The sequence below is a fragment of the Herbaspirillum sp. AP02 genome, assembly GCF_015767275.1.
In the GTDB taxonomy this organism is placed as follows: domain Bacteria; phylum Pseudomonadota; class Gammaproteobacteria; order Burkholderiales; family Burkholderiaceae_D; genus Herbaspirillum.
Genome location: NZ_JADWMY010000006.1, coordinates 170337 through 228007, shown reverse-complemented (window position 1 = coordinate 228007; position 57671 = coordinate 170337). Strand labels below are relative to the sequence as shown.

At 63.1% G+C, this 57671-nt stretch carries 53 protein-coding genes (2 of these 53 cut by a window edge); 19 read left to right on the top strand and 34 right to left on the bottom strand.

Annotated elements, in window-relative coordinates; all coding sequences use genetic code 11:
- The 4 genes from I5R65_RS14480 to I5R65_RS14465 form a co-directional block, all read left to right on the top strand.
- Positions 1-990, top strand: partial view of a CoA ester lyase gene (locus I5R65_RS14480; protein WP_180668331.1) — the 3' portion only. Its footprint begins 12 nt before the window's first position; only the last 990 of its 1002 coding nucleotides appear in the window; the start codon falls outside the window, past its left edge; its stop codon occupies positions 988-990.
- A 20-nt stretch (positions 991-1010) separates the two neighbouring features.
- On the top strand, positions 1011-1562 hold the full coding sequence (locus I5R65_RS14475; protein WP_180668330.1) for a hypothetical protein: 552 nt from the start codon (positions 1011-1013) through the stop codon (positions 1560-1562).
- Positions 1563-1714: 152 nt separating this feature from the next.
- Positions 1715-4426 carry an aconitate hydratase AcnA gene (gene acnA, locus I5R65_RS14470; RefSeq protein ID WP_180668329.1) on the top strand — a complete coding sequence of 904 codons (2712 nt, stop codon included), beginning with the start codon at positions 1715-1717 and terminating at the stop codon, positions 4424-4426.
- 198 nt (positions 4427-4624) lie between these two features.
- Positions 4625-5872 (top strand): DUF2863 family protein, encoded by a 1248-nt coding sequence (locus tag I5R65_RS14465; RefSeq protein WP_180668328.1) that lies wholly within the window; start codon positions 4625-4627, stop codon positions 5870-5872.
- A gap of 224 nt (positions 5873-6096) precedes the next feature.
- On the opposite strand, the gene I5R65_RS14460 is transcribed toward I5R65_RS14465, so the two are convergent.
- The 15 genes from I5R65_RS14460 to phaC all read right to left on the bottom strand — a co-directional run bounded on the left by I5R65_RS14460 (position 6097) and on the right by phaC (position 21679).
- On the bottom strand, positions 6097-6603 hold the full coding sequence (locus I5R65_RS14460) for a chemotaxis protein CheW (RefSeq protein WP_180668327.1): 507 nt from the start codon (positions 6601-6603) through the stop codon (positions 6097-6099).
- 18 nt (positions 6604-6621) lie between these two features.
- Positions 6622-8817 carry a chemotaxis protein CheA gene (gene cheA / locus I5R65_RS14455; protein WP_180668326.1) on the bottom strand — a complete coding sequence of 732 codons (2196 nt, stop codon included), beginning with the start codon at positions 8815-8817 and terminating at the stop codon, positions 6622-6624.
- Positions 8818-8870: 53 nt separating this feature from the next.
- Entirely contained in the window at positions 8871-9236 is a 366-nt protein-coding gene (locus tag I5R65_RS14450; RefSeq protein ID WP_006463269.1) for a response regulator, read from the bottom strand.
- Positions 9237-9365: 129 nt separating this feature from the next.
- Positions 9366-9920 (bottom strand): chemotaxis protein, encoded by a 555-nt coding sequence (locus I5R65_RS14445; protein WP_102661857.1) that lies wholly within the window; start codon positions 9918-9920, stop codon positions 9366-9368.
- Between the two features lie 72 nt (positions 9921-9992).
- Positions 9993-10931 carry a flagellar motor protein MotB gene (motB, locus tag I5R65_RS14440; RefSeq protein ID WP_077235672.1) on the bottom strand — a complete coding sequence of 313 codons (939 nt, stop codon included), beginning with the start codon at positions 10929-10931 and terminating at the stop codon, positions 9993-9995.
- Between the two features lie 66 nt (positions 10932-10997).
- Complete coding sequence (motA, locus tag I5R65_RS14435; protein WP_006463266.1) at positions 10998-11858, bottom strand: flagellar motor stator protein MotA; 861 nt, start codon at positions 11856-11858, stop codon at positions 10998-11000.
- 174 nt (positions 11859-12032) lie between these two features.
- Positions 12033-12827 (bottom strand): class I SAM-dependent methyltransferase, encoded by a 795-nt coding sequence (locus tag I5R65_RS14430; RefSeq protein ID WP_180668325.1) that lies wholly within the window; start codon positions 12825-12827, stop codon positions 12033-12035.
- 104 nt (positions 12828-12931) lie between these two features.
- Positions 12932-13543, bottom strand: a complete 612-nt coding sequence (gene flhC, locus I5R65_RS14425) for a flagellar transcriptional regulator FlhC (RefSeq protein ID WP_180668324.1) — start codon at positions 13541-13543, stop codon at positions 12932-12934.
- Between the two features lie 174 nt (positions 13544-13717).
- Positions 13718-14035 (bottom strand): flagellar transcriptional regulator FlhD, encoded by a 318-nt coding sequence (gene flhD / locus I5R65_RS14420; protein WP_180668323.1) that lies wholly within the window; start codon positions 14033-14035, stop codon positions 13718-13720.
- Positions 14036-14683: 648 nt separating this feature from the next.
- Complete coding sequence (locus I5R65_RS14415) at positions 14684-15862, bottom strand: cystathionine beta-lyase (RefSeq protein ID WP_180668322.1); 1179 nt, start codon at positions 15860-15862, stop codon at positions 14684-14686.
- A 128-nt stretch (positions 15863-15990) separates the two neighbouring features.
- Positions 15991-16401, bottom strand: a complete 411-nt coding sequence (locus I5R65_RS14410; RefSeq protein WP_180668391.1) for a hypothetical protein — start codon at positions 16399-16401, stop codon at positions 15991-15993.
- 17 nt (positions 16402-16418) lie between these two features.
- Positions 16419-17795, bottom strand: coding sequence for a 30S ribosomal protein S12 methylthiotransferase RimO (gene rimO, locus I5R65_RS14405; RefSeq protein ID WP_180668321.1), 1377 nt, complete (start codon positions 17793-17795; stop codon positions 16419-16421).
- A 196-nt stretch (positions 17796-17991) separates the two neighbouring features.
- Positions 17992-18552, bottom strand: coding sequence for a polyhydroxyalkanoate synthesis repressor PhaR (phaR, locus tag I5R65_RS14400; RefSeq protein WP_180668320.1), 561 nt, complete (start codon positions 18550-18552; stop codon positions 17992-17994).
- 305 nt (positions 18553-18857) lie between these two features.
- The gene (locus I5R65_RS14395) at positions 18858-19598 is read right to left on the bottom strand and encodes a 3-ketoacyl-ACP reductase (protein WP_180668319.1); all 741 of its coding nucleotides are present in this window, start codon (positions 19596-19598) and stop codon (positions 18858-18860) included.
- A gap of 254 nt (positions 19599-19852) precedes the next feature.
- Positions 19853-21679 (bottom strand): class I poly(R)-hydroxyalkanoic acid synthase, encoded by a 1827-nt coding sequence (gene phaC, locus I5R65_RS14390; protein ID WP_180668318.1) that lies wholly within the window; start codon positions 21677-21679, stop codon positions 19853-19855.
- 57 nt (positions 21680-21736) lie between these two features.
- Between phaC and I5R65_RS14385 the strand changes: the two genes are divergently transcribed.
- Positions 21737-22000, top strand: coding sequence for a hypothetical protein (locus I5R65_RS14385; RefSeq protein WP_180668317.1), 264 nt, complete (start codon positions 21737-21739; stop codon positions 21998-22000).
- A gap of 152 nt (positions 22001-22152) precedes the next feature.
- Here I5R65_RS14385 and I5R65_RS14380 read toward each other — a convergent pair whose 3' ends face one another.
- Complete coding sequence (locus I5R65_RS14380) at positions 22153-22425, bottom strand: hypothetical protein (protein WP_180668316.1); 273 nt, start codon at positions 22423-22425, stop codon at positions 22153-22155.
- Positions 22413-23198, bottom strand: a complete 786-nt coding sequence (locus I5R65_RS14375; protein ID WP_180668390.1) for a sulfite exporter TauE/SafE family protein — start codon at positions 23196-23198, stop codon at positions 22413-22415. Before I5R65_RS14375 ends, I5R65_RS14380 begins: the two co-directional genes overlap by 13 nt.
- Before the next feature lie 167 nt (positions 23199-23365).
- Here I5R65_RS14375 and I5R65_RS14370 point away from each other — a divergent pair, with 167 nt between their 5' ends.
- Positions 23366-24259 carry a LysR substrate-binding domain-containing protein gene (locus I5R65_RS14370; RefSeq protein ID WP_180668315.1) on the top strand — a complete coding sequence of 298 codons (894 nt, stop codon included), beginning with the start codon at positions 23366-23368 and terminating at the stop codon, positions 24257-24259.
- 48 nt (positions 24260-24307) lie between these two features.
- Here the strand turns inward: I5R65_RS14370 and pgeF are convergent, their stop codons facing one another.
- Both pgeF and I5R65_RS14360 read right to left on the bottom strand, forming a co-directional pair.
- The gene (pgeF, locus tag I5R65_RS14365) at positions 24308-25054 is read right to left on the bottom strand and encodes a peptidoglycan editing factor PgeF (RefSeq protein WP_180668314.1); all 747 of its coding nucleotides are present in this window, start codon (positions 25052-25054) and stop codon (positions 24308-24310) included.
- Positions 25055-25084: 30 nt separating this feature from the next.
- Complete coding sequence (locus tag I5R65_RS14360) at positions 25085-26206, bottom strand: RluA family pseudouridine synthase (protein WP_180668313.1); 1122 nt, start codon at positions 26204-26206, stop codon at positions 25085-25087.
- A gap of 113 nt (positions 26207-26319) precedes the next feature.
- Here I5R65_RS14360 and I5R65_RS14355 point away from each other — a divergent pair, with 113 nt between their 5' ends.
- Positions 26320-27120 (top strand): outer membrane protein assembly factor BamD, encoded by an 801-nt coding sequence (locus tag I5R65_RS14355; RefSeq protein ID WP_180668312.1) that lies wholly within the window; start codon positions 26320-26322, stop codon positions 27118-27120.
- A 116-nt stretch (positions 27121-27236) separates the two neighbouring features.
- Here I5R65_RS14355 and yaaA read toward each other — a convergent pair whose 3' ends face one another.
- A complete protein-coding gene (gene yaaA, locus I5R65_RS14350) occupies positions 27237-28013 on the bottom strand; it encodes a peroxide stress protein YaaA (RefSeq protein ID WP_180668311.1) in 777 nt (258 codons plus the stop codon).
- A gap of 248 nt (positions 28014-28261) precedes the next feature.
- Between yaaA and I5R65_RS14345 the strand changes: the two genes are divergently transcribed.
- The 5 genes from I5R65_RS14345 (at position 28262) to I5R65_RS14325 (ending at position 33072) form a co-directional block, all read left to right on the top strand.
- Positions 28262-30034: a methyl-accepting chemotaxis protein gene (locus I5R65_RS14345; protein WP_180668310.1), complete on the top strand. Its 1773-nt coding sequence runs from the start codon at positions 28262-28264 to the stop codon at positions 30032-30034.
- Positions 30035-30250: 216 nt separating this feature from the next.
- Entirely contained in the window at positions 30251-30535 is a 285-nt protein-coding gene (locus tag I5R65_RS14340; protein WP_180668309.1) for a hypothetical protein, read from the top strand.
- A gap of 12 nt (positions 30536-30547) precedes the next feature.
- Positions 30548-31075, top strand: coding sequence for a putative toxin-antitoxin system toxin component, PIN family (locus I5R65_RS14335; protein WP_180668308.1), 528 nt, complete (start codon positions 30548-30550; stop codon positions 31073-31075).
- Between the two features lie 63 nt (positions 31076-31138).
- A complete protein-coding gene (locus I5R65_RS14330) occupies positions 31139-32296 on the top strand; it encodes a pyridoxal phosphate-dependent aminotransferase (RefSeq protein WP_180668307.1) in 1158 nt (385 codons plus the stop codon).
- 83 nt (positions 32297-32379) lie between these two features.
- Positions 32380-33072: a glutathione binding-like protein gene (locus I5R65_RS14325; protein WP_180668306.1), complete on the top strand. Its 693-nt coding sequence runs from the start codon at positions 32380-32382 to the stop codon at positions 33070-33072.
- A gap of 42 nt (positions 33073-33114) precedes the next feature.
- Here I5R65_RS14325 and I5R65_RS14320 read toward each other — a convergent pair whose 3' ends face one another.
- From I5R65_RS14320 to mfd, 12 genes are all read right to left on the bottom strand, one after another.
- Positions 33115-34950 (bottom strand): sensor domain-containing diguanylate cyclase, encoded by a 1836-nt coding sequence (locus tag I5R65_RS14320; RefSeq protein WP_231395179.1) that lies wholly within the window; start codon positions 34948-34950, stop codon positions 33115-33117.
- A 255-nt stretch (positions 34951-35205) separates the two neighbouring features.
- Positions 35206-35661, bottom strand: coding sequence for a MaoC family dehydratase (locus I5R65_RS14315; RefSeq protein WP_180668305.1), 456 nt, complete (start codon positions 35659-35661; stop codon positions 35206-35208).
- A gap of 59 nt (positions 35662-35720) precedes the next feature.
- Positions 35721-36749, bottom strand: coding sequence for a diguanylate cyclase (locus I5R65_RS14310; RefSeq protein ID WP_180668304.1), 1029 nt, complete (start codon positions 36747-36749; stop codon positions 35721-35723).
- A gap of 19 nt (positions 36750-36768) precedes the next feature.
- A complete protein-coding gene (locus I5R65_RS14305) occupies positions 36769-37791 on the bottom strand; it encodes a chemotaxis response regulator protein-glutamate methylesterase (protein ID WP_180668303.1) in 1023 nt (340 codons plus the stop codon).
- Positions 37788-40100: a hybrid sensor histidine kinase/response regulator gene (locus I5R65_RS14300; protein WP_180668302.1), complete on the bottom strand. Its 2313-nt coding sequence runs from the start codon at positions 40098-40100 to the stop codon at positions 37788-37790. Before I5R65_RS14300 ends, I5R65_RS14305 begins: the two co-directional genes overlap by 4 nt.
- Positions 40097-40768, bottom strand: coding sequence for a chemotaxis protein CheW (locus tag I5R65_RS14295; RefSeq protein WP_180668301.1), 672 nt, complete (start codon positions 40766-40768; stop codon positions 40097-40099). Before I5R65_RS14295 ends, I5R65_RS14300 begins: the two co-directional genes overlap by 4 nt.
- Positions 40761-42035, bottom strand: coding sequence for a protein-glutamate O-methyltransferase CheR (locus tag I5R65_RS14290; RefSeq protein ID WP_180668300.1), 1275 nt, complete (start codon positions 42033-42035; stop codon positions 40761-40763). Before I5R65_RS14290 ends, I5R65_RS14295 begins: the two co-directional genes overlap by 8 nt.
- Positions 42032-42499, bottom strand: coding sequence for a chemotaxis protein CheW (locus tag I5R65_RS14285; protein ID WP_180668299.1), 468 nt, complete (start codon positions 42497-42499; stop codon positions 42032-42034). The genes I5R65_RS14290 and I5R65_RS14285 overlap by 4 nt, the downstream gene beginning before the upstream one ends.
- Before the next feature lie 23 nt (positions 42500-42522).
- Positions 42523-44148, bottom strand: a complete 1626-nt coding sequence (locus I5R65_RS14280) for a methyl-accepting chemotaxis protein (protein ID WP_180668298.1) — start codon at positions 44146-44148, stop codon at positions 42523-42525.
- Between the two features lie 237 nt (positions 44149-44385).
- Positions 44386-44748, bottom strand: coding sequence for a hypothetical protein (locus I5R65_RS14275; RefSeq protein WP_006464470.1), 363 nt, complete (start codon positions 44746-44748; stop codon positions 44386-44388).
- Positions 44749-44786: 38 nt separating this feature from the next.
- Entirely contained in the window at positions 44787-45653 is an 867-nt protein-coding gene (gene serB / locus I5R65_RS14270) for a phosphoserine phosphatase SerB (RefSeq protein ID WP_180668297.1), read from the bottom strand.
- Between the two features lie 65 nt (positions 45654-45718).
- Positions 45719-49156, bottom strand: coding sequence for a transcription-repair coupling factor (gene mfd, locus I5R65_RS14265; RefSeq protein ID WP_180668296.1), 3438 nt, complete (start codon positions 49154-49156; stop codon positions 45719-45721).
- A gap of 230 nt (positions 49157-49386) precedes the next feature.
- On the opposite strand from mfd, the gene ispD reads away from it, so the two are divergent.
- The 3 genes from ispD to I5R65_RS14250 all read left to right on the top strand — a co-directional run bounded on the left by ispD (position 49387) and on the right by I5R65_RS14250 (position 51138).
- Entirely contained in the window at positions 49387-50121 is a 735-nt protein-coding gene (ispD, locus tag I5R65_RS14260; RefSeq protein WP_180668295.1) for a 2-C-methyl-D-erythritol 4-phosphate cytidylyltransferase, read from the top strand.
- Positions 50118-50627, top strand: a complete 510-nt coding sequence (gene ispF / locus I5R65_RS14255) for a 2-C-methyl-D-erythritol 2,4-cyclodiphosphate synthase (protein WP_180668294.1) — start codon at positions 50118-50120, stop codon at positions 50625-50627. The genes ispD and ispF overlap by 4 nt, the downstream gene beginning before the upstream one ends.
- Positions 50628-50931: 304 nt before the next feature.
- Positions 50932-51138, top strand: coding sequence for a cold-shock protein (locus tag I5R65_RS14250; protein ID WP_006464465.1), 207 nt, complete (start codon positions 50932-50934; stop codon positions 51136-51138).
- 182 nt (positions 51139-51320) lie between these two features.
- Here I5R65_RS14250 and aceB read toward each other — a convergent pair whose 3' ends face one another.
- Positions 51321-52907 carry a malate synthase A gene (gene aceB, locus I5R65_RS14245; protein ID WP_180668293.1) on the bottom strand — a complete coding sequence of 529 codons (1587 nt, stop codon included), beginning with the start codon at positions 52905-52907 and terminating at the stop codon, positions 51321-51323.
- Between the two features lie 270 nt (positions 52908-53177).
- Here aceB and I5R65_RS14240 point away from each other — a divergent pair, with 270 nt between their 5' ends.
- The 4 genes from I5R65_RS14240 to I5R65_RS14225 all read left to right on the top strand — a co-directional run bounded on the left by I5R65_RS14240 (position 53178) and on the right by I5R65_RS14225 (position 57081).
- Positions 53178-54086 (top strand): LysR family transcriptional regulator, encoded by a 909-nt coding sequence (locus tag I5R65_RS14240; protein ID WP_180668292.1) that lies wholly within the window; start codon positions 53178-53180, stop codon positions 54084-54086.
- A 98-nt stretch (positions 54087-54184) separates the two neighbouring features.
- A complete protein-coding gene (locus tag I5R65_RS14235) occupies positions 54185-54967 on the top strand; it encodes a MipA/OmpV family protein (protein WP_180668291.1) in 783 nt (260 codons plus the stop codon).
- Between the two features lie 19 nt (positions 54968-54986).
- Positions 54987-55673, top strand: coding sequence for a response regulator transcription factor (locus I5R65_RS14230; protein ID WP_180668388.1), 687 nt, complete (start codon positions 54987-54989; stop codon positions 55671-55673).
- Positions 55660-57081, top strand: coding sequence for a cell wall metabolism sensor histidine kinase WalK (locus tag I5R65_RS14225; protein WP_180668290.1), 1422 nt, complete (start codon positions 55660-55662; stop codon positions 57079-57081). Before I5R65_RS14230 ends, I5R65_RS14225 begins: the two co-directional genes overlap by 14 nt.
- On the opposite strand, the gene I5R65_RS14220 is transcribed toward I5R65_RS14225, so the two are convergent.
- Positions 57065-57671: the 3' portion of a methyl-accepting chemotaxis protein gene (locus I5R65_RS14220; protein WP_180668289.1), read on the bottom strand. It continues 1004 nt past the right edge of the window; the window shows 607 of its 1611 coding nt (coding positions 1005-1611); its start codon lies off the right edge, out of view — the gene reads right to left on this strand; its stop codon occupies positions 57065-57067. The two genes, I5R65_RS14225 and I5R65_RS14220, sit on opposite strands and share 17 nt — an antisense overlap.

Below are 57671 nucleotides of genomic sequence, written 5' to 3'. Positions count from 1 at the left end.
CAGGTCTTGTTCCCAGGTGCCCAGCAGCCGGTTTCGCTCCCGGTGTGCGATCACTACGCCGGCTCCGAAAAGCTGATGCGCAAGTCGATGGCCCTGCAGCAGGAACTCGGCCCCCTGTTCGACATCACCTTCGACTGCGAAGACGGCGCCGCCGCCGGCAATGACGCCGCGCACGCCAAGCTGGTCGCCTCGCTCATCGCCGGCCCCGAGAATGTCCACCGCCGCATCGGCGCGCGCCTGCATGACGTGGGCCATGCGCACTTCGAGCAGGACGTGGCCATCATCTGCGGCGCCGCTGCGCGCGAGCTGGCCTACGTGATGTTGCCCAAACCGGAAGGCATTGCCGACGTGCTGCGCGCACTGGAGAGCATCAACCGCGTGGCGGGCAACGCCGGTCGTCCCCAGCTGCCGGTGCAGGTGCTCATCGAGACCCACGGCGCGCTGGCCGATGCCGCACGCATCGCCGCCCTGCCCCAGGTGCAGTCGCTGTCGTTCGGGGTCATGGATTTCGTGTCGGCGCACTACGGTGCCATTCCCGGCAGCGCCATGCGTTCGCCCGGACAGTTCGACCACCCGCTGGTGCGCCGCGCCAAGCTGGAGATTTCCGCCGCCTGCCATGCGCACGGCAAGGTGCCGTCGCACAACGTGACCACCGACATCAGGAATCCCGCCGCCGTGGCCGATGATGCGCGCCGGGCGGCACAGGAATTTGGCTATACCCGGATGTGGAGCATCCACCCGGATCAGATCCGTCCTATCGTGCAGGCCATGTCCCCCTCCACCGAGGAGGCCGAACTGGCGGCACAGATCTTGCTCAAGGCGCAGTCGGTGCAATGGGGCCCGATCCAGCACCAGGGCAACCTGCATGATCGGGCCAGCTATCGCTATTACTGGAGTATCCTGCAACGCGCCCACGCCACTGGCGCGGCGCTACCGCCGGAAACCCTAATCTGGTTCGCCGTCGGCGACTCACCTTCAACCACGCAGTAAAGACCGTTCGATCACCGCATATGAAAAAGCACCTGACCCTGATCGCCCTGCTGGGCGCCCTGTTCGCCACCGCCGGCATCACTCCGGCACAGGCCGAGACCGCCACCGCCGCCAAGCCCGCTGCCAAGAAGAAGGTGGTCAAGAAGGCTCCGGCCAAGAAGGCCGCTGCCGCTGCGGCAGCCGCCGCTCCGGCTTCCAAGATGCCCTTCTCCTCGGATGCCGAGGATGACGATAGCGAACCCGAACTGGGCGGCACCCTGTCGGCCGACTTCCAGTGCGAAATGGGCCACAAGCTGACCATCTGGAAAAACGAGGCCGATGACAAGCACATCGCCATCCGCTGGGACAAGCGCATCCACCGCCTGACCCGCGTGGAGACCACCACCGGCGCCAACCGATTCGAAAACCGCAAGATGGGCCTGGTCTGGATCGGCATCCCCGCCAAGGGCCTGTTGCTGGACTCCAAGAAGGGTCAGCAGCTGGCCAACGAATGCAAGAACGCCGAGCAGATGAAGGCCGCCGCCGCACCGGCAGCGACCCCCACCGTGGCCGCGGCGCCCCAGCAGAACTGACACGGGAAGCCGCGCTTCCCGGACCAGGACTTAGTCGTACCAGAGAAACAAAGAATCACAGAATCAGGCAGCACCCCGCAGTTCACCATTGCAGCGCAAACCGGATTCGACTAGCTAGCATCACTAAATTGCCAAATTAAGGAGAAGAGGCCATGTCTCGCAACACATTGAACACCCTGAAGGAATTCAAGATTTCCGGTTCCAAGAAGGGCAAGTTCTACTCCCTGCCCGCCCTGCAAAAGTCGCTGGGCGTGAATATCTCGCGCCTGCCGGTGTCCATCCGTATCGTGCTGGAATCGGTGCTGCGTAACTGCGATGGCCAGAAGGTCACCGAAGAACACGTCAAGCAATTGGCCGGCTGGAGTGCCAAGGCCGCCCGCGTGGATGAGATCCCCTTCGTGGTCGCCCGCGTGGTGCTGCAGGACTTCACCGGCGTGCCACTGCTGGCCGACCTGGCCGCCATGCGCAACGTCGCCAGCAAGCTGGGCAAGAACCCCAAGAACATCGAACCGCTGGTCCCCGTGGACCTGGTGGTGGACCACTCGGTGCAGATCGACCACTTCCGCGAGAAGAAGGCGCTGGACCTGAACATGAAGCTGGAATTCTCGCGCAACAACGAGCGCTACCAGTTCATGAAGTGGGGCATGCAAGCCTTCGACACCTTCGGCGTGGTGCCCCCGGGCTTCGGCATCGTCCACCAGGTCAACCTGGAATACCTGGCACGCGGCGTGCACAACAAGACCGGCGTCTACTACCCTGACACCCTGGTCGGCACCGACTCCCACACCACCATGATCAACGGCATCGGCGTGGTCGGCTGGGGCGTGGGCGGCATCGAAGCCGAAGCCGGCATGCTGGGCCAGCCGGTCTACTTCCTGACCCCGGACGTGGTCGGTGTGAACCTGACCGGCGCCCTGCGCGAAGGCGTCACCGCCACCGACCTGGTGCTGACCATCACCGAACTGCTGCGCCAGACCAAGGTCGTGGGCAAGTTCGTCGAATTCTTCGGTGAAGGCACCGAATCGCTGTCGCTGACCGACCGCGCCACCATCGCCAACATGGCTCCGGAATACGGCGCCACCATGGGCTTCTTCCCGGTTGACGACGCCACCATCGACTACTTCAAGGGCACCGGCCGTACCAAGGCCGAGATCGACGCCTTCGAAGCCTACTTCAAGGCCCAGGGCCTGTATGGCGTGCCCAAGGCTGGTCAGATCGACTACACCCAGGAAGTCTCGCTGGACCTGGGTACCGTCGCTCCCTCGCTGGCAGGTCCGAAGCGCCCGCAAGACCGCATCGAGATCGGTAACGTCAAGACCACCTTCGCCGACCTGTTCACCAAGCCGACTTCCGAGAACGGCTTCAACAAGAAGGCAGAAGACCTCACCGCCGCCTACAAGAACGCCGATGGCGTGGATGTGCACAACGGTGACGTGCTGATCGCCGCCATCACCTCCTGCACCAATACCTCCAACCCGAGCGTGCTGCTGGCTGCCGGCCTGTTGGCCAAGAAGGCGGTCGAAGCCGGCCTGAAGGTCGCACCGCACATCAAGACCTCGCTGGCGCCTGGCTCGCGCGTGGTGACCAAGTACCTGGAAGCGGCTGGCCTGTTGCCCTACCTGGAAAAGCTGGGCTTTGGCGTGACCGCCTACGGTTGCACCACTTGCATCGGCAACGCCGGTGACCTGACTGCAGCCATGAACGAAGCCATCGTCAAGAACGACGTCGTGGCTGCCGCCGTGCTGTCGGGCAACCGCAACTTCGAAGCCCGTATCCACCCGAACATCCGCGCCAACTTCCTGGCTTCGCCGCCGCTGGTGGTGGCCTACGCGATCGCCGGCAATGTCTCCCGCGACCTGATGACCGAGCCCGTCGGCAAGGGCAAGGGTGGCAAGGACATCTATCTGGGTGACATCTGGCCGACCTCGCAAGAGATCGAAAAGCTGCTCAAGTTCGCCATGAACGCCAAGACCTTCAAGGAGAACTACGCCGACGTGAAGGGTGCTCCGGGCAAGCTGTGGGAAGCCATCAAGGGCGTCGCCAAGGGCGAAGTCTACAACTGGCCGACCTCGACCTACATCGCCGAACCGCCGTTCTTCGAGAACTTCAGCGAAGAGCCCAAGATCGCTGCTGCCGGCATCTCCGGCGCACGCGCCCTGGGCGTGTTTGGCGACTCGATCACCACCGACCACATCTCCCCGGCCGGTTCGATCAAAGAATCCAGCCCGGCCGGCAAGTGGCTGCAAGCCAATGGCGTGCTCAAGGCTGACTTCAACTCCTACGGCTCGCGCCGCGGCAACCACGAGATCATGATGCGCGGCACCTTCGCCAACGTTCGCATCAAGAACCTGATGATCCCGGCCAAGGACGACGGCTCCCGCGTCGAAGGTGGCATCACCCTGCACCAGCCGACCGGTGAAGAGATGTCGATCTATGACGCCGCCATGAAGTACGTGGCCGAAGGCACCCCGACCATGGTGTTCGGCGGCGAAGAGTACGGCACCGGCTCGTCCCGCGACTGGGCCGCCAAGGGCACCCAGCTGTTGGGCGTGAAGGCCGTGATCGCACGTTCCTTCGAGCGCATCCACCGTTCCAACCTGGTCGGCATGGGCGTGCTGCCGCTGCAGTTCCTGGGTAACGACAGCGTGCAGACGCTGGGCATCACCGGTGACGAAACCTTCGACCTGAAGGGCCTGGACGGCGAGATCAAGCCGCAACAGGAAGCCACCCTGGTGATCCACCGCAAGAACGGCGAGACCAAGGAAGTCAAGCTGCTGCTGCGCATCGACACCCCGATCGAAGTGGACTACTACAAGCATGGCGGCATCCTGCCGTTCGTGCTGCGTCAACTGCTGGCAGCCTAAGCAGGACGGGCAGCCGTGGCAGCCAAGCTGCCACGGCTGCCGGGAAGTCTGCAAAAATGAAAAACGCCGGATTCGTCCGGCGTTTTTCATTGGTCCATTCCCTGCCCCTTGGAGTAGGGTCGGCGGCCTGAAGACAGATAGTGCTGCCAAATCATCTACAATAGACAGCTTCGTTTCCACAGATTACAGATAGCCTACATGCGTCGTCCCGCCAAACGTTCCTCCTCCAAGCTTTCTGCCGACAGCCAGCACCTGGTCACCTTTGCGCAAGCCATTGCGCAGGCATCCAGCCGGCTCGAAGAACGCGCCTGGCTGAAACCCCTGGACGCCCTGCTCAACAAGCTGCTGCGCGCCGGCAACCAGGGCCTGATCGATAGCGCCCTGGACCACCTCTTCAAGACCGACCTGGATGCCTACGACGTACTCATCGAGGCGGTCGAGGCTGGCAGCGAATCGACCATCCTCGAGCATGAGGGCCAGGATTACGATGTCCAGCTGCTGGTCCTGCCAGTGTTGGCCTGGACCCGCTTTTCCATCGCTTCGGGGGCCATCGCTGCAGACATGCAGAACGCCATCGCGGCCCATCTGCATGCCCATGTGCTGGCCAAGGACGCACGCCTGGCGCTGGCGCCCAGCCTGTTCTCGATCGAACAGCTGCCTCGCGTGCATGCCGACGTGTTCGCCCTGACCCGCCAGATGGGCCAGAGCGCGCTGAAGAACAGCCCGGTGCAATTGCGCGGTGAACAGGCTCCGACCGCCGCCTTCCTGGCCGATACCCGCTACGCTATCGCCGCCGTGCTGGTGCCCGCAGGCGCTGCCCTGTTTCACTGGCAGGAAAGCGAACAGCAAAGCCACTTCTCGGCCAGCAAGACCGCTGCCTTCGACGCCTGGAAGCAGCAGGTCACGCCGATCTTCACGCGCCTGCTCCCCGGCTGCAATGTCGAACTGCTGCTGCCACAGGCCTATTTCTTCGGCTGCCGCGAGGCTGACAAGCACATCCGGCCGGCATCCATCCGCGCCGCCGATTATTTCCTGACGCAGACCCTGGACATCGCCTCCTCCGAGCTGCACGCCAGCATCGGCGGCTTCTCCGAAGACATCAACGGTCAGATCGACGAATACCGCATCGGCTTTTCCATCGGCAGCGACCCGACCGTGGTCTACGGCACCGTATGGCCGCTATACGAACAGGAAAGCGGTGAGGAGCTGCCCATGATGATCCCGGGCGGTGCCGCTCTGCTGGAAGGGTTCCCGGCCAGCCCGCTGCAACAGATCCTCACCGTACTGCGCGAATGCGGTGTCGTCCAGATCAAGCATCACGTCGAGCGCTTCACGATGGAGTTCTGCGATGACTGCGGCGCGCCCCTGTTCCCCGATCGCGAGGGCGAACTGGTGCACGCCGAGATGCCCGAAGACACCCCTCCGCCGGTCGAACACTTCCATTGACGCCATCAGCAGCCTGCGCGGGCTGCCGCGTAGCCTGCGTGGCTTTCGGCTGCGCCAGGCAGCGGCCAATAAAAAAGGCATCCACCACACGGCGGATGCCTTTTTCTCTTCTGTATCGGGCTAGTCTGCCCGCTTTTCCTGCGGTACCGAACGACGAAAAACGTCAGATCCGGACTGCGTCTCCTCCGGATCCCTGTTGCCAGTCCTGGCAGGCCTGAGGGCGATCAGGCAGCCAGCTTCTCGATCAGACCCATTTCGGCGCTGGACATCAGCTTGTCGATATCCACCAGGATCAGCATGCGCTGCTCCAGGGTACCCAGACCGATCAGGTAGTCGGAGTCGAAGGTGGTGCCCATTTCCGGGGCCGGCTTGATCTGTTCCTGGGTCAGGGTGATCACGTCGGAGACGCTGTCGACCACCATGCCCACCACGCGACCACCGATGTTGAGGATGATCACCACGGTGAATTGGTCATAGGTCGGTTCGCCCAGCTGGAACTTGATGCGCATATCGACGATGGGGACGATGATGCCGCGCAGGTTGACCACGCCCTTGATGAAGTCAGGCGAGTTGGCGATGCGGGTCACGGCCTCATAGCCGCGGATTTCCTGAACCTTCAGAATATCGATGCCGTATTCTTCCTTACCCAGGGTGAAGGCAAGAAATTCGTTTCCATTGCTGTCAGCTTTTTCGCCGAAGCCGGAAAGATTCTTGGTTGCAGTGTCAGACATGTTGTGGCCCTTTAAATATCAGGAAAATACAGATTCGTCGTTCAGTTGGCGGCTGGATCGCAGCAAGGCTGCCACATCGACAATCAGGGCGACGCCGCCGTCGCCCAGAATGGTTGCTCCGGAAATGCCGGCGACCTTCCGATAGTTCGATTCCAGATTCTTGACAACAATCTGCTGCTGTCCGATCAGGTCGTCCACGAAAAGTGCCGCCTTTTTCCCATCTGACTCCAGAATGACCACCAATCCTTGCGAAGGATTGGTGAAGGAAGGTTCGATGTTGAAAATCTGATAAAGCGGGATCAGTGGCAGATATTCGCCGCGTACGCGCAGCACCTTGCCCTGGCCAGAAATCTCCTTGATATCTTGCTCCAATGGCTGCAAAGATTCAACCACATATCCCAGCGGCAATATGTACACTTCTTCACCAATCCGGATCGACATGCCGTCCAGGATGGCCAGTGTCAGCGGCAGAGAGATCGAGATGGTGGTACCAAAGCCCTTGCTGGAGCGGATATCGACCGCGCCGCCCATGGCCAGGATGTTGCGCTTGACCACATCCATACCCACGCCACGGCCCGACACGTCGGTCACCTGTTCGGCGGTGGAGAAGCCCGGCTCGAAGATCAGTTGCCAGACCTCGGCGTCCGACAGGTTGTCGGTCACCGGCATGCCCTGCTGCTTGGCCTTGGCCAGGATCTTGTCGCGGTTCAGACCGCCACCGTCATCGGTGACCTCGATGATGATGTTGCCGCCCTGGTGCTCGGCCGACAGCGCCAGCACCCCGGCTTCGCCCTTGCCTGCGCTGCGGCGCGCATCCGGCAGTTCGATGCCATGGTCAATGCTGTTGCGCACCAGGTGCGTGAGGGGATCGACGATGCGTTCGATCAGGCCCTTGTCCAGTTCGGTGGCGGCGCCATGGGTGACGAATTCGACCTGCTTGCCCAACTTGTGCGCCAGATCGCGCACCATGCGCGGGAAGCGCGAAAACACATAGTCCATCGGCATCATGCGGATCGACATCACCGATTCCTGCAGATCCCGGGTATTGCGGCTCAACTGGCTGACGCTGTTGAGCAGGTGTTCATGCTGCATCGGATCCAGCTTGCCGACGCGCTGCTCGATCATGGCCTGGGTAATCACCAGTTCGCCGACCAGGTTGATCAGCTGGTCGACCTTCTCGATGCTTACGCGAATCGACGAGGATTCCTGCCCCTGCCCTGCGCCACCCTTGGCGGATTTCTTTTCCGAGGAGGCGTGCTCGCCATGCAGGTGGGCATCGTCATGATGACCGTTGGCACCGTTAGCACCGTTGCCGCCACTGGCGGCACCATGTGCCGCGCTGTCTGCTTCCGGCTTCCTGGCGCTGATGTCCAGCGGCACGAAGGGGGCAAAGAAGCCGTACCCCTGCTCGCGTTCCTTGTCTTCCAGCGTGGTCTGATTGTCGAAGAAACCGTAACCCTGGGCGCGTTCGCGATCTTCCTGGGTGACGAAATTATCGAAGAAACCATAGCCACGCTCGGCATCAGCGGCCTGGCCAGGATCGACCGCCTGCGAAATCTTCAGATCGGCCACGTTGACGATGAAGGCGCAGATGGCGACCACGTCATCGATCGGTTCAGCCGTATCGAGAATGAAGACCCAGTTTCCTTCCGGAGACTTGGCCTTTTCGATCTTGCCCAGCATGGACAGCTCGTCGGCCAGCGCCTCGGCATCCTTGTCGGCGATGACCGGCATTTCCAGGCGATAGCGACGCGCGCCGTCGGGACCGACCACGGCGCCGGCTGGCGCTGCAGCAGCAGTCCTGGGTGCGGCCACACTGGAGCTCTTGCCCTGCGACAGGGCCTCCAGCAGCATGCGCACGTCACCCACTGCGTCCAGATCCACCTCGGCGCCGTGCTTGTGGCCGTCGAGCATGGATTTCAACACGTCCTTGGCCGCCAGGAAGGCGTCCACATGTTCAGAGGTCAGCGCCATCTGCCCCTGGCGGATACGATCCAGCAGGGACTCCAGCACGTGCGTGACTTCGGCGATATCGGTCAGGCCGAAGGTCGACGAGCCCCCCTTGATGGAATGCGCGGCGCGAAATACGGCGTTGAGGTCCTCCGGATCGGGCGAGGCCACATTGACGGCCAACAACAGCTTTTCCATTTCCGCGAGCCCTTCCTCGGCCTCGTCGAAAAAGACCTGGAAAAACTGGCTCATATCAATGCTCATGCCTGGGCTCCATGCTGGATGCGGTTCGTATCGTTCTTGTTATCCCGGCAAATTCAGCCGATGACCTTGCGCACCACCTCAGTCAGGCGCTGCGGATCGAACGGCTTGACCAGCCAACCGTTGGCGCCGGCCGCCTTGCCCTTGGCCTTCATCTCGTCGCTGAACTCGGTGGTCAGCATCAGGATCGGCACCCGCGCATAGCTGGTCAGCTCGCGCAGTGAACGGATCAGGGTCAGGCCATCCATGCGCGGCATGTTCTGGTCGGTCAGGACCAGGTCGAAGGTATGCGTCTTGGCCTTTTCCAGCGCGTCCACGCCGTCGACCGCTTCGGTGACGTTGTAACCCGCAGCCTTCAGACTGAATACCACCATCTGGCGCAGTGACCCGGAATCATCTACTGCGAGAATCGTTTTGGACATCGTTACTCCCTGTTTCTTCAATAAGGCTCATGCGCGTGTGCATTATGCCGCAGCTCTGGTCTCCGACCTATCGCCCCGCCACCGCCGGAATGACCTAGTTCAATCTTGACCCACTCAGCCCGCAAGGGCTTAGAACAACTCGATATCGCCGCTTTCCATGCGCGTCTGGCGCACCGCTTTCCATAACCCGGTATCGAGCACGGTCAGCCGCTCCTCCATGGCCTGCACGGTACTGGCCAGCAGTTCCCTGAGTTCCTCATCGGTCTGCCCCTGTTCCGGCACGATCTCGAAACTGTTGGCGCTCAACACGCCCAGGGCTTCCCGCAGCCCGATCACGCGTCGCACGATGCGCTCCAGCAGTTGGCTGGTCATGTCCTGGAACTGCAGGCCGGTCACGGCCGCGTTGACATGGTGGCTGACCTGCGCCTGGGTGGCCTTGAGTTGTTCGATGCTCTCGCTGTCGAATTCACCCGTGCCATTCATCAGGCCCTCGAGGATGGTCTGCTGGGCCTGCACCGAACGGTGCAGCTCCATGAAGCTGGTCCCCAGCTTGCCGATGGCTTCGCCCAGGAGGATGTTGGTCTGGACCAGGTCCGACTCCACTTCCGTCAATTGGCGGCTGCCGCCGCTGGCAGTATCGAGCAACAAGCGCTTGAGCTCCTGCAGCATGGTCTTGGTCGGCATATCCAGCTCTCTTCCCCTGTTCAGTTGGAACACTTCTGCTTCAATTGCAAATCCCTACCCCCAACGCCTGCCTCAGTTCTTGGGCGGCGCAGTCAAACCCTGCTGAATGTCGTCGTCGCTGGCGTCGGTAGGCACGTTCAGCGAGCCACTATCCTTCTCGACCAGTTCCTCGGCCTTCTTGTTCATGACGATGATGCTGATGCGGCGGTTGATGGGGTTGAACGGATCTTCCTTGTCCAGCAGCACCGCCGAGGACAGGCCCACCACCCGCAGTACCTTGGATTCGTCCATGCCACCGGTGATCAGCTCGCGGCGCGATGCATTGGCGCGGTCAGCCGACAGTTCCCAGTTGCTGTAGCCCTTCTCGCCCCGGGAATATGGCGTGGCATCGGTATGCCCGGACAAACTGATCTTGTTGGGGACATCGTTCAGGGTGCGCCCGATCTCGTGCAGGATTTCCTTGGTATAGGGCTGCAACTGGGCGCTGGCCAGGGCAAACATGGGACGGTTCTTCTCGTCCACGATCTGGATACGCAAGCCTTCCGAGGTGATGTCGATCAATAGCTGGTTCTTGAACTGCTTCAGCGTCGGATTGGAATCGATAGCCTTTTCCAGGCGCGACTTGAGCTGCTCCAGGCGCGAGCGCTCGGCACGTTCCAGTTCCTGCTGGGCCTGCTTGAGAGTCTGCTTGCGCGTGACCACGTCGTTCTCGCCCTTGCGCAACTGGCCGTCCTGGCGGGTCAGGTCCTTGCCGCCGCCCGGCAGCACGGTATTGGCGTCGCCACTCCCGGAGCCACCGGCCATGGCCACCTTCAGAGGTGTCTTGAAATATTCGGCAATACCGTTCAGGTCCCCTTTGGCGGTCGAACCCAGCAGCCACATCAGCAGGAAGAACGCCATCATCGCAGTCACGAAGTCGGCGTACGCGATCTTCCAGGCGCCGCCGTGGTGACCACCGCCGCCCTTCTTGATCCGCTTAACGATTATGGGACGTAGCCCTTCGTCGGCCATGCCTTACTCCTGCTCAATGCTGATGTCTGGGTGAATCGATGTGCCTACCGCCCGCCAGAGGCAGGATTACTTGCTCTTGGCCTGCTTGACGTGTTCTTCCAGTTCCAGGAAGGTCGGACGTTCGGTCGAGAACAGGACCTTGCGGCCGAATTCGATCGACAGGGCCGGCGCATAACCATTCAGGCTGGCCAGCAGCGTCACCTTCACGCACTGATAGATCTTGGTCGATTCGTGCAGCTTCTGTTCCAGCAGGCTCGACAGCGGACCCACGAAACCGTAGGCCAGCAGAATACCGAGGAAGGTACCCACCAGCGCGTGCGCAATGAGCATACCCAGTTCGGACGGCGGGATACCCACCGATTCCATGGTGTGCACCACGCCCATCACCGCGGCCACGATACCGAAAGCCGGCATGCCGTCACCCAGCTTGGCAATGCAGTGCACCGGAATCTCACCCTCGTGGTGGTGGGTCTCGATTTCGTTGTCCATCAGGTTTTCGATCTGGAAGGCATCCATGTTGCCCGACACCATCAGACGCAGGTAGTCGGTCATGAACTCGATCAGATGATGGTCGGCCAGCACGCCGGGGTACTTGCTGAAGATGGGGCTGCTCTCAGGCTCTTCGATGTCGCCTTCGATGGACATCAAGCCTTCCTTGCGGGACTTGGTCAGGATCTCGAACAGCAGCGCCATCAGCTCCATGTAGAGCGCCTTGGTATAGGTCGATCCCTTGAGCACAGTGGGCAAGGCCTTCATCGTTGCCTTGATCGCCTTGCCGTTGTTACCCACCAGGAACGCGCCACCCGCGGCGCCGCCGATCATCAGCAGTTCAAGTGGCTGAAACAGCGCCCCCAGATGGCCGCCGGACAGGGCAAAGCCGCCGAAGACGGAGCCCATGACAATGACATATCCGATTATGACTAACAAAGTGCCTGCTCCCGTCCCAGTGGCGTTGCATGTATTTTCACGTTCGTCAGATTACAGGTATTCCAATCAAGCAAATGAGGGAATACATATCCGAAAAACGCCCTTCCTTTTCGATTTACGGCTCAATCCGGACAAACTTGATACGTCTCGTCTCGCAATGCACCACTTTGTGCGTCACATGCGCCAGCCATGCAGCACCGGCCCCTCCCCCTCCGGCTGGATCACCAGGTCCGGCGTGCTGCCCGGAATGTGGAACTCGTAACTCAATAACAGCGTTCCCGGCCGCATCTCGGCCCTGGCCTTGTGCCACAGCGCCAGCATGGCCGCGGGCGAGAGGTAGGCGAAGACCACGTCGTAATCCGCGAAATCGAGCAGCAGATAGTCACCACGCACGAACCGGCAGCGATTGCCCGCCAGCGCCGCACGCAGGCGGCTGACCAGCCAGGGCAAGGGCGCGATCTCGATGCCGATGAATTCACTTTCGGGCCGGCGACGTGAAAGATCCAGCACGGCGCCCCCCAGGCCGCTGCCGATATCCATGAACCGGATCACCCGCCCTTCGGGCAACAGACCGGCCACGGCATCCCAGGCGCTGCGCCCCGAGGGATAGAACGGCACCTGGCTGCGGAACGTGGACCAGAACAGCACCAGCATGAACAGAAACACCGCCAGGAACATCCATGAAGGCAAGTGCAGGCGCGCCACCAGCAAGGCCGCCAGCGGGAAAACCAGCAGGATCAGCCACCACCACACCGCCATGCGGCGCAGACGCGCCAGCAGCGCCGCAATCACGCCATGCAGCAACGAGGTTTGCAGGGGGGAAAGAGAGGAAAAGCCGGCGCGCTGCCACAGCACGTCGATCACGTTGGCACCCACCAGGCCCAACGCGAACAGCAGCAAGGCCTGGATCGCCGGCGCCTGCAGCAGTGGCCTGCGACCGGCGCCGGGGTGGTTCTCAAGGTCAGACATCTAGACAATCGGCCTCATTCTTCCTGGCGGGACAATCGGCCTCACTGTCAGGGTCGACCTGGCGAACCGTGACCACATCAGCAGCGACTGACTGCTACCGCGGATCAGGCCACCGCCGCCAGTACAGGCACGGCGACCATCGGCGCCGAGGCGGCCACCGGCAGGGCTTCCACCAGCCCCATGACCACGGCGTCCTTGGCCTTCTTGGTCTTGCCAGCGCGCGAAGGCATATGGCACAGGCCGCACAGGTAGTCCTGATGCAGGTCCAGACGATGCACCACGAAGTGGCCGCCGCACTTGCAGCAGGGCGTGGTCATGAGCATCTTGCTTTCGAAGAAGCGCACCAGGGTCCAGGCACGCGTGAGGGAGAGCACCGGTTCGCCGCCGTCGTTCTGGCCGACCTGCTCCAGATAGAGCTTATAGGCCTTCATCACGGCTTCGATGCCACTGATGCGCGCATGCTCCACCAGATACCGATGAACGTTGATGAACAGCGATGAATGGATGTTGGGCTGCCAGGTGATGAACCAGTCCGTCGAGAACGGCAGCATGCCCTTGGGCGGAGAGACACCCTTCAATTCCTTGTACAGCTTCAGCAGGCGCTCACGCGACAGTGAAGTTTCGGACTCGAGCAACTGGAGGCGTGCCCCCAGGTTGATCAATTCAATGGCCAGCTGAATTTCCTGCGCCTCTGTGACAACGCTCTTTTTAGCCATGGTGCTACCCCCCGGTGATTTCGTAGTGACACTGCCTGCCCCCTTTCCATGTGCACAAGGCAGATGGACATCAGGCTGCAAATCCAAGACACAAACTGATTAACTGCTACGGTACGTCTTCCCCTCCGGCGCATAGACCCCTGCTCGCACCGGCACTGCTTTTGTCTTGTTGTTTTACGAAATTTGCTCGCTGGGCTGACAGGCCATCAGGATGGCCGCATGCGACTGGGCCAGACTTTTGTCCTTGTTGTAATTGGTAAGCATGCCGAGGATGGCGCCATCGTCGAACCGGAAGCGCGTCAACATCATGTTGGTCGCCGCCAGTTTCATGATCTGGGCATTGGACAAACCTTCGATCAGGTCGGCGATCTCTGCACTGATACCCAGCCGGAAGATTGCGGTCGGCTTGTCCTGACGGACCATCTGCTGCGCCAGCATCAGATAGCTCAGGTTGGCATCGCGGATCTCCGTCATCATGTCGTTGGTATTCATTTGCACCCCACCTCGGTAAGAACTCCGTACTGCTCTGTGCTGCTCTCGGCTGCATTGAGCTGCTTACAATCGCTTACATTTACTTGACTGCAAGCCAATTCTGAGGGGGGCCGGACAGGCGGGAAATTAGACTTGATCGGTATTTTTCGTCCGAAACATACGCAAGCGTTTTGTCAGACTTTGTCTTACAAGAAGACCTATTTCCCCTGCACTTTTTGTGCTGGAGAAAGGAACAGCCAGAGTCCTTGCGACTTCCGGCGACAATCAGGAATTTCCTGATCAAAAGGTTTCTTGACCGAAATGGCTCAACAAAATTGACACCTAGGCAACAAAATAAGTTGTAAATTTTGGCGATTTTCTTGTGCTTGTTGCTGCATAACGACTAGCTCAGCCGCATTTCTTCTTCGACGGCCGAGCTAAACTGTAGTTTCCTTCTCGACAGGTTTGCCGAAAAATTGCATTGATTTACGCAAGCTGACGTTTTTTGCGCAACGGCGCCAGGCTCGCCGGGATGCGGTATCAAGAATTACTACGATTTTATGACCTGCCCATCGACGCCAAAACGAAAAACAGAGGCGACATTTACCTTTATTCAATTTCTTGAAGGCAAACCCGGTGCCATACCGCCTCCGCAGGGTCGCTCGCGGCCTACAGGCGTGCCAGGGCCTGCGCGATATCGGCGATCAGATCCTCGGGCGTTTCCAGGCCAATATTGAAGCGCACCAACTGCCCTTCCCGCATCCATCCCCGACGCATGCCCTGCATCCGGTAAGGCACGCAGAGACTATGCGCACCACCCCAGCTGTAGCCGATCTTGAACAGGCGCAGGCTGTCGACAAAGCGATCGGTCTGCTCTTCCACGTAGCGCGGATCGAAGATCACCGAGAACAGGCCGCCAGCCCCGGTGAAGTCGCGCTTCCAGTGGGCATGGCCAGGGCAATCCTCGAAGGCCGGGTGCAACACCGACACGATCTCGGGACGCTGCTTCAACCACGCCGCCACCTTGCGCGCGGCCGCATCGTGCGCCTCGAAGCGCAGGCGCATCGACGACAGGCTGCGCAACACCAGATAGACGTCATCCATGCCCACGCCGAAGCCCAGGCGCATATGGGCCAGCTCCAGCTTTTCGTTGAGGGCCTGGTCGCGCACCACCACCGCACCCATCAGCACATCCGAACCACCGGACTGGTACTTGGTGACGGCTTGCATGACGATGTCCACGCCGTGCTCGAAGGCCTTGAAGGCCAGGCCGGCGGACCAGGTATTGTCGATCGCCACCAGCACGCCCTTGGCATGGGCCGCCCGGCACAGGGCAGGAATGTCCGGCACTTCCATCGAGACCGAGCCCGGTGTCTCGGTCCAGACCAGGCGGGTGTTGGGAGTGATCAGGTCGGCCAGGCCCTCGCCTATCATCGGGTCGTAGAAGCGCGCCGTGATCTGGTAATCGCGCTCCAGCCACTGCCCCAGATCCTTGCTGGGGCCGTAGACATTGTCCGGCAGGAGCACGTCATCGCCGCTCTTGAGGAAGGCGAAGTTGACCATGGCGATGGCCGCCAGGCCGCTGGGCGTGACGCGGCAGTAATGGCCGCCCTCGATCTCGGCCAGACGCGCTTCGAGCACGAAACTGGTCGGCGTACCGTGCAGGCCATAGGTATAGCCCAGCTTTTCGCGCCAGTCGCGCGAGCGCATCGCCTCGACATTGGGGAACACCACCGTGGAGGCATGGTGGATAGCCACCGGGAAGGCATCAAAACCATCCGGGGCGCGATAGCTGCTGTGGACCAGGGAAGTTTGCGGCGTGAGAGAAGTCTCTTTGGGATCGGACACGGTTCTGCCTCTGAAAACGAGACGCGCAGCGGGGAGCTGCGCGCAAAGGCATCACTATACGCGCAGCCTGCCGACACCGAAAGCGGGCGTCAGGGAATCAGAACGCGCCAGGAAGGATCTGCTGGAAATCAGGGAAGCTGCAGCGCGAAGGGCTTGGTGACGGCACCGTCGGCGCTGGACCAGGTACCGGTGATGGACTGGCCCTGCCGATGCCCTTCCCACTGGCCCGAGACGTCCTTGCCATTGACCGATTCTTCCATGATGAAATCATCGCCCTCGACCTCACCGGCGACCAGGATGTCAGGTGAGCCACCGAAGAAGAAATAACGCCCTTCCACACCGTCCTCGTTCTTCTTGGGTTGCAGCGAAAGCTGGATGTCGCGGCCATCGATCTGGCCGCGCAGCACCAGCGCATGCGTCATCAGCAGCTGTTGCAACGACCCCTCCGGTGCGTTGGCGGCAGGCCCAGGCCTGGCTGCCCAGGTCGGTGCCGGCACGATGACCGCGCAGGACAGCACCGCCGCCAGCAGGCTGCGCATCAGCAAGCGCTGCGCCTTCACTCGGCGGCGCCCCACAGGTCATGGGCATCGGCGGCCGTGATGCGCACATCCACGAATTGTCCGACTTCCAGCTTGCGATGCGGTTCGAAAGGCGGCTTCACGTAGACCACGCCGTCGATTTCAGGCGCATCCGAATAGGTGCGGCCGGTCCCGCCGTTGCGGTCCACTTCGTCGATGAGCACGCGCAAGGTCTTGCCGACCTTGGCCTGCAGGCGCTTCTTGGAAATCTCTTCCTGCAGTTGCATGACGCGGCCACGACGTTCTTCGCGCACTTCTTCCGGTACCGGATTGGCGATCTCGTTGGCGGTGGCGCCTTCCACCGGCGAATAGGCGAAGCAGCCCAGGCGATCGATCTCGGCTTCCTTGAGGAAGTCCAGCAGGTATTCGAATTCCGCTTCGGTCTCGCCGGGGAAACCGGCGATGAAGGTCGAGCGGATCGTGAGGTCCGGGCACATGGCGCGCCAGGCCTGGATGCGTTCGATGTTCTTCTCGCCGTTGGCCGGGCGCTTCATGCGCTTGAGCACATCCGGGTGGGCGTGCTGCAATGGCACGTCCAGGTAAGGCAGGATCTTGCCTTCCGCCATCAGCGGGATGATGTGGTCCACGTGCGGATACGGATAGACGTAGTGCAGACGCACCCAGGCGCCATACTGCTGGGCCAGTTCACCCAGCGCCCCCACCAGTTGGGTCATGTGGGTCTTGACCGGCTTGCCATTCCAGAAGCCGGTACGGAACTTCACATCCACGCCATAGGCGCTGGTGTCCTGCGAGATCACCAGCAGTTCCTTGACCCCGGCCTTGAACAGGTTCTCGGCCTCCAGCATCACATCGGCGATGGGACGCGAAACCAGGTCGCCGCGCATGGAGGGAATGATGCAGAAGCTGCAGCGGTGGTTGCAGCCTTCGGAAATCTTCAGGTAGGCGAAGTGCTTGGGCGTGAGCTTGACGCCCTGCGGCGGCACCAGATCGATGAAGGGGGCATGCGGCTTGGGCAGGTGCTTGTGCACCGCCTGCATCACCTCGCCCACCGCGTGCGGACCGGTCACTTCCAAGACCTTGGGGTGAATCTTCTGGATGATGTCGTCACCCTCGGCGTCCTTCTTGGCACCCAGGCAACCGGTGACGATCACCTTGCCGTTTTCGCTCAACGCCTCGCCGATGGCGTCCAGCGACTCCTGCACAGCCGCATCGATGAAACCGCAGGTATTGACGATCACCAGATCGGCGCCGTCATAGGACTTGGCGGTGTCATAGCCTTCGGCCCGCAACTGGGTCAGGATCTGTTCGGAATCGACCAGTGCCTTGGGGCAGCCGAGGGAGACGAAACCGACCTTGGGCAGGGCCGGGCTGGCGGGAGAGGATGGATTGGACATGGCAGATGGCTCAGTGAGACGGGCCGCAAGCGACCGAAAATACGGGAAAAAGCGAAAAATGCTTTAAAAATCAGGGCGCTATTGTACATCGTCCGCCCACTTGCGCCTGTTTTCGGGTCATGCCCGGTCTGGCGCGCCAGAAAAACGAAACGGCCCACGCGGGGCCGTCGGGTCGGGCAGCTTTTGTCCGGCCGCTTTACTTCTTCTGGTCCGGCGGGGTGGCGCCGAAGGGGAAGGTGCCGAACATGTTCTTGGTCTGGCTCTGCATCTGCTCCTGCATCTGGATGAACAGGTTCTTGCTCTGCTCGATGTAGTTGCTCATCATGCCCTGCATCATCGGCCCCTGCACATTCATGAACTGGGTCCACATCTCCGGGCTGAAGGGCTTGCCTTCGTAGAAGCCCTTGGAATTTTCGGCCAGCTTGTTCTGGATGTCGATGAAGGTCTGGATATTCTTTTCCAGATAGTTGCCCATCATGCCCTGCATGGCATGGCCGTAGTAGCGGATGATCTGCGACAGTGCGGCACTGGAGAACATCGGCGCACCATGCGACTCTTCTTCCAGGATGATCTGCAGCAGGATGCTGCGGGTCAGGTCGTCGCCGCTCTTGGCATCGACCACGGTGAATTCCTCATTGTCCAGCACCAGTTGCTTGACGTCGGTCAAGGTGATGTAGGAACTGGTCTGGGTGTCGTAAAGACGGCGATTGGGGTATTTCTTGATCAAGCGATCTGCCGAATTTTTTGCAGTAGTCATCTGAAGTCCAGTCTCTCTCATTGCAGCCGTTGGCCGGCCTTGGTTTGCAGCGGTGCGGGCCGCTTCGATGCGTTCCCGACCCGCGGGCGTCCGGGACATTGATGCTGTCCTCTCCTTGCTTCTTCTACTGTGGTGCAGCTTGCGTCGTCCTCGCGACGCGGTTGCGGTCCTTTTGCAGGGCAGCAACGCAAGCCATTATAGGGGGGAAGACAGACAATGGGGAGCCTGATCGTGCAGTGCGGAGAAATTCTCCGCCGATGGCCGCAGCGGGCGGCCGTGCGGCCCGCCAGCTGCAGCAATGGGAATCAGCCCATGTACAGGCCGCCGTTGAGGGAGAAGTCCGAACCGGTGGCGTAGCCGCCTTCGGAAGAGGAGATCCAGGCCACGATGGAGGCAATTTCCTCCGGCTCGCCCAGACGCTTGACAGGGATGCCGGAGACGATCTTTTCCAGTACCTCCGGACGGATGGCGCGCACCATGTCGGTACCGACATAGCCCGGCGAGACGGTGTTGACGGTCACGCCCTTGGTCGCCACTTCCTGCGCCAGCGCCATGGTGAAGCCGTGGATGCCGGCCTTGGCGGTGGAGTAGTTGGTCTGACCGAACTGGCCCTTCTGGCCGTTCACCGAGGAGATGTTGACGATACGGCCGAAACCGCGCTCGCACATGCCTTCGATGACCTGCTTGGTGACGTTGAAGAGCGAATTCAGGTTGGTGTCGATGACCGCATCCCAGTCGGCCTTGCTCATCTTGCGGAACTGGCCGTCGCGGGTGATGCCGGCGTTGTTGACCAGCACGTCCACTTCGCCGATCTCGGCGCGCACCTTCTCGAAGGCGGCCTTGGTGGATTCCCAGTCGGAGACATTGCCTTCGGAGGCATGGATGTCGAAGCCATGGCCGCGCATGGTAGCCAGCCAGGTATCCTTGCGGGTGGAATTGGGGCCGCAACCGGCCACCACGGTGTAGCCGTCCTTGCACAGACGGGTGCAGATGGCGGTCCCGATGCCGCCCATGCCACCGGTCACATATGCGATACGCTTGCTCATTTGCTGCCTCCTATTGGATGATGATTATTGGGGTTCCAACTGCTGCCTGTTACCCCTGTTTCGAGTCTGCTTTGCGCCGCATTGGTCGGGAGGCCATGTATTGACCGGCTTCCCTGTATTGGTCTGGCCGGCACCGCCGCGGATGCGACACCGACCGTCTCTCTCTGTCGGCGGCTCCGGCCTGCCGGATCACCGCCCTCTTTTCATCATCGCCGCCGGCTTCTGGGACCTCCCCTGGCCGGCTGGCTGATTCTTCAGGCCACCAACTGGTCGGCCTTGACCTTGACATAGCGTCCCGGTGCCGGCTCGATGTGCTTGTAGCGGGTCGAACCCGGTGCCTTGGGCGCGGCTACCTTGCGCCCGCCATGCTTGGCCAGGAAGGCCGCCCACTCGCCCCACCAACTGCCGGGATGCTCGCTGGCACCGGCCATCCATGCATCAGCATCGGCGCCGGCGCGGGCCTTGTCGTTGGTCCAGTAATTGCGCTTGTTCTTGGAGGCCGGATTGATCACCCCGGCAATATGGCCCGACGCGCCCAGCACGAAACGGTTGTTGCTGCGCTTGCCGGCGTTGATCAGGTCCAACGAGGCATAGGCTGACTTCCAGGGCACGATGTGATCATCGCGCGAAGCATAGATGAAGGCCGGAGCACTGATCTTGCGCAGGTCGATCTGCTCACCGCCCACGGTCAGGCGGCCCGGTTCCTTGAGCGCATTCTCCAGATACATGTGCCGCAGGTAGTAGCAGAACATGGGACCGGGCAGGTTGGTGCTGTCGGCATTCCAGTACAGCAGATCGAAGGCGCTGGGCTTCTCGCCCTTGAGGTAATTGGATTCGACGTAGTTCCACAGCAGGTCGTTGGGACGCAGGCTGGAGAAGGCGCTGGCGAAATCGCGTCCGGCCATCAGGCCGCGCTGGCCGATCATCTGCTCGCGCAGGGCCAGTTGCATCTCGTCGATATAGACGTCGATGGCGCCGGTGTCGGAGAAATCGAGGAAGGTGGTCAACAGCGTCAGGCTGGCCACCGGATCTTCGCCACGGGCCGCCAGCAGCGCCAGCGCGCAGGAGAGGATGGTACCGCCCACGCAGAAACCGAGGGCATTGATCTGCGGCTGCTTGCTGATTTCCTGGACGATGTGGATGGAACGCGCCACGGCGTCGTCGACGTAGTTGTCCCAGGTCGCTGCCTCGACCGCCTCATCGGCATTGCGCCAGGAAATCAGGAACACGGTGTGTCCCTGCTCCACCGTATAGCGCACCAGCGAATTCTGCGGCTGCAGGTCGAGGATGTAGAACTTGTTGATGCAGGGCGGCACGATCAACAACGGCACCGCATGCACGGTCTTGGTCAGCGGCTTGTACTGGATCAGCTGGAACAGCTCGCTCTCGAAGACCACCGAGCCTTCGCTGGCGCCGACGTCGCGCCCGACTTCGAAGGCGGTCTCGTCCGTCTGCGACACATGGCCCTTCTGCAGGTCGGCCAGCAATTGCGCGATGCCCTTGGTGAGGCTCTCGCCGCGGGTCTCGATGATCTTCTGCTGAGCCACCGGGTTGGTGGCCAGGAAGTTGGCCGGCGACATCGCATCGATCATCTGCTGCACCGCAAAACGCAATTTGTGCCTCACCTTCTCGGTGCCCTTGACCGCATCGGTCATGGCCAGCAGGAAGCGCGAATTGAGCTGGTAGGCAGCGGCCTGGAATGCGAAGTAAGGATGTTCCTGCCAGGCCGGCGCCGACAAGCGGCGGTCAGTGATGGCCGGCACCTTGGCCGCCAGCATCGATTGCCACAGCTCACCGAACTCGCGGGTATAGTCCTGCTGCAGGCGGGCCACATCGGCGGGATCGAGCGTGGCGCCCATCTCGCCCAATTGCCTGGCCAGCAGCGTCGGATCGATCTGACCGGCACCGGGCGGCATGCCAGCCATGTGCGGCATCTGCGGCATGGGCGGCAGATGCGACCTGAACTGTTCGAACTGGGATTGGAATTGGGACTGCAGCGAGGTCCAGAACTTCGGATCGGACATCTGTGCCAGCCACGCGGATACATCGGGAGAGAGTTGCTGCGGATTCTGCTTGTTCATGCTCGGATCTGCAATTTTCGCGTATCTTTACGGTTTGTCTCGAAGCGCCATCTCACCATGTATATCGTCGCTATCGCATGGCTCTACGTCGTCTTCATGATGTCGATCACCGAACAGTCAGCGATCGCTGGCGTCGCCACTTTCCTGCTGTACGGGATAATTCCTCTGACCGTTGTTTTATACCTGATGGGTACGCCGCAACGCAAGCGGAATCGTCAAAATATGAAGAAATTGACAGCCACCCGCAAGGAAGACGGGGAACATGACCGTTCCGTGAAATGCGAGTCGCCGTCCACTGCGAAGGACCGCTCCTCTTCCTGAAGGGTCTTAAGCGGGCGCCCATCCAGCGATCACGAAAACTTGGAAACAGCGGGCCATACGCACCATCATCGTGAACCCGCGCGCCCTGCAGTGCGCTGGTTTGCGCAGTGCATCATGGAAGTGGACTGCATCGGAAATCTCAGTCCTTGCACTCAGCGCCTGCGTGAACGACGCAGGGCGATCGGTCGGTAACACGGCTTGAGGACCGCAAGCATCTCGCGCAGCACGGCCGAGCCACGCCAGGGTGGCGAAACATAGGCCATACGTAATTTCAAACCTTGACTGTCACGTAACTCACAATCAAGCATGGCAATCATGCAGCCATCCAGCCAGGCATAGACATGCACTTCGCCGGGCAACTGCTGCTTCGGCCCTTCGATCCGCCAGACCGAGCCGGCTCTGGTCGGCGGCCTCATCGCCACCATGCCGCGAGATCGGTGATGGGCCAGGCCAGATGCAGGCCCAGCAGCAGCAAGCCGATGAAGAAGGCGCGGCGGAAGCTGGCTGCACGCACCATGCCGCGCACCCGGGTGCCGATCGCCATGCCCAGCAATGCCGGCACCAGCACCAGCAGCGAGGCCCAGCCTACGCCACCGCTGAAGGCTCCGCCCTGCCCCAGGTTGACCGCCAGCACCAGGGTGGAGACCGTGAAGGACAAGCCCAGCGCCTGGATCAACTGGTCGCGCTGCAAGCCCAGCGCCTGTAGATAGGGGACAGCGGGGATCACGAACACACCGGTGGCGGCCGTCACCAGTCCGGTCAATAGCCCGATGGCCGGCGACCACCAGCGCTCCTGCCCGGCCCGTACGCTCGGCGTCCATGCCGCCAGGCCGGCGATGGCATACACCATCAGCGCCAGGCCCAGAACGACGACGGCACGGCGGCCACCGTCGCCCCCCATCAGACCGCTGCCGGCCAGGGTACCCACCACGATGCCGGCCAGCATGCCCCACAGGCGCCGCGCCAGCACCAGGAAGGCGCCACCGGTGGCCAACTGCCAGCCGTTGGTGACCATCGATGGCACGATCAGCAAGGCCGCCGCTTGCACCGGCGACATCACCAGGCTCAGCAGACCCACTGCCACCGTCGGCAAGCCCAGGCCGATCACGCCCTTGACGAAGCCGGCCAGCAGGAACACCGCCAGGCTCACGGCCAGCACGGTGGCATTCATGTCGAAGAAGGAAAACAGGCTGGCCATGGCGGAAGGGAAAGTCGAAGAAGTTCTCACTGCAAGGCGTTCAGTCTGCCAGCCTCGGCCGGCTCTGGAAATGTGGAATACACTTAGGCAGCCTTCGGCCTGACCGAAGGCACAATCCGGCTGCCCCTGCCCCGCCCTTGCCGATTGCCGACCTTCGATCCAATACCATGAGCAACCGATTCGAACTATCCGACCTGCGCCTGTTCCTCTACGTCATCGAGAGCGGCAGCATCACCGCCGGTGCCGCCCGTGCCCACATGGCGCTGGCATCGGCCAGCGCCCGCATCCGCAATATGGAGGACGCCCTGGGCACGCCCCTGCTGGAGCGCGGCCGGCGCGGCGTGCAGACCACCGACGCCGGGCGCGCCCTGGCGCATCACGCACGCATGATGGCGCAGCAGATGGAACAGTTGCGCGATGAACTGGGCCAGTATGCGCAGGGCCTGAAGGGACACATCCGACTGCTGTGCAATACCTCGGCCATGACCGAATTCCTGCCGGAAGTGCTGGCGCGCTTCCTGGCGCAGCATCCGCATACCGATATCGAACTGGAAGAAAAATTGAGCTACGAGGTGGTGCAGGCCGTGGTGGATGGGGTGGCCGATGTCGGCATCATCGCCGATTCCATCGACAGTGGCCCGCTGCAGACCTATCCGTTCCGCCAGGATCACCTGGTGGCCGTGCTGTCGAAAAAGCATCCGCTGGCCCGCCGCAAGTCGCTGGCCTTCAGTGAACTGCTGGGGGAGGATTTCGTCGGCCTGTCCGGCGACAGCGCCTTGCAACAGCACCTATCGGGCCACGCCACGCGCGCCGGCCGGCGGCTGCAATACCGGGTGCGGCTGCGCAGCTTCGACGGCATCTGCCGCATGGTCGAGCATCAGGTGGGCGTGGCGGTGATACCGGAAACGGCGGCCCTGGCCAGCACCGGCCATATGGATATCCGCGCCATCCCGCTCAGCGACGGCTGGAGCCGCCGCCAGTTGCTGATCTGCGTACGCGGGCTGGAGGGCATGCCGGGGCATACGCGGGAGCTGATCCTGGCCTTGCAGCGCCACCCCTGATATGGCGACCAGCACCACACCCCTGATACCGCCGGCATCGGCCAGGAATTATTTCAGCCAGATCAGCGAGGCCATGCGGCCCGTGGTCTTGTCGCGCCGGTAGGAATAGAAGCGCTGATCGGCGACCGTGCACAGGCCACCGCCGCCGACATCGTGCACGCCGACTGCGGCCAGCCGCTGGCGCGCCAGTTGGTAGATGTCGGCCAGGTACTTGCCGGGACGGCCGGGATAGTCACGAAAGGCAGCTTCAGCCTCCGCCTGATGGGCCAGGAACGCCTCACGCACCTCGGCACCGACTTCAAAGTTTTCCGGCCCGATGGCCGGCCCCAGCCAGGCCATCACATCGGCCGCACCGCGCTCGCGCATGGCGGCCACGGTGCGCTCCAGCACGCCGGCTGCCAGTCCGCGCCAGCCTGCATGGGCCGCGCCGACCACGGTGCCGGCCCGGTCGCAGAACAGCACCGGCAGACAGTCGGCGGTCATCATGACGCACACCGCACCGCGCATGCTGCTGATGCAGCCATCGGCCTCCGGCTGCGCCGGCAAGGCGGCCGCGTCCAACACCTGCACCCCATGCACCTGGCTCAGCCAGGCCGGTTCCTGCGGCAGCAGGCGGCGCAGCAGGGCGCGGTTGCGTGCCACCAGCAAGGGATCATCGGCCACATGCAGGCCCAGGTTCAGGCCAGGCCCGCCATGACCATCGTCGTAGGGGGACGGGCTGTAGCCGCCGGCACGCAAGGTGGTCATTGCGCCCACGCCAGCGGGCGCCGGCCAGTCGGGGATCAGCAGCTCCATGGGCCGCCCTCCCCGCCCCGACCGGGCCGATCAATAGTCATCATCTTCGTCGTCATAGTCGCCGGCCACCGGGTCAGGCTGTTCATCCATTTCGGGAATCACTGCCAGGGCCGGATCGATGCCGGCGCGCTGCAGCAGCGCCACGATGTCCTCCGGCACCGGTGCCGCCCACTGGCGGAACTTGCCGCTACCGGGGTGCACCAGACCCAGGCGGCCCGCCAGCAACGCCTGGCGCGGGAACACCGGAATCAGGTGATGCTTGCCATACAGTGCATCGCCAACCAGGGCAAAGCCCAGCGACTGCAGATGCACGCGGATCTGGTGGGTGCGCCCGGTTTCCAGGCGGCAATGCACCAGGCTTACCGGCTTGCGATCGATCTCGCCGGTGGCCAGGCGGCGGTAATGGGTCACCGCTGCCTTGGCGCGCATGCTCTGCGACACCGCCATCTTGATGCGGTCACGCGGATGGCGCGCCATCGGCGCATTGATGGTGCCGGACAATTGCGGCAGGCCCCACACCAGCGCCAGGTATTGGCGCTTCATGCTGCGCGCCTGCAACTGACGCACCAGGTCGGTCTGCGCCGCCAGGGTCTTGGCCACCACCATCAGGCCGCTGGTCTCCTTGTCCAGCCGGTGCACGATGCCGGCACGCGGCACCTTGGCCAGCGCCGGGCAATGGTGTAACAGGCCATTCAAGAGCGTGCCGCTCCAGTTGCCGGCGGCCGGGTGCACCACCAGTCCCGCCGGTTTGTTGAGCACGATGATGAACTTGTCTTCATGCAGGATCTCCAGTGCCATGGCTTCGGGGCCGTAGGGCTGGTCGGCCGGGGCCGACTGCGGTGCGACCTCGACCAGCTCGTCGCCCAGCATGGTCATCTTGGCCTTGGCCGGGGCACCGTCGACGGTCACGTGCCCCTCCTCTATCCATTGCTGGATGCGGTTGCGGGAGAATTCGGGCATCAGGCCGGACAGGACCTTGTCCAGCCGCTGGCCGATGACTTCATCGCCCAGGCACAGGGTAAGCGGCTCCAGGCCGGTGCTGCCGTCGTCCACGGCGGGTTCACCGTCGTCGTCGAAAACGGCCTCGGCGGGGAGGTCGGGGGTCATTGGCATATCGCCATTTGTAATCGGAAGGGGTTTCTTACGTGACATCAGCTATAATCGCCGGATCGGGTTGATTGTATTTCGGGTATCGATGCAGCCGGCTCGGGTAGGCGCACAGCGCCATGCACAACTGATAAGTCCCAGACAAGCACACAAGAGTCATGCACAAAATCTTATTGAAGTTCTTCATCATCGGTTTTGCCCTCTCGCTCACCGCCTGCGGCCTCTTGCCGGAGCAAAAGGACGAGACGGTCGGCTGGTCTGCCTCGAAATTATACTCGGAAGCCAAGGACGAACTGAATGCCGGTGGTTACGAGAAGGCCATCAAGTACTTCGAGAAGCTGGAATCGCGCTATCCCTTCGGTACCTATGCGCAGCAGGCGCAGATGGACATCGCCTACGCCTACTATCGCCAGAACGAGCAGGCACAGGGCCTGGCAGCGGTGGACCGCTTCATCAAGCTGCACCCCAACCATCCCAACGTCGACTACATGTACTACCTGCGTGGCCTGATCAACTTCAATGATCGCACCAGCATCTTCGACACCTTCACCGACCAGGACAACACCGAGCGCGATCCCAAGGCCATGCGTGACGCCTTCGACTCGTTCAAGCTGCTCGCAGAACGCTTCCCGGACAGCAAGTACACCCCGGACGCCATTGCCCGCATGAAATACCTGGTCAACGCCATGTCGCAATACGACGTCCACGTGGCGAACTACTACTACCGCCGTGGCGCCTACGTATCGGCCGCCAACCGCGCGCAGGGTGCCATCAAGCAGTATCCGGATTCGCCTGCCAACGAAGAGGCGCTGTTCATCCTGATGCGCTCCTACGAAGCCCTGGGACAGACCAAGCTGAAGGAAGATACCGAACGCATCATCCAGGCCACCTACCCCAACAGCCCCTGGTACAACGGTGGCCCCAAGCAGAAATCCAAGCCCTGGTGGAAGGTCTGGTAAGCCAGCCACTCCCCTGAAAAAAAACCCTCGCCATGCAGATGGCGAGGGTTTTTTATTTGGCGTTTCCGCCCGGCAAGGCAATGCACCCTGCCGGACGCTGGATGCCTGATCGTCGGTCAGCCTTCCAGGCGACGGCGGAATACCCAGTTCTTCTCATTGGATGCCTCCGGCGCGAAGGCATAGCCCTCCAGATCGAAGGCCTTGAGCTTCTCCGGCTGATTGATATTCTTCTGCGCGGCATAGCGCGCCATGAGGCCGCGTGCGCGCTTGGCGTAGAAGGAAATGATCTTGTACTTGCCGCCTTTCCAGTCCTCGAACACCGGCGCGATCACCTGTGCCTTGAGCAGCTTGGGCTTGACCGACTTGAAGTATTCGTCCGAGGCCAGGTTCACCAGCACCGGCGTCTTCTGCGCGGCCAGTTCCTCATTGAGGGCTTCGGTGATCTCGCTGCCCCAGAAGGCGTAGAGGTCCTTGCCGCCGGGATTGGCCAGCTTGGTCCCCATTTCCAGGCGATACGGCTGCATCAGATCCAGCGGACGCAACATCCCGTACAGGCCAGAGAGGATGCGCACATGGTTCTGCAGGTAATCCAGTTGCTTGCCATTGAGCGAGGCCGCATCCAGGCCCTCGTAGACGTCACCGTTGAAGGCCAGCACGGCCTGCTTGGCATTCTTCGTGGTGAACTTGCGCGACCAGCTTGCATAGCGGTTCACATTGAGCACGGACAACTGATCGGAAATTCCCATCAGGCTGCCGATCTCGGCGGGCGAGAGTTTCTTGAGCAAGCCGATCAGCTCGGCCGAGCGCGGCACGAAAGCCGGCGTGGTGTACACATCGGTGGTCGGGGGCGTGTCATAGTCCAGCGACTTGGCGGGAGACAAAACAATCAGCATGAGGCGGTTATCCAATGATCAGGTTGGGTCAGGGTGGTCGCCATGATACCGAAAGCGCGCCGCTTGCGCCCGCCCCCTTCCTGACGGTCCCGTCGAAGCAGCAATTTAGACCGCAAAAGACTTGTTATTGCCGCTTTGAGCCGACCAGGTGCTCTCCTAAACTGGATGAGCCAACCCTGCAGGCAAGGGCGATCTGGCGTCCGCATTTCCGTGCCCCACCACCGTCACTCCTCGACCAAGGACAAGCCATGAAATGGTTCTACGATCTGCGCATCGCCCGCAAGCTGATGCTGACCTTTGCCGCCATCCTGCTCCTCACCGCCGCACTGGGCGTGTTTTCCATCGTGCAGCTCTCCCGGGTCAACGACGCCTCCACGGAAATCGCCACCAACTCCCTGCCCAGCGTGCGCTACCCGCTGGAGGCCAAGGTCGCCCTGGCACGCATCCGCACGGTGCAGTTGCAGCACATGCTGCCCGGCAACGAAAGCAACGTGGACAACAACGAAAAAACCATCGGTAACCTGTTCACTGAACTCAACAAGGTCCTGGACAAGTACGCGCCGCTGGTCAATTCCCCCGACGAGAAGACCAACTTCGACGCCATCAAGGCCGACCTGGCCATGTTCACCAAGATGCATCAGGACATCGCCACCCAGGTACGGGCGCAGAAGATCGACGATGCCCGCGAACTCCTGGTCAAGCAGGTCACGCCGGTCTACCTGCGCCTGTTCGCCTCCCTCGACAATGCCGTCAACATCAATGTCAAAGGCAGCGAGGAGACCGACCAGGAGGCCCAGGACCGCTATGAAAGCTCGCGCATCATGATCGGCTCCCTGCTGGCCGCCTGCATCGGCCTGGGGATGCTGCTGGCGACCTGGGTGGCACGCATCGTTTCGCGTCCGCTGCAAGACGCCATGCACGTGGCCAAACGGGTGGCCGAGGGCGACCTGACGGTCGAGATCAAACCCGCCGGGGCTGACGAGACCGGTCACCTGATGCGCTCGCTCAAGGCCATGAACGATAGCCTGCTGCGCATCGTCACCCAGGTCCGCGAAGGCACCGACACCATCAACACCGCCTCCCGCGAGATCGCCACCGGCAACCTCGACCTCTCCACCCGCACCGAGCAGCAAGCCAGTTCGCTGGAAGAAACCGCCTCGGCCATGGAAGAGCTGACCTCCACCGTCAAGCAGAATGCCGACAACGCGCGCCAGGCCAACCAGCTGGCGCACTCGGCGTCGGATGTGGCCAGCCAGGGCGGCAGCGTGGTGTCGCAGGTGGTCGATACCATGGGGGCCATCAATGATTCCTCGCGCAAGATCGTCGAAATCATCAGCGTGATCGACGGCATTGCCTTCCAGACCAACATCCTGGCCCTCAATGCCGCGGTGGAAGCGGCCCGCGCCGGCGAGCAGGGGCGCGGCTTCGCCGTGGTGGCGTCAGAAGTGCGCTCCCTGGCGCAGCGCTCGGCCGCCGCCGCCAAGGAAATCAAGATGCTCATCGACGACTCCGTGGCCAAGGTCGATACCGGCAGCAAGCTGGTCGAAACCGCCGGCAGCACCATGACCGAAGTGGTGGCCAGCGTGCGCCGCGTGACCGACATCGTGGGCGAGATCACCGCTGCCAGCTCTGAACAGAGCGATGGCATCGAACAGGTCAACATCGCCATCACCCAGATGGACGAGGTCACCCAGCAGAACGCCGCACTGGTCGAACAAGCCGCCGCTGCGGCCGGTTCGTTGCAGGAACAGGCCGGCCGCCTGACCGAACTGGTCAGCGTGTTCAAGCTCAAGCCCGACCTGTCCGCTCATGCGCCGCGATCGACCGGAGCAGCCGGTGCGGCCAGCCGGCCGGTCGCACCGGCCGCCGCCAAATCGCCACCGGCGGCAGCCCGCCCGACCTCGGTACTCGCGCGCCCCCCTGCGGCCGCTCCCGCATTGCCGGCGCGCAAGAGTGAACCCGCCGCCTCGCGCAGCAGCAAGGCGGAGACCGGCAACGATGCGGATTGGGAACAGTTCTGACCGGCAGGGCGATGGCGGGCGGGGCCGCCATTCAAGTTCTGCAACACTCTTGCCGTAGATCAATGAAGTACCGGCCGCAGGCGGTGGCAGCGCAAGGGCCAGGCCGGCACTTTGGCAGCGAATCACTGTCCATGTTGACACTGGCGGCGCAGCGCGCACGAGGTGGACATCTGCACGGCAACCCGCCTCTCATTGATCACCGGCAAGGAGGACGACATGAAACGAGACAAGGCCCTGATGGGTGAAATCCTGAAACAACTGGCATCCTTCGGCACCGTCTACGGCGACGTCGAGAAGATCCAGAGCGCCCTGCCCGGCCAGATGGCGCCGGAGGTCATCCTGCATCACCTGCGCCTGCTGTATGACCGTGGCCTGGCGGCGGTGGACATGCATAATTTCTGGCGCGTCACCGATCAGGGGTATGATGCGCTCGAAGCTGGCGGCGAACTCTTCGGCAAGCAGGACGTGCCCCTCCCCGGCCAGCGTGGCATCGACAACTAGTTTTTCCATTCAATGAGCAATCCGGCAACACTCCCTTTCCCCTCCCCGCTTTCATCCGAACCCGCCGCCGCCCTGGGCTCCGCCCTCCCCGGCGGGCGCCAGCGGCTGGTGCTGGACACCAATGTCTGCCTGGACCTGTTCGTGTTCCGCGACCCGCGCTGGGCAGCCTTGCTGCAGGCGCTCGAAGACGGCAGCGTGGAGGCCTACACCCGCGAGGACTGCCGCAACGAATGGCTGGCGGTGCTGGACTATCCTCACCTGCCGGTGACGCCCGAGAACAAGCCGGCCATCTGCGCCCAGTTCGACCGCCTGCTGCAGTGCCTGCCGCTGGCCGAGGTCAATACCTTCGGCCTGCCCATCTGCACCGACCGCGACGACCAGAAATTCCTGGAACTGTCCCTGCAATGCCGCGCGCACGTGCTGGTGAGCAAGGACAAGGCAGTCCTCAAGCTGGGCAAGCGCACCCTCAAGCGCGGCATGTTCGCCATCGTGCAGCCCCAGCACTGGCGGCCGGATGCCTTCCTTGCCGCACCAGCCTGAACCGCCCGGCGAATCCGGCTAGAATAACGGGCTTGCGATCATCATAAGAACGAGCCCGCTGCAATGAGCACCCCCACTATCGTCACCAAGCTGCCCAAGGTGGGCACCACCATCTTTACCGTCATGTCCGCACTGGCCTCTGAAAAGGGCGCAGTCAACCTGGGACAAGGCTTCCCCGACTTCCATTGCGACCCGACGCTGGTCAATGCGGTCACCCAGGCCATGCAGGAAGGCCTGAACCAGTACCCGCCCATGGCCGGCGTGCTGCCGCTGCGCGAAGCCATTGCCGACAAGGTCGAGCAGCTCTACGGCCAGCGCTACGATCCGGTCTCCGAGATCACCGTCACCGCCGGTGCCACCCAGGGCATCCTGACCTCGGTATTGTGCGCGGTACATGCCGGCGATGAAGTCATCGTCATCGAACCGGTCTACGACTGCTACGTGCCGGCCATCGAGCTGGCCGGCGGCGTGCCGGTGTTCGTACAGATGGAAGTGGGCGCGGCCGGCTACAGCATCCCCTGGGACAAGGTCAAGGCCGCAGTCACCCCCAAGACCCGCATGATCATGGTCAACACGCCCCACAACCCGACCGGCAGCGTCATGCGCGCAGCCGACGTGGCGGCCCTGGCCGACATCGTGCGCGGCACCGACATCCTGATCCTCTCCGACGAGGTCTACGAGCACATGGTCTACGACGGCCAGCCGCACGAGTCCCTGGCGCGTCACCCGGAACTGGCCGAACGCAGCTTCATCAACTCCAGCTTCGGCAAGACCTACCACGTCACCGGCTGGAAAGTCGGCTACGTGGCCGCGCCGGCTGCGCTCACCGCTGAATTCCGCAAGGTGCACCAGTTCAACGTGTTCACCGTCAACACCCCGGTGCAATACGGCCTGGCCGCCTACATGAAGGACCCCGCCCCCTACCTGGACCTGCCGGCCTTCTATCAGCGCAAGCGCGACCTGTTCCGCGCCGGCCTGGCCGATACCCGCTTCGAACTGCTGCCTTCGCAAGGCACCTACTTCCAGTGCGTGAAGTACGGCGCCATCTCGGACCTGCCCGAAGCCGAGTTCTGCAAGTGGCTTACCACCGAGATTGGTGTCGCTGCCATCCCGGTCTCGGCCTTCTACAACACCCCGCGTGAATCCGGCATCGTGCGCTTCTGCTTCGCCAAGAAGGACGAGACGCTGCAACTGGCGCTGGATCGCCTGGCCAGGCTGTAAATCCTTTATATCGTTTTGTTTCGTTTATAGCGTCATTCCCGGCATCGCCCGGGCTCAACCCCGATACCCTACGGAGGACATCCATGATCGACGTATACAGCTGGGCCACGCCCAACGGCCACAAGGTCCACATCATGCTGGAAGAATGCGGCCTGCCCTACACCGCGCACGCCATCGATATCGGCGCCGGTGACCAGTTCACCCCGCAATTTCTGAAGATTTCGCCCAACAACAAGATCCCCGCCATCGTCGATCCTGATGGCCCGGATGGCCAGCCGATCTCACTGTTCGAGTCGGGCGCCATCCTGATCTACCTGGCCGGCAAGACCGGTCGCTTCCTCGGCGAAACCGACCGCGAAAAGTATGAAGTGCTGCAATGGGTGATGTTCCAGATGGGTGGCCTGGGGCCGATGCTGGGGCAGGCGCATCACTTCCGGCTATATGCCCCTGAACAGATCGAGTACGCCGTCAATCGCTACACCAACGAAGCGCGTCGCCTGTACCAGGTGATGGACAAGCAGCTCGGCCAGCATGCCTACCTGGCCGGCGAGCAATACACGATTGCCGATATCGCCTGCTTCCCCTGGACCCGCTCGCACAAGAACCAGGGCATCGACCTGGCGGACTTCCCCAACGTCAAGCGCTGGTTCGATGCCATCAGCGCCCGCCCCGCCGTGCAGCGCGGCGTGAGCGTGCTGGCCGACAAGCGCAAGCCGCTGCAGGATGACAAGGCCAAGGAACTGCTGTTCGGCTCCAGCCAGTACCAGAAACGCTGAGCGCTGAACACCCCGAGGGAGGCGGCGCCGGCCGCCCTGCCCTCAGGCGATGGGCGCCAGCTCGAAGCGGTTGCGGCCCCGCTCCTTGGCGCGATACAGGGCATCATCGCTGGCGCGCAAGACCTGCTCCTGCCCGAGGCTCTCGGCCCGCATCAGCGCGATGCCGATCGACAGCGTCACCTCCACCTTGTGTCCCTCATGCCATAGCGGCTGGCAGGCAAAGCTGTTTTGCAGGCGCGTCGCAAACTCTCCCGCGGCCTGCAGGTCCACGCTGGACAGGATCACCGCGAACTCTTCCCCACCCAGCCGCCCGGCGGCATCGGTCTTGCGCAACTGGCTCATGAGCACGTCGGCGAAGTGCCTGAGCACCTGATCCCCCACGGCATGTCCGAGGCTGTCATTGATGCGTTTGAAATGATCCAGATCGCACATCAGCACCGCCGCCGTACCGGCGATACCGCGCTGGATGCGGTTGTACTCTTCCTGCAGCCGCTGCATGAAATGACGCCGGTTGGGCAGCTGCGTCAGGTAGTCGGTCAGGGCGAATTCCTGCAGTTCGAGCTCGATGGCCTTGCTCTGGCTGATATCGCTGATGAAGCCATGCCACAGGATGGTGCCATCCTCCAGCCGGCGCGGCCGGGCCTGCCCGCGCAGCCAGCGCACGCACTGGCCCGGCGGCATGACCCGGAACTCCAGCACCCAATGGGAAGCGCCGGCCAGCACCGCCTGGCGTGCCGCTTCGTAGAGCGGCATGTCTTCGGGATGGATGACGCTATCGATCACCTCGGGCGTGTCCAGCAACTGCTGCGGCGTGAGGCCATAGGTCTCGCGTGCGCCTTCGCTGACATAGGTGAAGTTACCGCGTCCGCCCGGCGGCACCTTGAACTGGAACACCATGCCCGGTATTTCGCTGGTCAGGTAGTCCAGCATGCGGCTGCTCTTGCCCAGCTTCTCGGTGAGCCGCTTGATCTCGGTGATATCGGTGGTGGTACCGATCATGCGCAGCGCATGGCCCTGGGCGTCGCGCGCCACCACCTTGCCGCGACTGCTGATCCATTTGTAGCTGCCGTCGCGGCAGCGGATGCGATGCTCGACCTGGTAGCTGTCGGAGCGCGATTCGAAGTGCTGGCGCACGGTCTCCTGGACATAGGCCAGGTCATCCGGGTGGATGCGCTGGTAGGCGTCTTCCAGGTGACTGGAGAGCTCCCAGTCCTCATAGCCGAGGATGGCTTTCCAGCCGCGCGAATAATACATCTCGCCGGTGACGGCATTGCGGTCCCAGATGCCGGTGCCGCTCCCTTCGATGGCCAGCGCCATGCGTTCGTCGGCGACCCCGGGCGGCTCGCTCTTGAGCCGCACATGAACCGGCACCAGCGAACGTTCGATGGCCAGCATGGCCATCGATACCGCTGCCCCGACGCTGTCGCGATAGCCCTGATCGCGCTCGACGGCGTCATCGAACGGCGCCTCCCCTTCCGCGCACACCACCAGCACACCGGCCACCTCGCCGGCGAAGGAGCGCAACGGCAGCATCTCCCGCAGGCGCAGGCCGTACGGTGCCGCCGACTCGGTCAATCCACGCCAGAAGCGGGGTGTATCGGGATCATCCACGTCCAGCGCCGTCACCTCGGCCAGGATGGCCGGCGCCATGCGCGGCGCTGCGCCTACCCGCATGCGGCGCGCCTGGGCGTCGAACAGGAAGATCGCCAGCACGCGCTGTGAATAGGCGCAGGAAAAGCCGCTGGCGATGCGATCAAGCAACTGTTCCAGCGGTGCGCCGCGGGCGATATAGGAAAGCGTGAGGTTATTGAAGGCGAGCGCCTTGCGCGCAAAGTCGCAATCGCGGTTGTGCTCGGCGGCAACGGCGGCCGCGTCCATTTTTGGCGCTTGTTCTGACATCATGAATGCATGTTCGGCTATGACTTGGCGGTTCGACCACCGGCCGCGCCGGCCACCGTGGAAGGCCGCCGTATCGAGCCTTCACCTTAGCACCATACGCGAGCAAGTTGCACGAAAATCAATCCTGACCAGGCCATGCGATGCGTCCAGGCGACAAAGTAGGTGAGCTTCTGCGAGAAAGCAGACGGACCGCCCCATGGAAAGCGAGCCAGAGGGGGATCATCGACCTTCGGCTCAGTAGCAGCGCACGAGAAATTCAGCCACGCACACCGGCTTTTCCAGCCCCTCGCACTCTACCGTGATATTCCAGGTGAGCTGCAGGCCACCCGGCACATCCTCGACCGCCTGCAACGCGATGATGCCACGCACCTGGCGCCCCACCGGCAAGGGTGCCGGGAAACGCACCCGGTTCAGACCGTAGTTGAGCAGCATGCGCAGGTCCTGCCCCAGGCGGATGGATTCCGACAGCATCCGCGGCAGCAAGGCCAGCGTCAGGAAGCCATGCGCCACCGTGCCGCCATAGGGCAACTCCCGTGCCGCACGCGCCGCATCGACGTGAATCCATTGATGGTCGCCGGTGGCATCGGCGAAACGGTCGACCTGTTCCTGCGTGATGGTGATCCATGCGCTGGTGGCCAGTTCCTGGCCGGCCAGCGATTTCAGTTCTTCCAGGCTGGCGATGGTACGCATGCTGGTCTTCTCCTCGTCTTCTGGGGGTGGTCGTCGGGTGTCACAGCGCCGGCAGCGACTCAGGCCTCCTGCCAGACCACCCGGTTGCGGCCCTGCTGCTTGGCCAGGTATAGGCGGCGATCGGCCATCTCGATCAGTTCGCTGATGTCCTGCTCCTGGCCCGGGATCACGCAGGCCGCGCCCACACTGACGGTGAGCCAGGCACTGACATTGGAGCGTTCATGCGCGATCTGGTTGGCCTCGACCAGCTGGCATACCTTATGGGCGATGGTCTGCGCGCCTGCCAGCGGCGTGCGCGGCAGGATCATGGCGAATTCCTCGCCACCGAAACGGGCCGACAGATCGGCCGGCCGCTGAATGCTGTTGTCCAGCGTCTGCGCCACCCGGCGTAGAACGGCATCCCCGGCCACATGACCGTAGGTATCGTTGAAGAGCTTGAAGAAATCCACGTCGATCAGCAGCAAGGACAGGTCCAGACCATCACGCCGCGCCCGCCGCCATTCGGCGCCCAGATAATCATCGAAATAGCGGCGGTTGGCGATGCCGGTCAGGCCATCGGTATTGGTCAGGCGCTGCAGTTCGAAATTGGTCTTCTGCAACTGCTGCTGGCTCTCGCGCAGTGCGCGATAGGCGGCGTCGCGCTGCAGCAGGTTGATGTAGGAGCGCGAGTGGTACCGCAGGCGCGCCACCAGTTCGATCACATCCGGCAGCTTGACCATGTAGTCATTGGCGCCACCGGCAAAGGCATCGCGCTTGATCTCCGGATCCTCGCGCGAGGACAGCACGATGATCGGCACGTTGGCCAGTATCGTACTGGCGCGATACTGCCGCACCAGCGTCATGCCATCCACGCCGGGCATCACCAGGTCCTGCAGGATCACGGTGGGCCGGGTCTTTTCAGCGACCGCCAGCGCCTCCTCGGCACGGGTGCAGAAATGGAAATCGATGTGCGCTTCGTTGAGCAGGGCGCGGCGGATCGCCTCGCCCACCATGGCCTGGTCATCCACCAGCAACACCATGATCTTGTATTCGTCGCTCGGTGGCACGGGGCCGCCGGTCTGGATGTCGGTAGGGTGCACCGAGCTCATTGTTTCTTCCTTCTATTCTTCATGTTGACGCCACGATGGCTTGCAGCCGCGCGGCGATGGCCGTCACGGAGAGCACCTCGACGGCGGCGTTCAGGGCCACGGCCGCCTTGGGCATGCCATAGACTGCGCAGCTTTTCTGGTCCTGGGCGATGGTGTGATAGCCGTTCTCGCGCAAGGCCTTCAGACCGGCCGCGCCATCGCGCCCCATGCCGGTGAGCAATACGCCGGTGGCCTTGCCTTGCCAGTGCCGGACGATGCTGTGGAAAAACGTATCCACCGATGGCCGGTAGACGTCGGCGGCGGCACCTTCCACATAGGCCAGCCGGCTGCCTTCCTTGAATACCAGATGGTGGTTGCTGCCGGCCAGCAGGACTTCACCGCGGCGCGGCAGGTCCCCCTCCCCGGCCAGACGCACCCGCAACAGCGACTGCTGTTGCAACCACTGCGCCATGCCTGGGGCGAAGCCGGCATCGATATGCTGCACGATCACGATGCTGCCGCCAAACTCGCGCGGCAACTGCTTGAGCAAGGTGGCCAATGCCGCCGGGCCACCGGCCGACGCTCCCACCGCCACCAGCGGCGCCAGGTCTTCCGAGGACACTGACGGCAAGGGTCGCAAGCTGGGGCGCACCGGCGTGGCCACCACTTCCGGGCTGAGCCGACCGAGGTTGTCGATCTTTTCGATCAGTGCAGCGGCGTCGCGCTTGCCGGCCGCCCCGATCAGTGCCGGGGTCTGGGTGGCATCCAGCGCGCCATAGCCCAGCGCCTCGTAGATCTTGGCGGCGCTGGTATCCATGTCGGAGGTCACCACCAGGATCGGGCAAGGGGTGTCGTGCATGATGCGGCGGGTGGCTTCCACGCCGTCCACCTTGGGCATGAGCAGGTCCATCAGCACCACGTCCGGCAATTGCCAGGCGCACATCTGGACCGCCTGCTCGCCGTCACGGGCGATCCAGATCAACTCGTGACGGCCGCTCTCGGCAATCACCCGGCGCAATACTTCCACCATCATGGGCGTGTCGTTGACGATCCCGATCTTCACGATGTCGCCTCTCCAATCAAATCCGTGACGGCCTGCAACAGGCTTTCGTCATGGAAACTGCTCTTGGTGAAATAATGATCGGCACCGGCCTCCAGGCCGCGCTGCCGGTCTTCCTCACGATCCTTGTAGGACACGATCATCACCGGCAGCGACTGCAGCTGCGGTGCGCCGCGGATCAGGCTGACCAGTTCGATGCCATCCATGCGTGGCATGTCGATATCGGTAATGACCAGGTCGAAGCGCTCGGCGCGCACCGCATTCCAGCCATCCATGCCGTCCACCGCTACCGTGACCTGATAGCCTCGATTGGCAAGCATCTTGCGTTCCAGCTCGCGCACTGTCAGGGAGTCGTCGACCACCAGCACCTTCTTGCGGGCGGCCACGGCGACCTGCGCGGCACCGTCCTGATCCATCGTCTGCAGGCGCCCGGACGAGGTCAGCTTCTGCACCGTGCGCAGCATGTCGGCCACATCCAGGATCAGCAGCGGCGCGCCATCTTCCATCAGCGCGCCGGCCTGCACATCGGGGATCTTGCCCAGGCGCGCATCCAGCGGCTGCACCACCAGCATGCGCTCACCGAGGAAGGCATCCACCGCCACGCCATAGCTGTGCTCCTGCTCGCCGATGACCACCACGCAGACGCTGCCATCACGGGCACGCCACTGGCCCTTCTGCAAGACCTGATGTGCGCTGACCAGGCCGATCTGGCGGCCGTCATGGCTGAAGTGCTGATAGCCCTCCAATGTCTGCAAGGCTTCGGCCGACAAGCGCAGGGTCCGATTGACGTAGGCCAGCGGGAATGCATAAGGTTCACCGGCGATCTCCACCAGCAGGCTGCGGATCACCGACAGGGTCAGCGGCAATTGCATCAGGAAACGGCTGCCCTGCCCCGGCCGGGTGGTGATGCGGATCGTGCCGCGCACCTGCTTGAGCATGTCGGCCACCACGTCCAGCCCTACGCCACGCCCGGAAATCTCGGTCACGGTCTCGCGCAGGGTGAAGCTGGGCAGCAGCAGGAATTCCAGCAACTCGGCCTCGGACAGACGGGCCGCCGTCTCCTGGTTGGACAACCCACGTGCCACCACGGCACGGCGCAGTTGTTCGATATCGATGCCGGCGCCATCGTCGCTCACCTCGATGAGCAGCATGCCGGCGCTATGCCGGGCCTCCAGCCGCACCACACCCTGCTCCAGCTTGCCGGCCGCCAGGCGGGTGGCAGCGTCTTCGATGCCGTGATCCACGGCGTTGCGCAACAGGTGACCGATCGGCGCCTCCAGCTTTTCCAGGATGTCGCGATCGATCTGGGTGATGCTGCCGCTGATGTCCAGCCGCACCGACTTGCCCAGGGTATTGCCGACGTCACGCACCATGCGGGCAAAACCGCCAGTGCCATCGGCAAAGGGCCGCATGCGACAGGCCAGCGCTTCGTCATAGAGACGCTGCGACAGGTTCACCGAGCGGCGGTCGAAGACTTCCAGCTCGTTGAACTGGTCCCCCAGAAGCTGCTGGTTCTGCTGCATCAGCGTGCGCAATTCGGACAGCGTGGCCTGGCTGAATTCGTCCAGCTGCGCGGTGGACAATTTTTGCTGCAACAGGTCCAGCGTCTGCATGGCTTCGCGCTGCACCCGTTTCATGCGCAGTGTGCTGGCCGAGAAGGACTTGAGGCGACGCGATTCGACCAGGGATTCTCCGGTCAGGCTCAGCAGATGGTCCAGGCTTTCAGCACTGACCCGCACGGCGCGCGCACTCGCTGGCGGTGGCGCCGCCGTGGCAGGCGCCACCGGCGCAGCCTCGGGAGCGAGGACCGGGGCCACCATGGGCGTCACCGGTTCGGCCGCCGGCACCACCAGCGGAGCCGGAGCCGGGGGTGGCGCCGCTGCCGGCCAGGGCAGCGCCTCGCCACCATTCATCACCGCCGGCAAGGCCAGCAGGAAAGCTTGTACCTCCCCGTTGCCGGCGTGATCGGCCCAGGCCTCGTCGCCATCGGGCGGAGAGGCGATGCGCCCCAGCAGGTCGGCCCCGCGCAGCAGCACGTCGATGTGCTTTTTCTCCAGGATCAACTTGCCCTGCTGGGCCAGCACGAAGCAGTCCTCCAGTACATGAGCGACCTTGACCGCCGTTTCCAGGCCGACGATGCGGGCCGCGCCCTTGAGCGAATGGCCGGCACGCATGCAGGCTTCCAGGTGCTCGGCCGCCGTCGGCTGCAACTCCAGCGCCAGGAGGCTGGCGTTGAGCTGGGCGATCTGGCTTTCCGCCTCGAAACGGAACAGGTCCAGCATCGACATCTGGCTCAGGTCAGGCGTACTCATGTCATGCTCCGGTTGAGTACGTAGAACAGCAGTTCATGGTCCAGCAGACCGATCTGTCGGCCACGCCACTCCACCATGCCCCGCGTGCACTGGATCGCTGCATGGGCCAGCGTGGTCGGCACCGGCGCCAGGGCGTCGGGGGCATAGCGGTGGACGCCCACCACCTGCTCCACCGGGAACACCAGCGTCTGGCCTTCATAGGCCGTCACCAGCAGATGGGATGCCCCCTGCCCCTGCTTGGCCTCCGTCTGCAATTGCAGCAATTGCGCCAGCGAGACGCAAATGCGCAATGCGCCCCGGATATTGAGCACGCCGCTGATGGCCGGATTACGCTGGTGCGGCAGGCTGTGCACAGGACGGGGCTCGGCCACTTCCTGCACCACGGCGGTGGCGATGGCCAGCCACTCGCCACCGATGCGCACCACCAGCGCGGACGCACCTGCCCCCTGCTGCTGCGGCTCGCTGCCAACAGCGGAATGCAACCACTGCTGCGCGACCTCGGCCGAGGCGGGAATGCGGTCGAGCTGCTGCAGGGCGGCGCTGGCGAAGGTCGGGCAATTCAGGCAACGCAGGTGCTGCTGCAGCTCGGGACAACTACCATCGCCCTTGGTGCCGATGCGGTTCCAGCAGTCATCGATCATCACATCGGTATGCATCGCTTCAGCCATGTGCGTCCTCCCGTGACGGACTCAAGCGAGCGGCACGCTGACGCATCCGTTCGGCACCGACGGCGTCGCCCTGCGCCTGCAACAGTGCGGCCAGGTGCAGCAAGGCCGATTGATGCTCGGGCTCCAGATAGAGCGCCTTGCGATAGCAGCGTTGTGCATGGTCATGGTCACCGCTGGCATCGTGGATCAGGCCCTGCAGATAGAAGGCGGCCGCGCTCGGCCCCTGCGCCTGGAGCGCCTGATCACACAGGGCTTCGGCCTGCTCGAACTGACCACGGTCGGCCAGCAGGCGGGCGCGCTCCAGCAGGTCGGACGCAGGCGCGACCTCCGGCGATGTCGGCGACGGCACGGCGGCACGGCGCTTCGCGTGCACGGTCGGGGTTGCCGGGATCGCCGGCACCACCGCTTGCGCCGCGGTGGGCTTGCCCAGGGCGGCAACGGCCCAGGCCGAGGCATGGCCGGCACACTGCGCCACGGGACGCTTGCGAAACCCGAAAGCCAGTGCGATACCGGCTGACTCCAGACGCGGACTCAAGAGAATCCCCCCCTCGGCGGGACCGACGAAGATGACGGCATCCGGCTTCATCAGGCCTTCCAGCAAGCCCACCACCTCATGTTGCACGCCGCGCTCGAAATAGATCAGCACGTTGCGGCAGAAGATGAAATCGTAAGGGGCGGCATGCCGCAGGAAATCCGGCGCCAGCAGGTTGCCGGAGCCGAAGCGTACCTGCGCGCGGATGTTCTGCTGCAGTTGCCATCCGTGTTCGTGGGACTGGAAATACCGGTCGCGAAAGCCCAGGTCGCGCCCCCGGAAGGAGTTGCGACCGTAGATGCCGGCGGCGGCGATGTCCAGCGAACGGGTGCGGATATCGTAGGCGTCGATGACGAACTGACCGGGCATCACGCCGGCATCAAGCAGGGCCATGGCCAGTGAATACGGTTCTTCGCCGGTGGAACACGGCAGGCTGAGGATGCGCACCGGCAGCGCCGGCTGCGCAGCCAGGCGCTCGCGGGCCATGCGGGCGGCCGCCAGGATGGCTTCGCGATCACGGAAGAACCAGGTTTCCGGCACTACCGCCAGTTCGATCAGGGTCTGCAGTTCCTCACCGGAGGTCTGCAGCAACGCCAGGTAGAGACTGTCGTCGCTGATCTCCAGCACCGTCATGCGTTCGCGCACCACGCGCTCGATCAGGCTCGCACCCACGGTCGCCATGTCCAGGCCCATGGCGGACTTGAGCTTGTTGGCGATATGCGGCAAGGTCTTCATGCCGGCCCCTGCGGATAGAGCAAGGCGCGGGTGGCCGGGTCGAGCAGATCATCGACCTGCACCCGCTGCAGCAGCCCACCCTGGTAGGGCAACACCGGCCCCAGATAAGGCGCACCGTCATTGCTGACGGCGGCCGGGACGAATCCTGCCGGGTCGCAGCGCAAGGTCTCGGTAGCCTGCTCCAGGATCAGGCCCAGCAACTGCGGTGCGGCCAGGCCGGCACGATAATGCAGCAGCACCAGGCGGGTACTCACGCGGGCGGCGGCAGCACGACCCAGCGCCAGGCGCGACAGGTCGATCACCGGCACGTGACCATCGCCATGGGCCAACAGGCCGGCCACCCACGGCGGTGCCCCGGGCAAGGCCTTGCAGGGCGAGAGCGGCAACACCAGCGCCACCTCGGCGGTCGGCAGGGCATAGCGCTCGGCGCCCAGCGAAAACAACAGGAACAAAGACTCGCTCATGGTCAGGCGATCCGGCTCGCGGCTCAGTCCATTACCTTGAAGCGCGACACACCGTTGCGCAATTCATTGGAGACCACGTTCAATTCCTCGATGGCCTGGCTCGATTGCTGCAGCGACTCCACGGTCTGCTGGGCGGCTTCGGACAACTGCACCAGCGCCTGATTGATCTGCTCGGCGCTGTTGGCCTGGGCCTGCATGCCTTCATTGACGATCTGGAAGCGCGGCGCCAGCGCCTGCACCTGGGCGATGATCTGCGACAGCTGGCCACCGGCAGTCTGCACATCCTGCATGCCGCGCCGCACCTGGTCGGAGAACTTGTCCATGCCCATCACGCCGGCCGCCACGGCCGACTGGATTTCCTTGACCATGACTTCGATGTCATAGGTGGCCACAGCCGTCTGGTCGGCCAGGCGACGGATTTCGGTGGCCACCACCGAGAAGCCGCGCCCATGTTCGCCGGCCTTCTCGGCTTCGATGGCGGCGTTCAACGAGAGCAGGTTGGTCTGGTCTGCGACCTTGGTGATGGTGGTGACGACCTGGTTGATGTTGCCGGCTTTCTCATTGAGGATGGCCAGCTTGGCACTGACCGAGCCGGCCGCGTCCATGACGTTCTGCATGGTGTCTTCCATGCGGTTCAGACCGGCCTGACCATTGCCGGCCAGCGACGAGGTCTGGTCCGACACCACCGAGACTTCATTCATGGTGCGTACCAGGTCACGCGACGTGGCGTGGATTTCACGCGAGGTGGCACCGATTTCGGTGGTGGTGGCCGCCGTCTCGGCGGCGGTGGCCTGTTGCTGGCGGGCAGTGGCGGCGATCTCGGTGACCGAGGTAGCCACCCGCGCCGAGGACTTCTGGGCTTGCGAGACCAGTGCGGTCAGCTCGTCGGTCATGCGGTCGAAGCCGCTGCCCAGCACACCGAATTCATCATTGCGGTCCAGCGCCACGCGACGCGAAAAGTCACCGGAGCGCATCACATCGAGGATGCGCATGAGCTTCTGCAGAGGTTCATTGATGGCGCGCATCAGGAAGAAGCCGCAGATCAGTGCCGCCAGCAAGGCGGCCATCAGTGACATCAGCATCGCAAACTGGGCCGACGTGACGGCATCGTTGATGCGGCTGGCGGCATCGTCGGCCACGCCTTTGTTGACTTCCACCATGCGCTGGGTCAGCTGGTAGCCGAGACGCCACTGCGGGCGAATCTGCTCGTTGAACAGCTTGTCGACGGGCGCGCGCTGGCTGAAGTCCATCTTCAGCACCTCGGTGACCAGGGCGCGATACTTCTGGCGGGTTTCCTTGAATTGCTCGAAGAGCTTGCGATCATCGTCAGCAAAGACGGTCTTTTCGTAGTCTTCCTGCAGCCGGTCCAGCCGCTCGCCGTTACGACGCAAGAGCGCCAGATTGGCCTGGCGCTCCGCCTCGTTGGAATCGATCTGGGCGATCTGCTGGGTCATCAGCAGGTTTTCATACCAGGCGGCATTGATCATGGTGCTGTAGTACAGCCCGGGAGTCGAATCCTGGCGCAGCGCCGTGGCACTCTTCTCGATACGGCCCAGGTTGACCGCGGAGATGCCCGCCATCAAGGCCATCAGCAGCAGGATGAGCCCAAAGCTACCCAGTATGCGTTGCTTGATCGTCCAGTTCTTCATGCGCAGGTTTTCCCTTCCGTGGAAACGGCCTCCCGTCCGGCACGCACGGGCGAATGCCGGGCGAAAGGGGGGTAAACCGCATCATGCTGTCTAGTAATAATTCGAGATTATCATTGAAACGTTTCAATATCACTATTATCCCTTGCTACCGACAGTTTTGCTTCACTGCAATAAAAACGGCGCCCAGGGAGGGCGCCGTGGAAGCTTTCAGCTCGGCCGGATCCAGTCCGACCAGGATCACACCGGCATGGGCTTGTTGTCCTGCAGATCAAGGAAACCCTTGATGAGCCGGTAAGCCTTCCATATCCAGGCCAGCGCGAAGACCAGCACCGCCAGCGGGATGCCGATCACGGTCGCCCACAGCACGCCACCGGCGATGAGCCAGAACAGGTACCACCAGAACGAGCGGATCTGCCAGCGATGATGGGTATAAAGGAAGGTATCGCGGACATCGCCGCGCTTGAGGTAATTGACGATCAGTGGCAGGCAAGACAGCATGCCCAGCGAAAACACCAGGCAGGCGGCATGGGCCAGATAGAGCCACCATACCAGGTCGCGGCCCGATTGCGTTTGCGAATCCAATACCAGTTCCTGGTTCATCGTGTCTCCTGAAGTGGGTCGGTTGGCTGGTCCGGGATTCAGGCCAGCAAATTCAAGATGCCGTCCAGCCCGACGAAATTCAAGCCCACGCTGGCCTGGGCGCGCACCACCGGCTTGGCGCGGAAAGCGACCGACAGGCCCGAGATGCCCATCATGCGCAGGTCATTGGCGCCATCGCCCATGACGATGGCCTGGGACGGCTCGGCGCCGATCTCGCGGCAGATGCGTTCGACCGTGGCACGCTTCTCGTCCGCATTGACGATGCCGCCGACCACCTTGCCGGTCAACTTGCCGTCGGCCACTTCCAGGGTATTGGCGTGGGTGTAATCCAGGCCCAGGCGTTGCTTCATGCGGTCAGTAAAGAAAGTGAAGCCCCCTGAGACCAGCAAGGTCTTCAGACCGGCCGCCTGCACGGCCTTCAACATGTTTTCCGCCCCCGGCGAGAGTTGCAGGCGTTCGTCATAGACCCGTTGCAGGGCGCCGGCATCCAGGCCCTTCAACAACGCCACCCGGCGGGTCAGGCTTTCGTTGAATTCGATCTCGCCGCGCATGGCGGCCTCGGTGATCTCGGCCACCTGGGGCTTGAGGCCCTGCATGTCGGCGATCTCGTCGATGCATTCGATGGTGATGAGGGTCGAATCCATGTCCATGGCGACCAGGCGGAAATCGGCCAGCTGGCGACCTTCCTCGATGAAGGCATAGTCCAGGCGGGCTTTCAGGCAGGCGGCATCGATGCTGGACTTGAGCGTATCGCTCAGGCTCACGCCGGTCACCCGCCAGGCATCGGCGCCGGCCACGCGGCTGGGGTCGATGCGCTCGGCGCGAGCACCGGCCAGGGCGGCGATAGCGTCGATGGCGGCAGGAGAGACGGCGTGTTGCTTGGGGGCTTGCAGGATCAGATTCATGTCTTGGGGTGATGTCGTTGATGCGTGATGCGTTGGAAAAACGCTGGTGGGCCGGGCTCAGCCGATCAGCCGGTCAGCGCCTTCATGGTGGCCTTGACCTGCTGCACCCGCGCCGAGAGGTCGGGCATGCTGGCGGTGATACGCAGCTTGTCCTGGCCGTTGAGCTTGACCTGGCGGTTCTTCTGCACCAGTTCGATGATGCGCATGGCGTCGATCGGCGGATTGGGGACGAACTGCAGCAATGCCGCTTCCGAATGGGCATCGATCTTGATGATGCCCAGCGGCTTGGCGGCGATACGCAGGCGATGCGTCTCGATGAGTGCCTTGGCCGGGTCGGGCAGCTTGCCGAAGCGGTCGATCAGTTCTTCCTGCAGGGCGTCGATGGCGTCGGACTTCTCGCAGTTGGCGAAGCGCTTGTAGAGCGACAGCCGCTCATGCACGTCGCCGCAATAATCGTTGGGCAGCAAGGCCGGGGCATGCAGGTTGATCTCGGTGGTGGTCGAGAGCGGCGCGGCCAGGTCGGGCTCGCGGCCATCCTTCAGGGCGCGCACGGCTTCGTTCAACATGTCGGAATACATCTGGAAGCCGATCTCGTGGATCTCGCCCGACTGGTGGTCGCCCAGCACTTCGCCGGCACCGCGGATTTCCAGGTCGTGCATGGCCAGGTAGAAGCCACTGCCCAGCTCCTCCATCTGCTGGATCGCTTCCAGGCGCCGCTGCGCCTGCTTGGTCAGGCCCTGCACATCCTGCACCAGCAGATAGGCATAGGCCTGGTGGTGCGAACGGCCGACCCGGCCACGCAACTGGTGCAGCTGCGCCAGGCCGAACTTGTCGGCGCGATGCATGATGATGGTGTTGGCGGTGGGGACGTCGATGCCGGTCTCGATGATGGTGGTGCACAAGAGGATGTTGAAGCGCTGCGCCACGAAGTCGCGCATCACCTTTTCCAGGTCGCGCTCGTGCATCTGGCCATGGGCCACGGCGACGCGGGCCTCGGGCAGCAATGCTTCCAGCGCCGCCTTGCGGTTGGCGATGGTCTCCACTTCGTTGTGCAGGAAATAGACCTGGCCGCCCCGCTTCAACTCGCGCAGGCAGGCTTCGCGGATGGTGGACTCGTTCTCGGCCCGTACGAAGGTCTTGATGGCCAGGCGCTTTTGCGGCGCGGTGGCGATGACCGAAAAATCGCGCAGCCCTTCCAGTGCCATGCCCAGCGTGCGCGGGATGGGGGTGGCGGTGAGCGTCAAAACATCGACCTCGGCACGCAGGGACTTGAGCGCCTCCTTCTGGCGCACGCCGAAGCGGTGTTCCTCGTCGATGATGACCAGGCCCAGGCGCGAGAACTTCACTTCATCCGAGAGCAGCTTGTGGGTGCCGATGACGATGTCGATGGTGCCATCGCCCAGGCCCTTGATGGCTTGCGTGACTTCCTTGCCGGTACGGAAGCGCGACAGTTCGGCGATCTTCACCGGCCAGTTGGCAAAGCGGTCGGCGAAGGTGGTCGCATGCTGTTCGGCCAGCAGCGTGGTCGGTGCCAGGATGGCCACCTGCTTGCCGCCCATCACTGCCACGAAGGCCGCGCGCAGGGCGACCTCGGTCTTGCCGAAGCCGACATCGCCGCAGATCAGGCGATCCATGGGCTTGCCGCCGGTCATGTCCTGGATGACGGCGTTGATGGCGGCGGCCTGGTCGGCCGTTTCCTCGAAACCGAAACTGTCTGCAAAGGCCTCATAGTCATGCGCCGAATACTGGAACGCATGACCCTGCCGCAGCGCCCGGCGGGCGTACAGGTTCAGCAGTTCGGCGGCGGTATCGCGCACCTGCTGGGCCGCCTTGCGCTTGGCCTTTTCCCACTGGCCGGAGCCCAGCGCATGCAGCGGCGCATCTTCCGGCGAGGCGCCGGAATAGCGCGAAATCACGTGCAACTGCGAGACCGGCACGTAGAGCTTGGTTTCCTTGGCGTATTCCAGGTGCAGGAACTCGGTCTCGCCCTCGCCCAGGTCCATGCTGACCAGGCCCATGTAGCGGCCGATCCCATGACTGCTGTGGACCACCGGGTCGCCGATCTTCAGTTCGGACAGATCGCGCACCATGTGTTCCACATCGGTGGCCGCCTGCTGCTTGCGGCTGCCCACGCGGCGGCCGCTGCCGGCGTACAGCTCGGTCTCGGTCAGCAGCGCCAGGCCAGCGGCGGTGATGAAACCGGCCTGCAGCGGCGCCACGCCCAGCATCAGCGGCTCGTCGCTGGCCAGGAACGCATCCCAGTCCTCACACAGCACCGGATGCAGGTCGTATTCGGCGAAGTATTGCTGCAGGGTTTCGCGCCGGCCATTGGTCTCGGCGCAGATCAGCACGCGTTCGGCGCCCTTCAACAGGAAGCTGCGCAGGTTCACCAGCGGGTCGTCGGCGCGGCGGTTGACGGCGATGTTGGGCAGCGGGGCCGAGATGGCCGAGGGGGCGTCGTCGGTCTTGAGCACCCAGCGCGCATGGGGCTTCAGCAGGGTGAAGAAATCTTCGTCATCCAGATAGATAGCCCTGGGCTCCAGTACCGGACGTTCACGGTCGGCGTTGAGGAAGGTCCAGCGCGAGCGGGTATCGCTCCAGAAGCGCTTGATGGACTGCTCGATGTCGCCCACGGTGGCGAACATGGCATTGGCCGGCAGGTACTGGAACAGCGTGGCCGTCTCTTCGAAGAACAGCGGCAGGTAATACTCGATGCCCGCCGAGGCGATGCCGTTGCCGATGTCCTTGTAGATGGCCGAGCGCGAAGGATCGCCCTCGAACACTTCGCGCCAGCGGTTGCGGAAGGCCAGGCGCGACGCCTCGTCCATGGGGAATTCGCGGCCCGGCAGCAGGCGCACTTCCGGCACCGGATAGAGCGAGCGCTGGGTGTCGGCATCGAAGGTGCGGATGGTCTCGATGGTTTCGCCGAACAGGTCCAGGCGGTACGGCAACACCGAACCCATGGGGAAGATATCGATCAGGCCGCCGCGCACCGAATATTCGCCAGGCGACATCACCTGCCCCACGTGGGTATAACCAGCCAGGGTGAGCTGCGACTTGAGCTTGGCCTCGTCGAGCTTCTCGCCCTGCTTGAAAAAGAAGGTATAGGCCGCCAGGAACTGCGGCGGCGCCATGCGCAGCAAGGCCGTGGTGGCCGGCACGATCAGCAGGTCGCACTGGCCGGACTGCACTTCATAGAGCGTGGCCAGGCGTTCGGAGACCAGGTCCTGGTGCGGCGAGAAGGCGTCGTAGGGCAGGGTTTCCCAGTCCGGCAGCAGGTGGCAGCGCAGGCGCTCGCCCTCCTTGGGCTGGAACCAGGGGATTTCGGAGAGCAGGCGCTGGGCATCGGTGGCGCCGGCCACCACCACGGCCAGCATGCGGCCTTCGGCCTTGAGCGCCAGGGCCGCCTGGGCCAGCAGGTAGGCATCGGCCGAACCGTGCACGGCCGGCGGCTGGAAACGGACACCCGTCTTGGGCAGGGATTTTTTCGGATCGAAGGACATTCAGGATCGGAGGAGGATCGGCTTAACTCGACTTGATTCGGCCTGATTCAGGCTAATTCGGGTTGATTTGGCTTGATTCGGTTTATTGGATCGGCGCATCAACATGCGACCGCCGCAAAATGCCGGCCACTTGCAAGGGATTGGCATTAGAATTCAGCCTCTCATTATAAACGATGGCCCCATCCCGGGCCGCCGCCAGGCGGGTCGCGAGCGGGGCCGGTCTGGCCCGCATGAAGCTTCCGTTGTCCTCAAGCATCCCCCCCCGACATTACGCGCTGATCCCGGCCGCCGGCGTGGGCGCCCGCATGGGCGCGCAAATTCCCAAGCAATACATGACGCTGGCCGGCAAACCCATGCTGCTGCATGCATTGGAGACCTTTGCCGCGCATCCGCGCATCGACCACAGTTTCGTGGTGGTCAGCCCCGAGGATGGCTGGATCGATGCCCTGCTGCCCCCTGCCCTGGCGGCCCACGCCACGGTACTGCGGGTGGGCGGAGCGACGCGGCAGGACAGTGTCTTCAACGGACTGCAGGCCCTCCGCGACCAGGCCGCCGATGGCGACTGGGTGCTGGTCCACGACGCTGCCCGCCCCGGTCTGGATGCGGTACTGATCGACCGCCTGCTCGATGCGCTGGCGGCTGATGAGGTCGGGGGCCTGCTGGCACTGCCGGTGGTGGATACCCTCAAACGCGGCGATGACCAGTCCCGTTCGCAGGACACCGTACCGCGTGCCGGCCTGTGGGCGGCGCAGACGCCGCAGATGTTCCGCTACGCCCTGCTGCTGCGCGCCCTGGAACAGGCGCGCCAGCAGGATCGCCTGGCCGCCATCACCGATGACGCCAGCGCCATCGAAATGCTGGGCCTGCGCCCGCGCCTGGTCGAAGGCAGCCTCCGCAATCTCAAGGTCACGCTGGCGCAGGACGCCGCGCTGGCCGAATTCTTCCTGAAAGGTCCGCACGCATGAGCACTGCCTTCCCCTTCCGCATCGGCCAGGGTTATGACTGTCACGCCCTGGTCGAAGGCCGTCCCCTGATCCTGGGCGGCGTCACCATCCCGCACAAGAAGGGCCTGCTGGGTCACTCGGACGCCGATGCCCTGCTGCACGCCATCACCGATGCCCTCTTCGGCGCGGCCGCGCTGGGCGACATCGGACGCCATTTCCCCGATACCGACCCGCAATTCAAGGGCGCCGATTCACGCGTGCTGCTGCGCGAAGCTGCCAAACGCCTGGCCGCGGCCGGCTATGTCGTGGGCAACGTGGATGCCACCATCATCGCCCAGGCACCCAAGATGGCCCCGCATATTCCGGCCATGGCGGCGCATGTTGCGGCTGACCTGGGGATTTCTGGGCAGCAAGTGAACATCAAGGCAAAAACCAATGAAAAAATGGGTTTTTTGGGCCGTGAAGAGGGGATTGCGACCGAAGCGGTTGTGCTGATCTACCGCCAGAATGCCGAAAAAGCGCTGTAGGAAACTGCCCGACAGGATAGCGTAGGACACTGACCGACAACCGGAAAGCCGCACCAGACAAGGGATTGAGGGCTGTTTCTTGCACCATTTGCCGACATGCACGGAAATCTAAAGCACCGAAAAAAACCATTAAAATTTTTAATTGAACTTTCGAGTCGAAATTGGCTTGCATTCTCAATTTAATGAGTATAATCGTCGCGTCGTTAGGATTCGAGCTGGTAGTGCGGTTCTTCGCTGTCATTCCTCCCGAGTAACGATAAAGAGCCGGGCGCAAGCCCCAATCAATTAAATTTAGGAGTCCGTAATGGCAACTGGTACCGTCAAGTGGTTCAACGATGCAAAAGGTTTTGGCTTCATCACCCCGGACGAAGGCGGCGAAGATCTGTTCGCTCACTTCTCGGCTATTCAATCGAATGGCTTCAAGTCGCTGAAGGAAAACCAACGCGTTTCCTTCGAAGTGACCACCGGCCCGAAGGGCAAGCAAGCTTCGAACATCGTTCCGGCTGCTTAAGCTTTTCAAGCTAGAAAAAATCCCCGACTCGTCGGGGATTTTTTTCGTCTGTCACTTTTGCAGTTGTCCGGATATGCCGTACGGACGAGCGGCACATCACCTCGACAACACCCCGGCCCATGAAAAATCCCCGCCCTCTTGCGAGTGGCGGGGATGTTCATTCCGGCTGAAGAGGAACTGAATCAGATTTCTTCGTACAGAGGCAGCGTCAGGAATTCGGCAAAGGTCTCGGAGGTGGACATCTCTTCGAAGATCTTGGCCGCACGGTCATAGGTAGGACCGTCGCCGGCCACCTGCTTCACCTTGGCCAGCTCTTCCGGGATCATGGCGCGCACCATGTCGGCCGTGACCTTGCGGCCATCTTCCAAATTGCCCTTGGCGCTGCGAATCCACTGCCACACCTGGGCACGGCTGATCTCGGCGGTCGCCGCATCTTCCATCAGGTTATGGATGGGCACGCAACCGTTGCCAGCCAGCCAGGCGCCCAGGTAGTGGATACCGACGTTGATGTTGTAGCGCAGGCCTGCTTCGGTGATCGGCGTCTCCGGCTGGAAGTTCAGCAGGTCGGCCGCCTTCACGTCCACGTCCGGACGCTGCTTCTCGAACTGGTTGGGCTTGTCGCCCAGCACGGCCACGAATTCCTTCATCGAAGCCTCGACCAGGCCCGGATGCGCGACCCAGCCGCCGTCATAGCCATCGGTGGCGTCACGACGCTTGTCGTTGATGATGCCCTGCATGGCGATGGCGTTCTTTTCCGGATCGTTCTTGATCGGGATCAGCGCGCTCATGCCGCCGATGGCCGGGGCGCCGCGCTTGTGGCAGGTCTTCAGCAGCAGTAGCGCATAGGCACGCATGAAGGGTGCGGTCATGGTGACCTTGGCGCGATCGGCCAGGCAGAAGTCCTTGTCGTTCTTGAACTTCTTGATGCAGGAGAAGATGTAGTCCCAACGACCGGCATTCAGGCCAGCGCTGTGCTCGCGCAGTTCGTACAGGATTTCTTCCATCTCGAAGGCCGCGGTGATGGTCTCGATCAGGACGGTGGCCTTGATGGTGCCTTGCGGCAGGCCGATCTCGTTCTGCGCCATCACGAAGATGTCGTTCCATAGGCGCGCTTCCAGGTGCGACTCCATCTTGGGCAGGTAGAAGTACGGACCGGCGCCACGGGCCAGCTGTTCCTTGGCATTGTGGAACAGGAACAGGGCGAAATCGAAGATGCCGCCGGAGATGCGCTTGCCGTCCAGGGTGACGTGCTTTTCATCCAGGTGCCAGCCGCGCGGACGCACCACCAGGGTGGCGATCTTGTCGTTGAGCTTGTAGCTCTTGCCGTTGGATTCCAACGAGATGGTGCGACGGATGGCGTCGGACAGGTTGATCTGGCCGCTGATCTGGTTATCCCAGACCGGCGAGTTGGAATCCTCGAAGTCGGTCATGTAGCTGTCGGCGCCCGAGTTGAAGGCGTTGATGACCATCTTGCGCTCGACCGGACCGGTAATTTCCACGCGACGGCACTTCAGGGCCTCGGGGATGGGCGCGATCTTCCAGTCGCCGGTGCGGATCGACTCGGTTTCCTTCAGGAAGTCGGGGCGCTCGCCGGCATCCAGGCGCTTGACGCGCTCGGCGCGGGCGGCCAGCAGTTCCTGGCGACGGCCTTCGAAGGCGCGCGAGAGCTTGGCGACCAGCGACAGGGCGTCAAAGGTCAGAACGTTCTCGTAACCCGGCTTGATCTCGCCGGAGATTTCCATGCCGGTAGGCAGCTTCAGTTGCGTCATGCTGGACTCCTCAAAAAGAAAAATGGACTAGGTGATCTTGTTTATCTTGTTTTCATGATTGTGCCTGATGCGCTGTCGCTTTTTGCGTCGCATCACGCACTTTATGTACGCAGTATATTTAAACAAAATCCATATGAGTGGAAGCTTTTATCACTTTATCTTTGCGTTTTAGTCATAAGTGAGCAGATAATCAGCAGCTGATGGGGATTCCGCCCACGCCACTCCCGGCGCGGCTTTACCCCTGATTCCAGCCTCTCCACAGGGACCCGCATGGACCAGTTCAAGCAGATTTCGACCTTTGCCGAGGTCGCCGCCCGTGGCAGCCTGTCAGCCGCGGCCCGCGCCGAAGGCATCGCCCCGGCCATGATAGGCCGGCGGCTGGACGCACTGGAAGAGCGCCTGGGCGTGAAACTGTTGCAGAGGACCACCCGCAAGATCATGCTCACCAATGAGGGCGCGGCCTTCCTAGAAGATTGCCAGCGCATCCTGGCCGACCTGGAAGATGCCGAATCGGCCGTCTCCGAACGCAGCGCCCGCGCCAGCGGGCAACTGCTGATCTCGGCCCCGGCCGGGTTCGGACGCCAGCACGTGGCGCCTCTGGTCCCCTCCTTCCTGGCCGAGCATCGCGACGTGACGCTGACGCTGAACCTGAACGATCGCATTGCCGACGTCATCGGTGAAGGGATAGACGTCGCCATCCGCATCGCCACCCTGACCGACTCCAACCTGGTGAGCGTGAAGCTGGCGGACAACCATCGCGTCATCGTCGCGGCTCCCTCCTACCTGCGCCGCCACGGCACGCCGCAGGCGCCGGATGAGCTGGTACGCCACAATTGCCTGGCCATGAGCAGCGAAGGCAGCCAGCGCGGCTGGACCCTGAAGCAATCGGGCAAGGTCAGCATCTACAAGGTCGGCGGCAACATGGTCTGCAATGACGGCGAGGTGCTGCACAACTGGGCGCTGGCCGGCCGTGGATTGGCCTGGCGTTCGATGTGGGAAGTCGGCGCCGCCATCGAGGCCGGCGAGCTGGTGACCGTGCTGGACAGGTTCGCCGCCCCGGCGCCCTCCATCTACGCCGTGTTCGCGCAGCGGCGTCACCTGCCCTTGCGTATCCGCGCATTTGTGGATTTCCTGCGGCACGCGTATGCCCAGCCGGATTACTGGAAGCAGGCCAGATGATCGATGTCGGCATGTGCCGCAGGTAAGGATGCGGTAAGACAGGTCACGGGATGATGCCGGCGTCACATCCCCCTTTACGTCTTCCCCCTGGAGTACACATGTCGAACCGCCTCTCTGCGCGCCTGCCCCTGGCCTGCGCTACGTTACTGATGCTGCCCCTCCTGGCCCACGGCCAGCAATCCGCCGCCGCCGAGCCCACCTCCGACAACGCCAGCCAATGGGCGCTGGGTGCCGGCGTGGGCGTGGAGCGCAGTCCCTATGCCGGCTACGGCAATCGCACCCGGGCGCTGCCGCTGCTTATGTACAATGGCCCCCGGTTCCGGCTGTTCGGCACCACGGCCGACCTGAAGCTGGGTGCCGTCGGCCCGGTGGGGTTCTCGCTGCGGGCACAGTACACCGATGAGGGCTATGAAAGCAGCGATGCGCCTATCCTGAACGGCATGGAAAAGCGCAAGGGCAGCTTCTGGCTGGGCGGCGCCGCCCTGTGGCGCAACCCGTATGCCGACCTGTCCCTGGAATGGCTGGCCGATGCCTCCGGCAACAGCCATGGACAGACCGTCAAGCTGCGCGGGGAGCACCGTTTCAAGAGCGGTCGCTTCACACTGGCCCCCTATCTGGGAGTGAACTGGATGAGCAGCGACTATGTGGACTACTACTTCGGCGTACGCAGCAACGAGGTCCGCGCCGGTCGCGCCTTCTACCAGGGCAGCTCGACCGCCAATCTGGTCGGTGGCCTGCGTACCGACTGGCAGATGACATCCTCGCAGTCGCTGTTCCTGGATCTGCGCGTGACCCGCTTCGGCAGCGGCATCACCGACAGCCCGCTGGTCGATCGCAGCAGCGCCGCCGCAGTCCGGGCCGGTTACCTCTACCACTTCTGACGGAACCCATTCCTTCATGATGAATCGCATCGCCCTGCTGGAAGACCATGAACGCATGGCCGCGCTGATCAGCCGGGCGCTGGCGACGGCAGGCATCGAGACCGATGTCTACGGCACGCTGTCCCAGGCCACCACCGGCCTGGCACAGATCCGCTATCCGGCCCTGGTGCTGGATCGCAACCTGCCCGATGGCGACGGCCTGCAACTGGTGCGCCAGTTGCGCGCCCGCCGCATCGATACGCCCTGTCTCATGCTGACCGCCCGCGATGCCCTGCATGACCGTATCGACGGACTGGAAGCGGGCGCGGACGATTACCTGCCCAAACCCTTTTCGATGGAAGAACTGGTGGCCCGCGTGCGTGCGCTGATGCGACGCGCACCGCAGCAGCAAAGCCTGGCACCGGAACATGGCGACCTGCGCATCGATCCGACGGAAAGCCGGATGGTGTGCGGGGCGGAGTCGATTTCCCTGTCCTCGGCCGAGCTGCAGCTGATGCTGGTCCTGGTGCGGGCAGCCGGGGCCACGGCACGTCGTACCGCGCTGGAGGCCGCCGCCTGGGGCATTGCCGAGCCGGTCACGCCCAACGCACTGGACGTGGCCTTGCATCGCCTGCGACGCAAGCTGGCCGGCATCGATTCCGGCTTACAGATCATCAACCAACGTGGATTGGGCTATGCCCTGAAACTGCAGCATGAAGACGCCTGAGGCCAGCACCGCTACCAACGCCACCAACATGACGGACACCCCCGCCCGGGCTGGCTGCAACCGTAGCCTGGCCCGGCACCTGCAGGTGGTGACCGCACTGGTGCTGACAGTCACCGGTGCCGTGATCATCGGCGCCATCACGCTGATGCTGCGCTGGGGACCGGACCTGCTGACCGACCTGTCGTTGAAGAACAATGCCGGCCAGGTCATCAAGGGCCTGCAGTTCGACCAGAACGACCGCCCCTACCGCACCGCCATCAACGACAAGGACGACGCTGCCTACGAAATCCTCAAGGCCGATAGCGTCTATCGCATCCTGGATGAGCGGGGCCGTGTCCTGCTGGCCTCGGATGGCATCACCCAGCCCTATGCCGAGCCGGGCAATCCCTTCACACCCGCGCCAGCGCGACTGAAACTGCGTGTCGATGGTCGCACCCTGCATGTACTCACCCGGCAGTTCGAACATGGCGGCCGCAACTACTACGTCCAGGTCATGCGCAGCGAGCGCCTGCTGCGCATCATCCAGGATGACAAGGGGCAGCGCCTGACCTGGATGATCATCATCGGCGCCATTGTCTGCGCGCTGCTGTTTTCCATCGTCGTGGCGGTGACCCTGCATCATCTGCTCCAGCCCTTGCGCCGGGCCGCCAATGCGGCGGCCACCATTGACATCGACAATCTGTCGGCGCGCCTGTCGGTACAAGACGTACCCCGCGAGATCACGCCGCTGTTCCACTCGGTGAACCTGGCACTGGATCGACTGGAGCAGGGCTACCGCCAGCAGCGCGATTTCCTGGCCACCGCGGCCCATGAACTGAAGACGCCACTGACCCTCATGCGCGGTCAGGTCGAACTGGGCGACGTCGCCGACGGCGAGATACTGCTGCAGGATATCGATCGCATGGCGCGCCAGGTGCAGCAACTGCTGACCCTGGCCGAAGCCAGCGAGCGCCACAACTACAGCATGCAGCAGACCGCCCCGCAGGCCGCCTGGGGGCAGGCCGCCAGCCAGCTGGAACGGCTGGCGCAGCAGATGGCGGTAAAGGTGGTGATCGAACCGGCCGACAGTGCGCCACCGCCCATGATCCTGGCCGATCCGGGTGCGCTGGGGGTGCTGTGCAAGAACCTGCTGGAAAATGCCCTGCATCACAGCCCGCCGGGCGGAACCGTGACGCTGCAGGCCAATGCCCGACGGCTGTCGGTACGCGACGAGGGAGCGGGCATCGCGGAGGACGCCCTGCCCCACCTGTTCGAGCGCTTCTGGCGCGGGCCGCATCGACGCGACCAGGGCGCGGGGCTGGGTTTATCCATCTGCGCCGAGATCGCCCAGGCGCATGGCTGGGAAATCACGGCAGGCAACGGCCCGCGTGGGGCCGTCTTCGAGGTTCGGTTCAGCCGGGCAGCGTAGGCCCGCTCGGCGTGACGTCGATCTCGCGTCGTACCACCGGTTCGCCCTCGCTGAGCCGGAACACGCTGACCATCTGCATCAACTGACCAGCCTGGTTCTGCATCGAGGCCGCTGCTGCGGCCGCTTCTTCCACCAGCGCGGCGTTCTGCTGGGTGACCTGATCCATCTGGGTGATGGCCAGGTTGATCTGTTCGATGCCGTTGGTCTGCTCGGCGCTGGCAGCGCTGATCTCGGCCACGATATCGGTCACGCGGCGCACGCTGCTGACCACTTCCTGCATGGTGTTGCCCGCCTGTTCGACCAGGCGGCTGCCGTCGTCGACCTTTTCCACCGAATCGTTGATCAGTTCCTTGATTTCCTTGGCGGCCGAAGCCGAGCGCTGGGCCAGCGAACGCACTTCCGAGGCCACCACCGCGAAACCACGTCCCTGCTCCCCTGCACGGGCCGCTTCCACGGCGGCGTTCAGGGCCAAGATATTGGTCTGGAAGGCGATGCCATCGATCACGCTGATGATTTCCACGATCTTGCGTGAAGAGGCATTGATGGCGCCCATGGTGTCGACCACCTGGTTGACCACACCCCCGCCCTGC

Coding starts and splice junctions, on each gene's coding strand:
- I5R65_RS14475 (WP_180668330.1), top strand. CDS start 1,011: ATGAAAAAGCACCTGACCCTGATCGCCCTGCTGGGCGCCCTGTTCGCC.
- acnA (WP_180668329.1), top strand. CDS start 1,715: ATGTCTCGCAACACATTGAACACCCTGAAGGAATTCAAGATTTCCGGT.
- I5R65_RS14465 (WP_180668328.1), top strand. CDS start 4,625: ATGCGTCGTCCCGCCAAACGTTCCTCCTCCAAGCTTTCTGCCGACAGC.
- I5R65_RS14460 (WP_180668327.1), bottom strand. CDS start 6,603: ATGTCTGACACTGCAACCAAGAATCTTTCCGGCTTCGGCGAAAAAGCT.
- cheA (WP_180668326.1), bottom strand. CDS start 8,817: ATGAGCATTGATATGAGCCAGTTTTTCCAGGTCTTTTTCGACGAGGCC.
- I5R65_RS14450 (WP_006463269.1), bottom strand. CDS start 9,236: ATGTCCAAAACGATTCTCGCAGTAGATGATTCCGGGTCACTGCGCCAG.
- I5R65_RS14445 (WP_102661857.1), bottom strand. CDS start 9,920: ATGCCGACCAAGACCATGCTGCAGGAGCTCAAGCGCTTGTTGCTCGAT.
- motB (WP_077235672.1), bottom strand. CDS start 10,931: ATGGCCGACGAAGGGCTACGTCCCATAATCGTTAAGCGGATCAAGAAG.
- I5R65_RS14430 (WP_180668325.1), bottom strand. CDS start 12,827: ATGTCTGACCTTGAGAACCACCCCGGCGCCGGTCGCAGGCCACTGCTG.
- flhC (WP_180668324.1), bottom strand. CDS start 13,543: ATGGCTAAAAAGAGCGTTGTCACAGAGGCGCAGGAAATTCAGCTGGCC.
- flhD (WP_180668323.1), bottom strand. CDS start 14,035: ATGAATACCAACGACATGATGACGGAGATCCGCGATGCCAACCTGAGC.
- I5R65_RS14410 (WP_180668391.1), bottom strand. CDS start 16,401: ATGCGCAGCCTGCTGGCGGCGGTGCTGTCCTGCGCGGTCATCGTGCCG.
- rimO (WP_180668321.1), bottom strand. CDS start 17,795: ATGTCCAATCCATCCTCTCCCGCCAGCCCGGCCCTGCCCAAGGTCGGT.
- phaR (WP_180668320.1), bottom strand. CDS start 18,552: ATGACTACTGCAAAAAATTCGGCAGATCGCTTGATCAAGAAATACCCC.
- I5R65_RS14395 (WP_180668319.1), bottom strand. CDS start 19,598: ATGAGCAAGCGTATCGCATATGTGACCGGTGGCATGGGCGGCATCGGG.
- phaC (WP_180668318.1), bottom strand. CDS start 21,679: ATGAACAAGCAGAATCCGCAGCAACTCTCTCCCGATGTATCCGCGTGG.
- I5R65_RS14385 (WP_180668317.1), top strand. CDS start 21,737: ATGTATATCGTCGCTATCGCATGGCTCTACGTCGTCTTCATGATGTCG.
- I5R65_RS14380 (WP_180668316.1), bottom strand. CDS start 22,425: ATGGTGGCGATGAGGCCGCCGACCAGAGCCGGCTCGGTCTGGCGGATC.
- I5R65_RS14375 (WP_180668390.1), bottom strand. CDS start 23,198: ATGGCCAGCCTGTTTTCCTTCTTCGACATGAATGCCACCGTGCTGGCC.
- I5R65_RS14370 (WP_180668315.1), top strand. CDS start 23,366: ATGAGCAACCGATTCGAACTATCCGACCTGCGCCTGTTCCTCTACGTC.
- pgeF (WP_180668314.1), bottom strand. CDS start 25,054: ATGGAGCTGCTGATCCCCGACTGGCCGGCGCCCGCTGGCGTGGGCGCA.
- I5R65_RS14360 (WP_180668313.1), bottom strand. CDS start 26,206: ATGTCACGTAAGAAACCCCTTCCGATTACAAATGGCGATATGCCAATG.
- I5R65_RS14355 (WP_180668312.1), top strand. CDS start 26,320: ATGCACAAAATCTTATTGAAGTTCTTCATCATCGGTTTTGCCCTCTCG.
- yaaA (WP_180668311.1), bottom strand. CDS start 28,013: ATGCTGATTGTTTTGTCTCCCGCCAAGTCGCTGGACTATGACACGCCC.
- I5R65_RS14345 (WP_180668310.1), top strand. CDS start 28,262: ATGAAATGGTTCTACGATCTGCGCATCGCCCGCAAGCTGATGCTGACC.
- I5R65_RS14340 (WP_180668309.1), top strand. CDS start 30,251: ATGAAACGAGACAAGGCCCTGATGGGTGAAATCCTGAAACAACTGGCA.
- I5R65_RS14335 (WP_180668308.1), top strand. CDS start 30,548: ATGAGCAATCCGGCAACACTCCCTTTCCCCTCCCCGCTTTCATCCGAA.
- I5R65_RS14330 (WP_180668307.1), top strand. CDS start 31,139: ATGAGCACCCCCACTATCGTCACCAAGCTGCCCAAGGTGGGCACCACC.
- I5R65_RS14325 (WP_180668306.1), top strand. CDS start 32,380: ATGATCGACGTATACAGCTGGGCCACGCCCAACGGCCACAAGGTCCAC.
- I5R65_RS14320 (WP_231395179.1), bottom strand. CDS start 34,950: ATGGACGCGGCCGCCGTTGCCGCCGAGCACAACCGCGATTGCGACTTT.
- I5R65_RS14315 (WP_180668305.1), bottom strand. CDS start 35,661: ATGCGTACCATCGCCAGCCTGGAAGAACTGAAATCGCTGGCCGGCCAG.
- I5R65_RS14310 (WP_180668304.1), bottom strand. CDS start 36,749: ATGAGCTCGGTGCACCCTACCGACATCCAGACCGGCGGCCCCGTGCCA.
- I5R65_RS14300 (WP_180668302.1), bottom strand. CDS start 40,100: ATGAGTACGCCTGACCTGAGCCAGATGTCGATGCTGGACCTGTTCCGT.
- I5R65_RS14295 (WP_180668301.1), bottom strand. CDS start 40,768: ATGGCTGAAGCGATGCATACCGATGTGATGATCGATGACTGCTGGAAC.
- I5R65_RS14290 (WP_180668300.1), bottom strand. CDS start 42,035: ATGAAGACCTTGCCGCATATCGCCAACAAGCTCAAGTCCGCCATGGGC.
- I5R65_RS14285 (WP_180668299.1), bottom strand. CDS start 42,499: ATGAGCGAGTCTTTGTTCCTGTTGTTTTCGCTGGGCGCCGAGCGCTAT.
- I5R65_RS14280 (WP_180668298.1), bottom strand. CDS start 44,148: ATGAAGAACTGGACGATCAAGCAACGCATACTGGGTAGCTTTGGGCTC.
- I5R65_RS14275 (WP_006464470.1), bottom strand. CDS start 44,748: ATGAACCAGGAACTGGTATTGGATTCGCAAACGCAATCGGGCCGCGAC.
- serB (WP_180668297.1), bottom strand. CDS start 45,653: ATGAATCTGATCCTGCAAGCCCCCAAGCAACACGCCGTCTCTCCTGCC.
- mfd (WP_180668296.1), bottom strand. CDS start 49,156: ATGTCCTTCGATCCGAAAAAATCCCTGCCCAAGACGGGTGTCCGTTTC.
- ispD (WP_180668295.1), top strand. CDS start 49,387: ATGAAGCTTCCGTTGTCCTCAAGCATCCCCCCCCGACATTACGCGCTG.
- ispF (WP_180668294.1), top strand. CDS start 50,118: ATGAGCACTGCCTTCCCCTTCCGCATCGGCCAGGGTTATGACTGTCAC.
- I5R65_RS14250 (WP_006464465.1), top strand. CDS start 50,932: ATGGCAACTGGTACCGTCAAGTGGTTCAACGATGCAAAAGGTTTTGGC.
- aceB (WP_180668293.1), bottom strand. CDS start 52,907: ATGACGCAACTGAAGCTGCCTACCGGCATGGAAATCTCCGGCGAGATC.
- I5R65_RS14240 (WP_180668292.1), top strand. CDS start 53,178: ATGGACCAGTTCAAGCAGATTTCGACCTTTGCCGAGGTCGCCGCCCGT.
- I5R65_RS14235 (WP_180668291.1), top strand. CDS start 54,185: ATGTCGAACCGCCTCTCTGCGCGCCTGCCCCTGGCCTGCGCTACGTTA.
- I5R65_RS14230 (WP_180668388.1), top strand. CDS start 54,987: ATGAATCGCATCGCCCTGCTGGAAGACCATGAACGCATGGCCGCGCTG.
- I5R65_RS14225 (WP_180668290.1), top strand. CDS start 55,660: ATGAAGACGCCTGAGGCCAGCACCGCTACCAACGCCACCAACATGACG.